The sequence below is a fragment of the Mesorhizobium sp. GbtcB19 genome (genome assembly GCF_019091085.1).
Lineage (GTDB): Bacteria > Pseudomonadota > Alphaproteobacteria > Rhizobiales > Rhizobiaceae > Mesorhizobium.
Genome location: NZ_JAGXJY010000007.1, coordinates 56243 through 113913 on the forward strand (window position 1 = coordinate 56243; position 57671 = coordinate 113913).

48 protein-coding genes (1 of these 48 cut by a window edge) are annotated in these 57671 nt (G+C 64.7%); 24 read left to right on the forward strand and 24 right to left on the reverse strand.

The window, feature by feature from the left end; genetic code table 11:
- Nucleotides 1-70: 70 nt before the first annotated feature.
- The gene (locus tag KVT37_RS14415) at nt 71-1585 is read left to right on the forward strand and encodes a mannitol dehydrogenase family protein (protein WP_217574011.1); all 1515 of its coding nucleotides are present in this window, start codon (nt 71-73) and stop codon (nt 1583-1585) included.
- Between the two features lie 10 nt (nt 1586-1595).
- On the opposite strand, the gene lepB is transcribed toward KVT37_RS14415, so the two are convergent.
- From lepB to KVT37_RS14455, 8 genes are all read right to left on the reverse strand, one after another.
- Nucleotides 1596-2573, reverse strand: coding sequence for a signal peptidase I (lepB, locus tag KVT37_RS14420; protein ID WP_306796907.1), 978 nt, complete (start codon nt 2571-2573; stop codon nt 1596-1598).
- A 210-nt stretch (nt 2574-2783) separates the two neighbouring features.
- The gene (locus KVT37_RS14425; protein WP_095816599.1) at nt 2784-3191 is read right to left on the reverse strand and encodes a F0F1 ATP synthase subunit epsilon; all 408 of its coding nucleotides are present in this window, start codon (nt 3189-3191) and stop codon (nt 2784-2786) included.
- Between the two features lie 99 nt (nt 3192-3290).
- Nucleotides 3291-4871: a F0F1 ATP synthase subunit beta gene (atpD, locus tag KVT37_RS14430; RefSeq protein WP_217574013.1), complete on the reverse strand. Its 1581-nt coding sequence runs from the start codon at nt 4869-4871 to the stop codon at nt 3291-3293.
- A 67-nt stretch (nt 4872-4938) separates the two neighbouring features.
- Nucleotides 4939-5823, reverse strand: coding sequence for a F0F1 ATP synthase subunit gamma (locus KVT37_RS14435; RefSeq protein ID WP_217574015.1), 885 nt, complete (start codon nt 5821-5823; stop codon nt 4939-4941).
- Nucleotides 5824-5858: 35 nt separating this feature from the next.
- Nucleotides 5859-7388: a F0F1 ATP synthase subunit alpha gene (gene atpA / locus KVT37_RS14440; RefSeq protein WP_095816596.1), complete on the reverse strand. Its 1530-nt coding sequence runs from the start codon at nt 7386-7388 to the stop codon at nt 5859-5861.
- Nucleotides 7388-7948: a F0F1 ATP synthase subunit delta gene (locus tag KVT37_RS14445; RefSeq protein WP_217574017.1), complete on the reverse strand. Its 561-nt coding sequence runs from the start codon at nt 7946-7948 to the stop codon at nt 7388-7390. The genes atpA and KVT37_RS14445 overlap by 1 nt, the downstream gene beginning before the upstream one ends.
- Nucleotides 7949-8183: 235 nt before the next feature.
- Nucleotides 8184-8579, reverse strand: a complete 396-nt coding sequence (locus KVT37_RS14450) for a DUF4345 family protein (RefSeq protein ID WP_217574019.1) — start codon at nt 8577-8579, stop codon at nt 8184-8186.
- Between the two features lie 96 nt (nt 8580-8675).
- Nucleotides 8676-9371, reverse strand: coding sequence for an aspartate/glutamate racemase family protein (locus KVT37_RS14455; RefSeq protein WP_217574021.1), 696 nt, complete (start codon nt 9369-9371; stop codon nt 8676-8678).
- A 68-nt stretch (nt 9372-9439) separates the two neighbouring features.
- Between KVT37_RS14455 and KVT37_RS14460 the strand changes: the two genes are divergently transcribed.
- Nucleotides 9440-9685, forward strand: a complete 246-nt coding sequence (locus KVT37_RS14460; protein WP_217574023.1) for a type II toxin-antitoxin system Phd/YefM family antitoxin — start codon at nt 9440-9442, stop codon at nt 9683-9685.
- On the forward strand, nt 9682-10137 hold the full coding sequence (locus KVT37_RS14465; protein ID WP_217574025.1) for a type II toxin-antitoxin system VapC family toxin: 456 nt from the start codon (nt 9682-9684) through the stop codon (nt 10135-10137). The genes KVT37_RS14460 and KVT37_RS14465 overlap by 4 nt, the downstream gene beginning before the upstream one ends.
- Before the next feature lie 10 nt (nt 10138-10147).
- Here the strand turns inward: KVT37_RS14465 and KVT37_RS14470 are convergent, their stop codons facing one another.
- Nucleotides 10148-12331 carry a primosomal protein N' gene (locus KVT37_RS14470; RefSeq protein WP_217574027.1) on the reverse strand — a complete coding sequence of 728 codons (2184 nt, stop codon included), beginning with the start codon at nt 12329-12331 and terminating at the stop codon, nt 10148-10150.
- 90 nt (nt 12332-12421) lie between these two features.
- On the opposite strand from KVT37_RS14470, the gene fsa reads away from it, so the two are divergent.
- The gene (gene fsa, locus KVT37_RS14475; protein WP_112128566.1) at nt 12422-13078 is read left to right on the forward strand and encodes a fructose-6-phosphate aldolase; all 657 of its coding nucleotides are present in this window, start codon (nt 12422-12424) and stop codon (nt 13076-13078) included.
- 381 nt (nt 13079-13459) lie between these two features.
- Here fsa and lptE read toward each other — a convergent pair whose 3' ends face one another.
- Nucleotides 13460-14038 carry an LPS assembly lipoprotein LptE gene (lptE, locus tag KVT37_RS14480; RefSeq protein WP_217574029.1) on the reverse strand — a complete coding sequence of 193 codons (579 nt, stop codon included), beginning with the start codon at nt 14036-14038 and terminating at the stop codon, nt 13460-13462.
- The gene (gene leuS, locus KVT37_RS14485) at nt 14025-16652 is read right to left on the reverse strand and encodes a leucine--tRNA ligase (protein ID WP_217574032.1); all 2628 of its coding nucleotides are present in this window, start codon (nt 16650-16652) and stop codon (nt 14025-14027) included. The genes lptE and leuS overlap by 14 nt, the downstream gene beginning before the upstream one ends.
- A 148-nt stretch (nt 16653-16800) precedes the next feature.
- On the opposite strand from leuS, the gene KVT37_RS14490 reads away from it, so the two are divergent.
- From KVT37_RS14490 to KVT37_RS14500, 3 genes are all read left to right on the forward strand, one after another.
- Nucleotides 16801-17463: a YggS family pyridoxal phosphate-dependent enzyme gene (locus KVT37_RS14490; RefSeq protein ID WP_217574034.1), complete on the forward strand. Its 663-nt coding sequence runs from the start codon at nt 16801-16803 to the stop codon at nt 17461-17463.
- Nucleotides 17464-17541: 78 nt separating this feature from the next.
- Entirely contained in the window at nt 17542-17796 is a 255-nt protein-coding gene (locus KVT37_RS14495) for a type II toxin-antitoxin system prevent-host-death family antitoxin (RefSeq protein WP_217574035.1), read from the forward strand.
- 85 nt (nt 17797-17881) lie between these two features.
- Nucleotides 17882-18931 (forward strand): aldo/keto reductase, encoded by a 1050-nt coding sequence (locus KVT37_RS14500; RefSeq protein ID WP_217574037.1) that lies wholly within the window; start codon nt 17882-17884, stop codon nt 18929-18931.
- 63 nt (nt 18932-18994) lie between these two features.
- On the opposite strand, the gene KVT37_RS14505 is transcribed toward KVT37_RS14500, so the two are convergent.
- Nucleotides 18995-19900, reverse strand: coding sequence for a LysR family transcriptional regulator (locus tag KVT37_RS14505; protein ID WP_217574039.1), 906 nt, complete (start codon nt 19898-19900; stop codon nt 18995-18997).
- Between the two features lie 123 nt (nt 19901-20023).
- On the opposite strand from KVT37_RS14505, the gene KVT37_RS14510 reads away from it, so the two are divergent.
- Together KVT37_RS14510 and KVT37_RS14515 are read left to right on the forward strand one after the other, a co-directional pair.
- The gene (locus tag KVT37_RS14510) at nt 20024-21211 is read left to right on the forward strand and encodes an MFS transporter (RefSeq protein ID WP_217574041.1); all 1188 of its coding nucleotides are present in this window, start codon (nt 20024-20026) and stop codon (nt 21209-21211) included.
- A 37-nt stretch (nt 21212-21248) separates the two neighbouring features.
- A complete protein-coding gene (locus KVT37_RS14515; RefSeq protein ID WP_217574043.1) occupies nt 21249-22283 on the forward strand; it encodes an aldo/keto reductase in 1035 nt (344 codons plus the stop codon).
- 216 nt (nt 22284-22499) lie between these two features.
- On the opposite strand, the gene KVT37_RS14520 is transcribed toward KVT37_RS14515, so the two are convergent.
- Complete coding sequence (locus KVT37_RS14520) at nt 22500-22772, reverse strand: usg protein (RefSeq protein ID WP_217574045.1); 273 nt, start codon at nt 22770-22772, stop codon at nt 22500-22502.
- A 306-nt stretch (nt 22773-23078) separates the two neighbouring features.
- Between KVT37_RS14520 and acs the strand changes: the two genes are divergently transcribed.
- Together acs and KVT37_RS14530 are read left to right on the forward strand one after the other, a co-directional pair.
- A complete protein-coding gene (gene acs, locus KVT37_RS14525; protein ID WP_217574047.1) occupies nt 23079-25034 on the forward strand; it encodes an acetate--CoA ligase in 1956 nt (651 codons plus the stop codon).
- The gene (locus KVT37_RS14530) at nt 25034-25792 is read left to right on the forward strand and encodes an MOSC domain-containing protein (RefSeq protein WP_217574049.1); all 759 of its coding nucleotides are present in this window, start codon (nt 25034-25036) and stop codon (nt 25790-25792) included. Before acs ends, KVT37_RS14530 begins: the two co-directional genes overlap by 1 nt.
- A 19-nt stretch (nt 25793-25811) precedes the next feature.
- Here KVT37_RS14530 and KVT37_RS14535 read toward each other — a convergent pair whose 3' ends face one another.
- Nucleotides 25812-27080, reverse strand: a complete 1269-nt coding sequence (locus tag KVT37_RS14535) for a cyclopropane-fatty-acyl-phospholipid synthase family protein (RefSeq protein WP_217574051.1) — start codon at nt 27078-27080, stop codon at nt 25812-25814.
- A gap of 544 nt (nt 27081-27624) precedes the next feature.
- On the reverse strand, nt 27625-28494 hold the full coding sequence (locus KVT37_RS14540) for a transglutaminase family protein (protein ID WP_217574053.1): 870 nt from the start codon (nt 28492-28494) through the stop codon (nt 27625-27627).
- Between the two features lie 172 nt (nt 28495-28666).
- Here KVT37_RS14540 and KVT37_RS14545 point away from each other — a divergent pair, with 172 nt between their 5' ends.
- The gene (locus tag KVT37_RS14545) at nt 28667-29332 is read left to right on the forward strand and encodes an HAD-IA family hydrolase (RefSeq protein WP_217574055.1); all 666 of its coding nucleotides are present in this window, start codon (nt 28667-28669) and stop codon (nt 29330-29332) included.
- Between the two features lie 7 nt (nt 29333-29339).
- On the opposite strand, the gene KVT37_RS14550 is transcribed toward KVT37_RS14545, so the two are convergent.
- Nucleotides 29340-29561, reverse strand: a complete 222-nt coding sequence (locus KVT37_RS14550) for a DUF1674 domain-containing protein (RefSeq protein WP_217574057.1) — start codon at nt 29559-29561, stop codon at nt 29340-29342.
- A 106-nt stretch (nt 29562-29667) separates the two neighbouring features.
- On the opposite strand from KVT37_RS14550, the gene htpX reads away from it, so the two are divergent.
- The 3 genes from htpX (at nt 29668) to KVT37_RS14565 (ending at nt 33941) form a co-directional block, all read left to right on the forward strand.
- Complete coding sequence (gene htpX / locus KVT37_RS14555) at nt 29668-30696, forward strand: zinc metalloprotease HtpX (protein WP_217574059.1); 1029 nt, start codon at nt 29668-29670, stop codon at nt 30694-30696.
- A complete protein-coding gene (locus tag KVT37_RS14560; RefSeq protein WP_217574061.1) occupies nt 30687-32069 on the forward strand; it encodes an RsmB/NOP family class I SAM-dependent RNA methyltransferase in 1383 nt (460 codons plus the stop codon). Before htpX ends, KVT37_RS14560 begins: the two co-directional genes overlap by 10 nt.
- 147 nt (nt 32070-32216) lie before the next feature.
- The gene (locus KVT37_RS14565; protein WP_254634026.1) at nt 32217-33941 is read left to right on the forward strand and encodes a heparinase II/III family protein; all 1725 of its coding nucleotides are present in this window, start codon (nt 32217-32219) and stop codon (nt 33939-33941) included.
- An 11-nt stretch (nt 33942-33952) separates the two neighbouring features.
- Here KVT37_RS14565 and KVT37_RS14570 read toward each other — a convergent pair whose 3' ends face one another.
- Nucleotides 33953-34255 (reverse strand): putative quinol monooxygenase, encoded by a 303-nt coding sequence (locus tag KVT37_RS14570; protein ID WP_217574065.1) that lies wholly within the window; start codon nt 34253-34255, stop codon nt 33953-33955.
- A 178-nt stretch (nt 34256-34433) separates the two neighbouring features.
- Between KVT37_RS14570 and purH the strand changes: the two genes are divergently transcribed.
- Nucleotides 34434-36050, forward strand: a complete 1617-nt coding sequence (gene purH, locus KVT37_RS14575; protein WP_217574067.1) for a bifunctional phosphoribosylaminoimidazolecarboxamide formyltransferase/IMP cyclohydrolase — start codon at nt 34434-34436, stop codon at nt 36048-36050.
- Nucleotides 36051-36212: 162 nt separating this feature from the next.
- On the opposite strand, the gene KVT37_RS14580 is transcribed toward purH, so the two are convergent.
- Both KVT37_RS14580 and KVT37_RS14585 read right to left on the reverse strand, forming a co-directional pair.
- On the reverse strand, nt 36213-37592 hold the full coding sequence (locus KVT37_RS14580; protein WP_217574069.1) for an MFS transporter: 1380 nt from the start codon (nt 37590-37592) through the stop codon (nt 36213-36215).
- Nucleotides 37593-37848: 256 nt separating this feature from the next.
- On the reverse strand, nt 37849-42627 hold the full coding sequence (locus tag KVT37_RS14585) for an NAD-glutamate dehydrogenase (protein WP_217574071.1): 4779 nt from the start codon (nt 42625-42627) through the stop codon (nt 37849-37851).
- Nucleotides 42628-42755: 128 nt separating this feature from the next.
- Between KVT37_RS14585 and KVT37_RS14590 the strand changes: the two genes are divergently transcribed.
- From KVT37_RS14590 to KVT37_RS14600, 3 genes are all read left to right on the forward strand, one after another.
- Nucleotides 42756-43319 carry a peroxidase-related enzyme gene (locus KVT37_RS14590; RefSeq protein ID WP_217574072.1) on the forward strand — a complete coding sequence of 188 codons (564 nt, stop codon included), beginning with the start codon at nt 42756-42758 and terminating at the stop codon, nt 43317-43319.
- Between the two features lie 142 nt (nt 43320-43461).
- Nucleotides 43462-43785 carry a YciI family protein gene (locus tag KVT37_RS14595; protein ID WP_217574074.1) on the forward strand — a complete coding sequence of 108 codons (324 nt, stop codon included), beginning with the start codon at nt 43462-43464 and terminating at the stop codon, nt 43783-43785.
- A gap of 276 nt (nt 43786-44061) precedes the next feature.
- Nucleotides 44062-45882 (forward strand): aromatic amino acid ammonia-lyase, encoded by a 1821-nt coding sequence (locus KVT37_RS14600; RefSeq protein ID WP_217574077.1) that lies wholly within the window; start codon nt 44062-44064, stop codon nt 45880-45882.
- A gap of 6 nt (nt 45883-45888) precedes the next feature.
- On the opposite strand, the gene KVT37_RS14605 is transcribed toward KVT37_RS14600, so the two are convergent.
- Nucleotides 45889-46500: a LysE family translocator gene (locus tag KVT37_RS14605; protein WP_217574079.1), complete on the reverse strand. Its 612-nt coding sequence runs from the start codon at nt 46498-46500 to the stop codon at nt 45889-45891.
- Between the two features lie 430 nt (nt 46501-46930).
- Between KVT37_RS14605 and KVT37_RS14610 the strand changes: the two genes are divergently transcribed.
- Complete coding sequence (locus KVT37_RS14610; protein WP_217574081.1) at nt 46931-47557, forward strand: DUF1062 domain-containing protein; 627 nt, start codon at nt 46931-46933, stop codon at nt 47555-47557.
- A 55-nt stretch (nt 47558-47612) separates the two neighbouring features.
- Here KVT37_RS14610 and typA read toward each other — a convergent pair whose 3' ends face one another.
- The gene (gene typA / locus KVT37_RS14615) at nt 47613-49442 is read right to left on the reverse strand and encodes a translational GTPase TypA (protein WP_217574084.1); all 1830 of its coding nucleotides are present in this window, start codon (nt 49440-49442) and stop codon (nt 47613-47615) included.
- 201 nt (nt 49443-49643) lie between these two features.
- Here typA and KVT37_RS14620 point away from each other — a divergent pair, with 201 nt between their 5' ends.
- Complete coding sequence (locus tag KVT37_RS14620) at nt 49644-49925, forward strand: hypothetical protein (RefSeq protein ID WP_217574086.1); 282 nt, start codon at nt 49644-49646, stop codon at nt 49923-49925.
- A gap of 225 nt (nt 49926-50150) precedes the next feature.
- Here the strand turns inward: KVT37_RS14620 and KVT37_RS14625 are convergent, their stop codons facing one another.
- Nucleotides 50151-51725 carry an alkaline phosphatase gene (locus tag KVT37_RS14625; protein ID WP_217574088.1) on the reverse strand — a complete coding sequence of 525 codons (1575 nt, stop codon included), beginning with the start codon at nt 51723-51725 and terminating at the stop codon, nt 50151-50153.
- Nucleotides 51726-52034: 309 nt separating this feature from the next.
- A complete protein-coding gene (locus KVT37_RS14630; protein ID WP_217574090.1) occupies nt 52035-53318 on the reverse strand; it encodes an MFS transporter in 1284 nt (427 codons plus the stop codon).
- A gap of 78 nt (nt 53319-53396) precedes the next feature.
- Here KVT37_RS14630 and KVT37_RS14635 point away from each other — a divergent pair, with 78 nt between their 5' ends.
- From KVT37_RS14635 to KVT37_RS14645, 3 genes are all read left to right on the forward strand, one after another.
- Nucleotides 53397-54005 carry a TetR/AcrR family transcriptional regulator gene (locus tag KVT37_RS14635; RefSeq protein ID WP_217574092.1) on the forward strand — a complete coding sequence of 203 codons (609 nt, stop codon included), beginning with the start codon at nt 53397-53399 and terminating at the stop codon, nt 54003-54005.
- Between the two features lie 46 nt (nt 54006-54051).
- Nucleotides 54052-54642 carry a hypothetical protein gene (locus KVT37_RS14640; RefSeq protein WP_217574094.1) on the forward strand — a complete coding sequence of 197 codons (591 nt, stop codon included), beginning with the start codon at nt 54052-54054 and terminating at the stop codon, nt 54640-54642.
- 100 nt (nt 54643-54742) lie between these two features.
- On the forward strand, nt 54743-56806 hold the full coding sequence (locus KVT37_RS14645) for a 3-hydroxyacyl-CoA dehydrogenase NAD-binding domain-containing protein (protein ID WP_217574096.1): 2064 nt from the start codon (nt 54743-54745) through the stop codon (nt 56804-56806).
- A 96-nt stretch (nt 56807-56902) separates the two neighbouring features.
- Here KVT37_RS14645 and KVT37_RS14650 read toward each other — a convergent pair whose 3' ends face one another.
- Nucleotides 56903-57671, reverse strand: the 3' end of a protein-coding gene (locus KVT37_RS14650) for a M81 family metallopeptidase (protein ID WP_217574098.1). It continues 776 nt past the right edge of the window; 769 of the gene's 1545 nt are visible here — the last part of the coding sequence; its start codon lies off the right edge, out of view; its stop codon occupies nt 56903-56905.

Below are 57671 nucleotides of genomic sequence, written 5' to 3' on the forward strand. Positions count from 1 at the left end.
GCCGCGTGTGCTCCATCGGACAGGACATCGACATGCCGCTTCACCGAAGCCTCTCAGCCGTTTCGGTGCCATGAGCAGCGGCCGCCTTTCCGACAGGACGCTGCGGTCCTTGCCAGGCGAGGTTGCGGTTCCGGCCTATGATCGCGCCGGCATCACGCCGGGCATCGTCCATCTCGGCGTCGGCGCCTTTCACCGCGCCCATCAGGCGGCCTATGTCGACGCCTGCCTGAGCGACGGCGAGAGCGACTGGGGCATCGTCGGCGTCTCGCTGCGCAGCCCCGATACGCGCGATGCGCTCAAGCCACAGGACGGGCTCTACACGCTGGCGATCAGGGACAGCGCCGGCGAACAGTTGCAGGTGATCGGCTCGATCCAGTCCCTGCTCGTCGCTCCGGAAAATCCAGACGCGGTGCTCGCCGCGCTGACCGACCCGCGCATCCGCATCGTCACGCTGACCATCACCGAAAAGGCCTATCTGAGAGCAGCCGACGGCAACCTCGACAGCGCTCACCCCGATATCGTCCACGACCTCGCCAATCCCGCTTCGCCGAAAACGGCGCATGGATTTCTCGCCGAGGCGCTGGCGCGCCGCCGCGCCGCGGGCACGCCGCCTTTCACGGTTCTGTGCTGCGACAACCTGCCGGCCAACGGCGCCACGCTGCACCGGCTGCTGAGCGAGTTCGCCAAGCTGCGCGACGCTCATGGTGGCGCCGGCCCGGCATTGGCCGGCCATGTCGCGAACGAAGTCGCTTTCCCGTCGAGCATGGTCGACCGCATTGTGCCGGCGACGACGGATGCCGATCGGGCGCGCATCGCGCAACAAATCGGCGTCGAGGACACCTGGCCGGTGATGACCGAGCCGTTCCGGCAATGGGTGATCGAGGACCGCTTTCCCGCCGGTCGACCGGCCTGGGAGAAATTCGGTGTCACCATGGTCGAGGACGTCGGCCCTTTCGAAGACATGAAGCTGAGGCTGCTCAACGGCGCGCATTCGGGCATCGCCTATCTTGGCCTGCTCAGCGGCCACGCCACGGTCGACCGCGCCTTTGCCGATCCGGCAATAAGACAGTTCGTGGATTGGCTCTGGGCCGAGGCCATCCCGACGCTGCCGCAGGATGCCGGGCTCGACACAAGCGCCTATACGGCCGAGCTCGCCGAACGATTTTCGAACACCGCGCTCGCACACCGCACCGCGCAGATCGCCAATGACGGCAGCCAGAAACTGCCGCAGCGCATCATCGCCTCCGCCCTGGCGCGGCTGGAGGCGGACTTGCTGCCGGAACATCTGTCGCTGGTCATCGCTGCGTGGATCGCCGCATGCGCCGCGCGCGGCGGGACCTTGCCCGAGGCCCACTTCACCGACCCACTCGATGCCGCGCTCGGGGACCTGTTCGGCCGCAACCTGCCGACAGCTGAGATGACGAAGGCTGTGTTCGACCTCGCCGGCTTTGCCAAGGGTCATCCGGAACGGCTGCAATTGATCGAATTCGTCGCCACCCACCTTGTTCATCTCAAACAGGGTGGTCCTAAGCTGACCCTCGCCGCGCTCGGCATTGGCAACGAACCACCGAGGCTGACTGAGTAGTCTCTGCGGGCTATTTGCCCGCCGACCCGTTCACGACCTGCCGCGCGGCATAGTCGACCCCGTTCGAATTCCAGTACAGGCGCACGACTTTGCCCGCCAGATTTTCATAGGGAACGAAGCCGACCGTAAACCGGCTGTCGGAGGAATTGTCGCGATTGTCGCCGAGCATGAAATAATGCCCTTCGGGCACTTCGAAGACGCGCGTGTTGTCACCCACCGCATTGTCGGTGAGGTTGATCACCGAATAGGAAACGCCGTTGGGCAAGGTCTCGCGCTGCAACCTGGCGGTCTTGAAATCCTCGGACGCATACGGACCGATATCATCGAGCCCGACCGGCACGCCATTGATGTGCAGGACGCCGTCAATCATCTGGATTTTTTCGCCCGGCAGGCCGACGACGCGCTTTATATAGTCGATGCTCGGATCCGGTGGGAATTTGAACACCACAACATCCCCTCGCTGGGGCTCGGCGCCCCATACCCGGCCGTCGAAAGTCAGCAGTTCGAAGGGATCGCTGTAGCGGCTGTAGCCATAGGCGTATTTGGCAGCAAAGAAATAGTCACCTTCCAGCAGCGTCGGAACCATGCTGCCGGCCGGCGTCGAAAAGGACTGGAACAGGAAGGTGCGGACGACGAACCCGGCCACGATGGTGGCGTAAAACGCCATCACGAACACCGAAACGCCTTGCGCATACCATTTGTCCGGTTTGAACCGGCGCGCCAGCGGAGCAACGATCGCTGCCCATACGATCATCATGCCGAAGCCGGAGTATCTGCCGATGGCGGCAAGATTCATGCCCGGCAACACCGGGAAGCCGATGTAGCAGATCGCGATGCTGGCGGCAGTGACAGCAATGAGGCTGATGACGGCAAGCCTTCCGGCGCCGACCCACAGGAAGCCGGCGAACGGGCCGCCAATGGCCGACACCAGCGCAGTCGACCACCATGATCGCGAACCTGCTTCCGGCTGCCCCGCTTGTTCCGTCATCGGCACCCCCATGCCTGGAGCAATCCCAGAAAAAGTGTGTTGCGGTTTTCCGTCTGGAATTGTGTGAAATCAAAGAGATAGAGTGTTTCGCCGTTTCCGTGAAACGGTGAACGGCTCCAGGCAGCCGGACTGTCCATCAAACCGGAAGACGGGGCAAACAAAAAAGCGGGGCAAAGCCCCGCCTTCTCAGTTGCCTGTCTGAAGCCGACCTCAGGCCGGCAGCAGCGCGCCTTCCAGCGTGGTGAGCTGGCTGAGGAACTGCTCGGCGCGGCTGCGCGCCACGTCATCCTTGGCGTCGGCGGCGTCTTCCTTGGCGTCCTGGATGCGACGGGCAAGATCGGCGCGGTCGATGTCGTTCACATGCACGGCCGATTCAGCAAGCAGCGTGCAGCCGGACGGCAGGATGTCGGCGAAACCGCCGAACACGACATAGCGGTCTTCCTTGCCGCCCGCGGCCTTCACCGTGACGACGCCGGGCTTGATGGTGGTCATGACCGGAGCGTGCTGCGCCATCACGGTCATTTCACCTTCGGCGCCCGGAATGACGACCGACTCGACCTGTTCGGAAACGAGCAGCCGCTCCGGCGAGACCAGTTCGAACTTGAAAGCTTCAGCCATGCCAATTTAGCGAGTAGGGAATAGCGAGTAGCGAGTAGTGAAGAAACTCGGCCGGCCCACTTGTCCCTATTCGCTACTCCCTATTCGCTATTCGCTTCGTTACGCCGCTTCAGCCGCGAGGCGCTGCGCCTTCTCGACCGCCTCGTCGATGCCGCCGACCATGTAGAAGGCGGCTTCCGGCAGGTGATCATAGTCACCGGCGCAAAGGCCCTTGAAGCCCTTGATGGTGTCGGCGAGGTCGACCAGCTTGCCCGGCGAGCCGGTGAACACTTCGGCGACGAAGAACGGCTGCGACAGGAAGCGCTCGATCTTGCGGGCGCGGGCAACCGTCTGCTTGTCCTCTTCCGACAGCTCGTCCATGCCAAGGATGGCGATGATGTCCTGCAGCGACTTGTAGCGCTGCAGGATCGACTGCACCTGGCGGGCGACCTGGTAGTGCTCCTCGCCGACGACCATCGGGTCGAGCATGCGCGAGGTCGAGTCGAGCGGATCGACGGCCGGGTAGATGCCCTTTTCCGAGATCGCGCGATTGAGCACGGTCGTGGCGTCCAGGTGGGCGAACGAGGTCGCCGGCGCCGGGTCGGTCAAGTCGTCGGCCGGAACGTAGATCGCCTGCACCGAGGTGATCGAGCCCTTGGTCGTCGTCGTGATGCGCTCCTGCAGCGCGCCCATGTCGGTGGCCAGCGTCGGCTGGTAGCCCACGGCGGAAGGAATGCGGCCGAGTAGCGCCGACACTTCCGAGCCCGCCTGCGTGAAGCGGAAGATGTTGTCGACGAAGAACAGCACGTCCTGGCCCTGGTCGCGGAAATATTCGGCGACGGTGAGGCCGGTCAGGCCGACGCGGGCGCGCGCGCCCGGCGGTTCGTTCATCTGGCCGTACACGAGTGCTGCCTTCGAACCCTGGCCGCCGCCCTTCTTGTTGACGCCCGATTCGATGAACTCGTGATAGAGGTCGTTGCCTTCGCGGGTGCGCTCGCCGACGCCGGCGAACACCGAGAAGCCGCCATGCGCCTTGGCGACGTTGTTGATCAGTTCCTGGATCAGCACGGTCTTGCCGACGCCGGCGCCGCCGAACAGGCCGATCTTGCCGCCGCGGGCGTAAGGCGCCAACAGGTCGAGCACCTTGATGCCGGTGACCAGGATCTGCGCTTCCGTCGACTGGTCGACATAGGCCGGAGCCGGCTGGTGGATGGCGCGCATCTCGATGCCGTCGACCGGGCCTTCCTCGTCGACCGGTTCGCCGATGACGTTGATGATGCGGCCGAGCATGCCCGGGCCGACCGGAACCGAGATCGGCGCGCCGGTATCATAGACGTCCTGGCCGCGGACCAGACCTTCGGTCGAGTCCATGGCGATGCAGCGCACGGTGTTCTCGCCGAGATGCTGGGCGACCTCGAGCACCAGGCGGTTGCCGACATTGTCGGTTTCCAGCGCGTTCAAGATGGCCGGCAGGTGGTCTTCGAACTGCACGTCGACGACGGCGCCGATGACCTGGCGGACCTTGCCGGCGGCGCCGACGCGCTTCGTCGCGACGCTGGCTGCCTTCGCGGTTGCCGCCTTGGCCGGAGCCGCTGCCTTGGCCGGAGCGGCCGCCTTCTTCGCCGGAGCGGCCTTCGCGGCGGCTGCCGGGGCCTTTGCCGCGTCCTTGGCGGCGGTCTTCGGGGTAGCTGCTTTCGCCATCGTCTTTGCCCTTTTCGTCTATCCGTTGTTCACGCTGCCCGCTGGGACATTGTCCCTACGCGCGCGCCTAGAGCGCCTCGGCGCCCGAAATGATTTCGATCAGTTCCTTGGTGATCTGCGCCTGCCGCTGGCGGTTGTAGGTGATCGACAGCCTGTTGATCATATCGCCGGCGTTGCGCGTCGCATTGTCCATCGCGCTCATCTTGGCGCCCATCTCGCCGGCCGCGTTTTCCAAAAGCGCCCGGAAGATCTGCACCGCGATGTTGCGCGGGATGAGGTCGGAGAGGATTTCGCCCGGCTCCGGCTCGTATTCATAGACGGCGCCGCCGCCATTGCCGGCTCCGGCCGTGGCCGAAGCCTGCGCCGCCGGGATGATCTGCTGCGCCGTCGGGATCTGGCTGATCACCGACTTGAACTGCGAGTAGAACAGCGTGCAGATGTCGAAGCCGCCCTCGTTGAAGAGGTGGATGACCTTGCGCGCGATCGCATCGGCGTTGACGAAACCGAGCGTCTTGACCTCGCGCAGGTCGACGCGCTCGAGGATCAGCGAAGCGTAGTCGCGCCGCAGGATGTCGAAACCCTTCTTGCCGACGCAGATGACCTTCACCTGCTTGCCGTCGGCGAGCAGCCGGCGGATGTGGTCGCGGGCAAGGCGCGCGATCTGCGAGTTGAAGCCGCCGCACAGGCCGCGCTCGGCGGTGCAGACGATGAGCAGATGCACGTCGTCCCTGCCAGTGCCGGTCATCAGCGCCGGCGCATCGCCACCGCCGCCGATCGCCTGGGTGATGTTGGCCAGAACCGCGCCCATGCGCTCGGAATAGGGACGCGCCGCTTCCGCCGCTTCCTGCGCGCGACGCAGCTTCGCCGCGGCGACCATCTGCATCGCCTTGGTGATCTTCTGCGTCGCCTTGACCGAGGCGATGCGGTTACGAAGGTCTTTTAACGAAGCCATGCTTCAAACCTGATCCCGTGCGTTCGGCTGCTTGTTCAAGCGAAGGTCTTGGCGAAAGCGTCGATCTCGGCCTTGAGCTTGGCGCGCAGATCGTCCGACAACGCCTTCTCCTTGCGGATGCCGTCGAGCACGTCCTTGCCGGCCGAGCGCATGTGGCTGAGCAGACCATGCTCGAACTTGCCGACCTGGTTGAGCGGCAGCTTGTCGAGATAGCCGTTGACGCCGGCGAAGATCACCGCGACCTGCTCCTCCGTCTTGAGCGGCGAGAACTGCGGCTGCTTGAGCAGCTCGGTCAGGCGCGAACCGCGGTTCAGCAGGCGCTGCGTGGCGGCGTCGAGATCGGAACCGAACTGCGCGAAGGCCGCCATTTCGCGGTACTGCGCGAGCTCGCCCTTGATCGAGCCGGCAACCTGCTTCATCGCCTTGATCTGCGCCGACGAGCCGACGCGCGACACCGAAAGACCGACGTTCACCGCTGGGCGGATACCCTGGAAGAACAGGTTGGTCTCGAGGAAGATCTGGCCGTCGGTGATCGAGATCACGTTGGTCGGGATGTAGGCCGACACGTCGTTGGCCTGCGTCTCGATGATCGGCAGCGCGGTCAGCGAGCCATTGCCGTTGTCGTCATTGAGCTTGGCGGCACGCTCGAGCAGGCGCGAGTGCAGATAGAAGACGTCGCCCGGATAGGCTTCGCGGCCCGGCGGGCGGCGCAACAGCAGCGACATCTGGCGATAGGCGACGGCCTGCTTCGACAGATCGTCATAGCTGATCAGCGCATGCATGCCGTTGTCGCGGAAATACTCGCCCATGGTGCAGCCGGCGAACGGCGCCAGGAACTGCATCGGCGCCGGATCGGAGGCGGTTGCGGCGATGATGATGGAGTAGTCGAGCGCGCCGCGCTCTTCCAGCACCTTGACGAACTGCGCGACGGTCGAGCGCTTCTGGCCGACGGCGACGTAGACGCAGTAGAGCTTTTCCTTCTCCGGACCGTTGTCGTGCACCGATTTCTGGTTCAGCATCGTGTCGAGGATGATGGCGGTCTTGCCGGTCTGGCGGTCGCCGATGACCAGCTCGCGCTGGCCGCGGCCAACCGGGATCAGCGCGTCGATGGCCTTGAGGCCGGTCGACATCGGCTCATGCACCGACTTGCGCGGAATGATGCCGGGCGCCTTGACGTCGACGCGCTTGCGCTCGGTAGCCTTGATCGGGCCCTTGCCGTCGATCGGGTTGCCGAGGGCGTCGACCACGCGGCCGAGCAGGCCCGGGCCGACCGGAACGTCGACGATGGCGCCGGTGCGCTTGACGGTGTCGCCTTCCTTGATGTCGCGGTCGTTGCCGAAGATGACGACGCCGACATTGTCGGCTTCGAGGTTCAGCGCCATGCCGCGGATGCCGCCAGGGAACTCGACCATCTCGCCGGCCTGGACATTGTCGAGGCCGTAGACGCGGGCGATACCGTCACCGACGGACAGAACCTGACCGACTTCGGAGACTTCCGCCTCCTTGCCGAAATTCTTGATCTGGTCTTTCAGAATTGCGGAAATTTCCGCGGCGCGGATGTCCATCAGCCGACCTCTTTCAGTGCAAGCTTGAGCGAATTGAGTTTGGTTTTGAGCGACGTATCGATCTGGCGCGAGCCCATCTTGACGATCAGCCCGCCGAGCAGCGACGGATCGACGGTCATGGCGATGGCCACGTCCTTGCCGGCGATGCTCTTCAGCGTCGCCTTCAGTTCAGTCTGCTGCGCCGCCGTCAGCGCATGCGCCGAAGTGACCTCGGCGGACGCCTCGCCGCGATGGTCGGCGGCGATCCGGCGGAACGCCTTGATCATGCCGGGCACCGCGAACAGGCGGCGGTTCCTGGCGACGACGCGCAGGAAATTGCCGACCAGGCCGGTAATGCCCGCCTTGTCGGCGATGGCGGCGATGGCCTTTGCCTGGTCCTCGCTGGAGAACACCGGGCTGTTGATCAGTCGCGAAAGGTCGCCGCTGTCATTGAGCATCGCCTCGAAGCTGGCGAGGTCAGCCTCGACCTTGGCGACCGAATTGTCCTGCAGTGCAAGCTCGAACAGCGAGCCGGCATAGCGTTCTGCGACAGCTGAGATTGGCGATGACGATTGGGCCACGGACCGTCTTTTCTCTTGTCTGACAGGCCGCAGATTGTTGGCGCGAGCGAAAACTCTGGCTAAATCTTTGACCTTACTGCATTTTTCCAAGCACGGAGGCGCGGCTTCCGCTATCCCCGGTCGAAAGTCGATTGCCGTCTAGCACAGGCTTTTTAAGACCGCAATGCATCGTCCGGCATGCTTTTCAGGCACTTTTGTCGCATCCGGCGGCGAAGGCCAAGCTCAAGCGCCGAATTCACGGCACGAAGCCGAAGGCAAAGGCCAGCGGCAACGCCGCCAACGCCAATTCAACCACGATGGAAGCCCAGTTGAAAGGGGTGTTGGCGCCATCCGACATCATCGACAGGAGCCGGCCGAAGGCGGTGAACAGCCACGAGAAGCCGAGCGCCATGTAGAGCAGCGGTTGCGCCAGCAGGATGCAGCACAGGCTGACGCCGAGATAGAAGCCCGACATGCGACCGCGCCCTTCGGCGATCGCCGCCGCTTTCTCGGGCCTCGGCTGCAGGCGTAGCGCGCGAAAGGCAAGCCCCGGCGCCAAGAACAGGAAGAGGCCCAGAGCCAAGGTCACGACAGCGCTCGACCAGGCCAGCCACTCGCCCTGGCTTGCCGGCCACGGAAACGCAAAGTCCATGAAATCCCCCTCTTATTTCTTGCTCTGAAACACCGGCATTCTAGCGAGGGAAAAGCAGTGCGCCAGAGGAGGGCGCGCACATTAGGAGTGGCGCAATCAGGAGAGCGCGAAATCGACCGCGGCCTCGGCATGGATGCGCGTGGTGTCGAACACCGGAACGTCGAAATCGCCCTGGCCGATCAGCATGGTGATCTCGGTGCAGCCCATGATGACGCTGTCCACTTGATCCTCGCGCCGCATACGATCGATTTCCCCGACATAGGCCGCGTGCGATTCGGGTTTGACGATGCCCCGGCAAAGCTCGTCGTAGATAACACGGTGCACCATGTCGCGACCGGCCTGGTCCGGCACCACCGGCTGCAGGTCGTATTTCTCCACGAGCCGGCCTTTGTAAAAGTCCTGCTCCATGGTGAAGCGGGTCGCGAGCAGCGCCGGCCGCTTGACGCCGGCCTCGACGACCGCCCGCCCGGTGGCGTCGGCGATATGGATGAGCGGAACCGATACGGCCGCCTGAACATCGCCGGCCAGCTTGTGCATGGTGTTGGTGCAGATCACCAGTCCTTCCGCGCCGCCCGCCTCCAGCTTGCGCGCGGCCTCCACCAGAAGCGCGCCGGCGCCGTCCCAATCGCCAGCATGCTGCCGTTCGGCGATCTCGGCGAAATCGAACGACCACAGGAGCAGCTTCGCCGAGTGCAACTCGCCCAGCCGCTCGCGCACGATCTCGTTGAGCAGGCGGTAATAGATCGCCGTCGATTCCCAGCTCATGCCACCGATCAGGCCAAGGGTTTTCATGTGTGGACTTGCTCCGTTCCCATGCTATCTCTATATTGTGACCACATGAGACTACAAGGGAGATCGCCTTGAAAACCGTCCAGCTTCGGGAGGCTAAGGCAGGGCTCTCGGCGCTCGTCGAGGCCGCGGGAAATGGTGAGCCTACTACCATCACCAGGCATGGCAAAGCGATTGCCATGGTTGTTCCGATCGATGAGGGGCGAAAGCTTTATCCGCAGGGCAGCCAAAGGGCCTTTGTCGACTTCCTGCTTCAGTACCCCGGCGGTATCGAATTCGAGCGAAACGAATCGCCGTCACGGGACGTCGAATTTTGAGCGGTTACTTACTCGATACGTCGTTCCTATCGGCCTTCGCGCCTGACCGTCCCCGGCTTCCCTCACATGTATTGACCTGGGTTGACGAGCAGCGGGAGCGCGGCTCCTGGCACATGTCATCCATCGTTGTTCTGGAGTTGGAAAAGGGCATCGCGAAACTGAAGCGATCAGGTGCAAGTGCGAAGGCGGCGCGTATCGGCGACTGGTTCGAACGGCTTCTGACGGAATTCGATCAACGCATTCTGCCAGTGGACGTCACAATCGCAAGAGAGGCCGGCAAACTGGAAGATGCCGCGATCGCCAAAGGCTTCAATCCTGGCCTGGCGGACGTCGTGATCGCCTCGACTGCCCGCGTGAACGGCATGTCCGTCTTAACGGCCAATGTCCGGCATTTTGCGCTTCTCGATGTACCCTATCTGAACCCGTTCGCAGAGGGTGGCACAGAAGCGTAATCTCGCAATCTCAGAGAAAGCTCTGCGGGTCGATGTCGACCTGCACGCGCACGGAGCCGCGCAGCTTCGGCCCTTCCGCCAGCATGGCGCGGATGAAGCCCTGCATGTCGGCGCGCCGTTCGCCCTGTACCAGAAGCCGGAAGCGGTGGCGGCCACCGAGCAGCGACAATGGCGCCTCAGCTGGGCCGAGCACGAACAAGTCCGAAGCCTGGGGCGCGGCGCGACGCAAGCCGCGCGCATGGCCCTCGGCTTCGCCTCGCGTCGCGGCGCTGACGATGATGCCGGCGAGCCGGCCGAACGGCGGCAGCGCCGCCCGTTCGCGCTCGGCGATCTCGCGCTCGTAAAACGCTTCCGAATCCCCTGAGACGATCGCCCGCATCACCGGATGGTCCGGTTGGTATGTTTGCAGCAGGCCGAGGCTCTTCTTGCCGGTGCGGCCGGCGCGCCCCGTCACCTGGCTGAGCAGTTGGAAGGTGCGCTCGGCGGCGCGCGGATCGCCATTGGCCAGTCCGAGATCCGCATCGACCACGCCGACCAGCGTCATGCCCGGAAAATTGTGACCCTTGGCGACGAGCTGTGTGCCGATGACGATGTCGGCCTCGCCATTGGCGACGGCCTCCAGCTCGAGCCGCAGCCGGCGCACCCCGCCCAGGAGGTCGGAGGACAAGACAATCGTGCGGGCATCCGGAAAATGGCTGACGACTTCCTCGGCGATGCGCTCGACACCCGGCCCGCAGGCGACCAGATGATCGAGCGTGCCGCATTCCGGACAGGCCTCGGGCCGGCGCTCGTTGTGACCGCAATGATGGCAGACGAGCTGGCCGCGAAAGCGGTGCTCGACGAGCCATGCCGAGCAGACCGGACAGCCGAAGCGGTGGCCGCAGACGCGGCAGAGTGTCAGCGGCGCATAGCCGCGCCGGTTGAGGAAGAGCAGCGACTGCTCCTTCCTCTCCAGCGTGCGCTGCATCTGTTCCACCAGGACCGGCGACAGGAAACCGCCGCGCGCCGGGGGCGCGCGGCGCATGTCGATCGACTTCAGATCGGGGAGCGCGGCTTCCGCGAAACGCGACGACAGCACCGCCCGGTTGTAGCGGCCCTGGCTGGCATTGACCCGGCTTTCCACCGACGGCGTCGCCGAGGCGAGCACAACCGGAAAACCGCCTATATGGCCGCGCACCACAGCCATGTCGCGCGCATTATAGAAGACGCGGTCTTCCTGCTTGTAGGCGGGATCGTGCTCCTCATCGACGACGATCAGGCCGAGCTCCTTGAAGGGCAGGAACAGCGCCGAACGCGCGCCGGCGACGACGCGCACGCCGCCTTCCGCCACCTGCCGCCAGACGCGTTCGCGCATTTTTGGCGGCAGGTCGGAATGCCACTCCGCCGGCTTGGCGCCAAAACGGTCCTGGAAGCGTTCGAGGAAGGCGTGTGTGAGCGCGATTTCCGGCAGCAGGATCAGCACCTGCTTGCCCTTGTCCAGCGCCGCCGCCACCGCTTCGAAATAGACCTCGGTCTTGCCGGACCCGGTGACGCCGTCCAGCAGCGTGACATTGAAGGCATCGGAGGCGACTGCGGCGCGAAGCTTGTCGGCGGCGGCCCTCTGGTCCGGCATCAGCTCCGGCACCGCATGACCGGGATCGGGTGCCGCCACCACCGGCCGTGGCGGGATCATCACCGTCTCGAACACGCCCTGCGCCCGCAAGCCGTCAATGACGGTCGAGGACACGCCAGCCGCATGTGCCAGCCCCGTGCGCGTCCAGGCCAGCCCGCCTTCGGCCGTCTCCAGCACGCGCCGCCGCGCATCGGTCAACCGGTCCGGCTCGGCCAGCGTGCGCTGCAACCCTTCGATCCACGGCTCCGGATCGAACGCTTCTGGAGCTCGAAGCAGCATGCGCGCGACCATGCCTGGGGCCGACAGCGTGTATTGCGCGATCCAGTCGACGAAGCGGCGCATGGCGCGGTCGATCGGCGGGCAATCGAAGACCTCTTCGATCTGCCGCAATTTCTTCGCATCGACCGTCTCGACCGCGCCGTCCCAGACGATGCCCGCGACCTGGCGCGGGCCCAGCGGCACGCGCACGATCGAGCCCGGCACCACGCGCATGCCCGGCGGCACGGCATAGGTGTAGGGCCGTTCGGCGGGCATCGGCACCAGCACGGGTGCGGCCGCGACAAAGGGCGAATCTTCGATCATCAGGCGTGACCTTGCCCTGACTTTGGTCTAGATCAAAGGGGACCCTCTCATGTGCCTGGCAGTGGCCGGGCGATCCCCAAGGAGACAGCCATGAAGTTTTTTGTCGACACCGCTGACATCAAGGAAATTAAGGAGCTGCACGATCTGGGGCTTCTCGATGGCGTCACCACCAACCCGTCGCTGATCCTGAAATCGGGCGGCAAGATAGCCGAAGTCACCAAGCAGATCTGCGACATCGTCGAAGGCCCCGTCTCGGCCGAGGTCGTGGCGACCGAGTTCAATCAGATGATGGCCGAGGCCGAGGTGCTGGCCAAGATCGCGCCCAATGTCTGCATCAAGGTGCCGCTGACGCTGGACGGGCTGAAGGCCTGCAAGACGATCCGCACCGAGATGAAGCGTATGGTCAACGTAACGCTGTGCTTCTCGGCCAACCAGGCGCTGCTCGCCGCCAAGGCTGGCGCCTCCTTCATCTCGCCCTTCGTCGGCCGCATCGACGACACCGGCTCGGACGGCATGGAGCTGATCTCGGAAATCCGCACCATCTATGACAATTACGACTTCAAGACCGAGATCCTGACCGCTTCGGTGCGCACGGTGAACCATGTCAAGCAGGCGGCGCTGATCGGCGCCGACGTCGTCACCGCGCCGCCGGCGACGCTGAAGGCGCTGGTCAATCATCCGCTGACCGACAAGGGTCTTGCCGCCTTCCTCGCCGACTGGGCCAAGACCGGTCAGAAGATCGGCTGAGGCAGGGGCAATTCCAGAGAAGTGTGCAACGATTTTCCGTCCGGAATTGCACAAGGCAAAAAGTAGCGAAGAAGGCCGGGAAACCGGCCTTTTTTCGTGGCAAGGTGCCTATGCCTTGGCAAGGTCACATGCCTTGGCGATTGGCCGCAACGCCCCATCGTGATCGTCATCCACGGGCGGAGCGAGGAGCGAAGCGACGCGCGCAGACCCGAGCATCCATTCCGTGACATACGAGCGTCGCCACGGTGCAGAATTCTGCTCCGCTGCACCTTCAGGCTGAGGTAACGGAATGGATCCTAGGGTCTGCGCGACGCCGCTTCGCGGCTGCTCCGCCCTAGGATGACGAAGTTCGGAAGGCCTCAGCCAATCCCCGGCGAGGACCTAGGCTTTTTTGCCGTGCTTCGCCAAATCCTGGGCTATCGAAAGCCGCAGGAAATCGGCAAGCTCGCGCGCGGCGCGGTTCTCGGCATCGATCTGCGCGCGGTAGGCGGCATATTCCTGCAGCGGCCGGTCGAAGGATGACGGCACCGAGCGCTTGCCGACGGCAATCACCGTGCCGGCGGTGTCCCTCAGCACATAGTTGGCGGTCAGCGTCACCGTGCCTGCCGTCGGCTCGTCTTCCTCGGTCTGGACCTGGACGATGGCCGCTGATTCGACCAGTTCGGTGACACCGAGATCGAGCGTATAGGCCGGCGAGGCCGGCTCGCCCGAGCCTTGCCCGAAGGCGAAGATCAGATTGTTGCGCACCTGCTGCGCGTAACGGGTGCCGACCGGCTTGATCGCGATCGAGGCCAGTTCCGCGGAGGGGCTGAGCTGCGACCCGGCAGACAGCGGCTGGCTGGAATAGAGCGGCCTGACCGTGCAGGCCGAGACCAGCGCCAGCGCCGCGACCATGCCGCAAACCGCCAAGCGGCCGCGCAGGCGGGCCGCTTCTGACTTCACCGGATCAGGCAACGACATTGACGATCCTCTGCGGCACGATGATCACCTTGCGCGGGGCCTTACCTTCCAGTGCTTTTTGCACGAAGTCGAGAGCCAGCACCGCTTTTTCGACGGCACCTTGATCCGCGTCGCGGGCAATTGTCAAATCGCCGCGCTTCTTGCCGTTGACCTGCACCGGCAGCACGATCTCGTTGTCGACGACCAGCGCCGGATCGTAGACCGGCCAGGGTCGCTCGGCGACCAGCTCAGCGCCGCCGAGCTCATGCCAGCACTCTTCCGCCAGATGCGGCATCATCGGCGCGATCACATGCACCAGGATTTCCACCGCCTCACGGCAGGCGCCCTTTAGCTCCGCATCGGCCTTGCCCTCGGCCACGTCGTTGAGCGGCGTGGTCAGCGCATTGGTGAGCTCGTAGATGCGGGCAATCGCGCGGTTGAAGCCGAGCCTTTCAATATCTTCTCCGATCGCCTTCAGGATCTTGTGCGCGGCCTTGGAAACGGCTCCGGCCTCGCCTTCCTTCGCCGCTTGCGGCTTGACGCCACCGAGCGTCTCGGCGGCGATCGACACCAGACGCCAGATGCGCTGGATGAAGCGATGCGCGCCGGCGGCGCCATCGTCGGTCCATTCGACGTCGCCCTCGGGCGGCGAATCCGACAGCATGCACCAGCGCGCCGTGTCGGCGCCGTAGCCATCGGTGATCTCTTCCGGGCTCACCGTGTTCTTCTTCGACTTCGACATCTTTTCGAGCGCGCCGATCGTCGCTTCCTCGCCGGTGGCGATCTCGATGGCGCGGCGCTTGCCGCCCAAATCCTCGAGCCTGACCTCGCTCGGCGACAGCCAGCGGCCGTTGTTGGACGGGCCGCCGACCCGATAGGTCTCGTGCACCACCATGCCTTGGGTGAACAGGCCCTTGAACGGCTCGGCGAGGTTCAGATGCCCGGTCTCGCGCATGGCGCGGGTGAAGAAGCGCGAATAGAGCAGGTGTAGGATCGCGTGCTCGATGCCGCCGATATACTGGTCGACCGCCAGCCATTCGTCGGCCGCCTTCGGCTCGGTCGGCTCATTGGCCCAGGGCGCGGTGAAGCGCGCGAAGTACCAGGACGAATCGACGAAGGTGTCCATCGTGTCGGTCTCGCGCCTCGCGTCGCGGCCGCATTGCGGGCACTTCACATGCCGCCATGTCGGATGCCGGTCGAGCGGATTGCCCGGACGGTCGAACTCGATGTCGTCGGGCAGCTTGACCGGCAGGTCCGCCTTCGGCACCGGCACAACGCCGCAGGCCTCGCAATGGATCATCGGGATCGGGCAGCCCCAATAGCGCTGGCGCGAGATGCCCCAGTCGCGCAGGCGGAAATTCACCTTGCGCGCCGCCATCGGCCGGCCGCCGATGCTTTTCTGCTCCAGGAGCTTGGCCACTTCATCGCAAGCCTTCTCAGGCTTCATGCCGTCGAGAAAGCGCGAATTGATCATCACGCCGTCGTCGACATAGGCCTCCTCGATGATCTGGAAGGTCTTGGCGTCACCGTCTTCCGGCATCACCACCGGGATCACCGGCAGGCCATATTTGTTGGCGAAGTCGAGGTCGCGCTGGTCGCCGGACGGGCAGCCGAAGATGGCGCCGGTGCCATATTCCATCAGCACGAAATTGGCGACATAGACCGGCAGCGTCCAGCTCTCGTCGAACGGATGAACGACGCGGATGCCGGTGTCGAAACCTTTCTTCTCGGCCGTCTCGAGCGCGGCCACCGAGGTGCCCATATGGCGCACTTCCTCGATGAACTTCGCCAGTTCGATATTGCTTTCGGCAGCCTTCCGGGCCAGCGGATGGTCGGCGGCGACCGCCATGAAGGATGCGCCGAAAATGGTGTCGGGCCTGGTCGTGTAGACTTCCAACTCATGCGCATCGCCGACCGGTGCCGCCAGCGGCCAGCGGATCAGCAGCCCTTCCGAGCGGCCGATCCAGTTGTGCTGCATCAGCTTGACCTTCTCCGGCCACTCCTCGAGCAGATTGAGCGATTGCAGGAGATCCTCGGCGAAATCGGTGATCTTGAAGAACCACTGCGTCAGCTCGCGCTGCTCGACCAGGGCGCCCGAGCGCCAGCCGCGGCCGTCGATGACCTGCTCATTGGCGAGCACGGTCATGTCCTCCGGATCCCAGTTGACCTTGGAGGACTTGCGCGTCACCAGCCCCTTCTCGACGAAATCGAGGAACAGCATCTGCTGGCGGTGGTAATAGTCGACGTCGCAGGTCGCGAACTCGCGCGCCCAGTCGAGCGACAGGCCCATCATCTTGAGCTGCTCGCGCATGACGGCGATGTTTTCGTAGGTCCAGTCCTTGGGGTGGACCTTGTTCTGCATCGCGGCGTTTTCGGCCGGCATGCCGAACGCGTCCCAGCCCATCGGGTGCAGCACGTTGAAACCCTTGGCGCGCTTGTAGCGCGCCACCACGTCGCCCATCGTGTAGTTGCGGGTGTGGCCGATATGGATCTTGCCCGACGGATAGGGGAACATCTCGAGCACGTAATATTTCGGCTTCGGGTCGTCGTTCCTGGCCTCGAACAGCTTCTTTTCGGCCCAGGCCTTCTGCCATTTGGGCTCTGACGTGCGCGGATTGTAACGTTCGGTTGCCATCGGGTGTTTTTCACTTAAAAGCAGGCACGGGGCGCCGGACAATGGTTGGCGCCTGCGGAAATGTCGTCGCGGTGTTCACCATGGATTGCCGGACCCGTCAACTGCGGCGAGCCGGCGCGAGCGTTAAAACTATAGGCAGGATAGTGGCATGACGAGCGCCGTCGAGCAGCTTCACGCGGTCAAGGCGAAGATCGCAAACGCCGAACGCGAGGCGAAGCGCGAGCCCGGCACTGTGACGCTGGTGGCGGTGTCAAAGACCTTCGATGCCGAGGACATCCGCCCGGTCATCGAGGCCGGCCAGCGGGTCTTCGGCGAGAACCGCGTGCAGGAAGCGCAGGGCAAATGGCCGGCGCTGACAGAGGCGTTTCCCGATCTGGAGCTGCATCTGATCGGCCCGCTCCAGTCCAACAAGGCCAAGGAAGCGGTCTCGCTCTTCGATGTCATCGAGACCGTCGACCGAGAGAAGATCGCCGCCGAACTGGCGAGAGAGATTGCCCGGCAAGGCCGGACGCTGAAATTCTATGTTCAGGTCAACACAGGCTCCGAGCCGCAGAAGGCCGGCATCGAGCCGAGCGAGGCGATCGCCTTCGTCAAACGCTGCCGCGACGTGCACGGCCTGACAATCGAAGGCCTGATGTGTATCCCGCCGGCGGAGGAAAACCCCGGCCCGCATTTCGCGCTGCTGGAAAAGCTCGCCCGCGAGGCCGGTGTCGCAAAACTCTCGATGGGCATGTCCGGTGACTATGAGACGGCTGTCGCGTTCGGTGCGACCAGCGTCAGGGTTGGCTCGGCGATCTTCGGCAACCGGTAGCTTGCTGCGACCTGTTTTGCATGACCTTTTCTGGCGTAGCTGATATGAATTGTCGGACTGTTTTGCCGAGCGGCGCTCATGGACTGGGACATTCAGAAAGCAGGGAAGAACCTGCCGAAACTGGTTAGGCAAGCGCGCGAAGCAGGGCCGCAGACCATCACGGAGCATGGAAGGCCCGTCGTCGTGGTCGTGGCCGCCGAAGCGTACGAAAGGCTCGTCGGCGCCAAGCCGTCACTTGCGGAATATCTTCTCTCCGGTCCTGAGTGGGACGACGAGTTCGCCGAGGAAGTCAATCGCAGACCTGAGACCATGATCAGAGACATCGATCTCTGATTCTCTCGCTACGCAGCCTTGAAACGAAACGGGCCGTTCCTATTTCTCCGGTGTCTTTCAATCCTTCTCTCGGGGAAATCACACCATGCGTTACAACCAGCTCGGCAACACCGGCCTGTTCGTTTCCGAACTCTGCCTCGGCACCATGACCTTCGGCGCCGCCGGCCAGAATGCCCAATGGGGCCTGATCGCCAGCCTCGACCAGAAGGGCGTCAACGAGATCGTCGGCCGCTCGATCGCCGCCGGCGTCAACTTCTTCGACACGGCCGACGTCTATTCCGTCGGCCAGTCCGAGCAATTGCTGGGACAGTCGCTCAAGGATCTCGGCGTAAAACGTTCGGACGTCGTCATCGCCACCAAGGTGCATGGCGCCATGGGCAACGGGCCGAACGAGCGCGGCTCCTCGCGCGGCCACATCATGGATTCGGTCGACGGCAGCCTGGAGCGATTGCAGCTCGATCATATCGATCTCTACCAGTTGCATGGCACCGACGCGGTGACGCCGATCGACGAGACATTGCGCGCTCTCGACGATCTCGTGGCCAGCGGCAAGGTGCGCTATGTCGGCGTCTCAAACTGGCAGGCCTGGCGCATCGCCAAGGCGTTGGGCATTGCCGAGCGCAAGGGCTACGCCCGCTTCGAGACCATCCAGTCCTACTACTCGATCGCCGGCCGCGATCTCGAGCGCGAGATCGTGCCTTTGATCAACGAGGAAAAGCTCGGCCTGATGGTCTGGTCGCCGATGGCGGGCGGGTTGCTCTCCGGCAAATACGGCCCTGGCGCGCCCGGCAATGGCGAAGGCCGCCGCGCTTCCTTCAACTTCCCACCGGTCAACGAGGATCGCGCGTGGGCAGCGGTTGCCGTCATGCGCGAGATCGCCAAGAAGCACGAGGTCAGTGTCGCGACGGTGGCGCTGGGTTACGTGCTGGCCAAACCTTTCGTGATGAGCGTCATCATCGGCGCCAGCCGCATGGACCAGCTCGAGCAGAATCTGGCCGCGACCGGCTTGAAGCTCGATGCCGACGATCTTGCCAGGCTCGATGAGGTGAGCGCGCTGCCGGCCGAATATCCCGGCTGGATGCTGGAGCGGCAAAGCGCCGGCCGCCGGCCGGCGCCTTTCGTGCCGAAAGCGTAGCCCCCTTCGAGATAAGCTGACCTTTCGGGAGCCGCGTGTCCTTGGACGCGCGGCTTTTCCTTTTCAGAGACGAACGGTCTCGGCGAGAAAATCGAGGAAGGCCCTGACACGCGCCGGCAGATGCTTGCCCTGGCCGACATAGACGGCGTGTGTCGGCTCCTCGTCGCCGGGATTGAACTCCTCGAGCAACGGCACGAGCAGTCCGGCGGCAATGTCGGGTTCGACATGCCACCACGCCAGCCGCGCTATGCCGGCTCCCGCCAACGTCGTTCGCCGCATCGCTTCGCCGTCGGTCAGCGACATGTTTCCGACGATCTGCATGATGATCGATTTGCCTGTCGCATCGACAAAGGGCCAGCCTTCGATATGCCTGGCGAAGCCGAAGGCCAGCATGTTGTGGCGGGCGAGGTCGGATAATGCACGTGGCGTGCCGCGCGCTTCGAGATAGGCAGGCGACGCGACCAGCACCATCCGGCTCTGCCCGAGCTTGCGCGCAATCAGGCGTGACTCGCTGAGCGGCCCGGCGCGAATGGCGACATCGGCGCGCTCTTCCAGAAGGTCGATGACGCTGTCGGTCAGCACGGCTTCGACGAAAATCTCGGGATAGCGCTCCAGGAAACGCGGCAGCAATTCTATCAGACGGTGCTGGCCGAAGGGCACATAGGAATTGACCCTCAGCCTGCCGCGCGGCGCGGCGCCTGCAGCCGCTTCCCGTTCGGCCGCGTCGAGATCGGCCAGGATGCGCAGGCCGCTGTCATGGAAAGCCGCGCCCTCAGGCGTGAGTTGCAGCTTGCGTGTCGAGCGGCTGATCAGCCGCGCGCCGAGCCGCGCCTCCAACCGCGCGATCAATTTGCTCACCGCCGACGGCGTCATGCGCAACGCCCGCGCCGCGGCGGAAAAACTGCCCGCCTCGACAACGCGGACGAACACTTCGATCTCGCCAGAACGGTTTATTTCGGGTCTCGCCATTCGTGAATCTATTTCACAGAAAATATGCCCGATGCAAGGCTGGTTCACAGCTCGACAGATCCCGATGTTGCGGTCCGGGGCGCGGGATTGGGCGTCCCTTTCCTGATCAACCGGACCGCAGCCATGCCTCTCGCTCTTTATGCCCTCACCGCCGGCGCCTTCGGCATCGGCGTCACCGAATTCGTCATCATGGGCCTGCTGCTCGATGTCAGCGCCGATCTCGGCGTCTCGATCTCGGCGGCGGGCCTGCTCATTTCAGGCTATGCGCTGGGCGTCGTCGTCGGCGCGCCGCTGCTTGGCGCCTTGACCGGCCGCCTGTCGCGCAAGACCTTGCTGCTTGCCCTGATGGTGGTCTTCACTGTCGGCAACCTCGCCTGCGCGCTGGCGCCCGACTACTGGACACTGATGGCCGCGCGGGTCTTGACCGCCTTCGCCCACGCCTCCTTCTTCGGCGTCGGCTCGGTCGTTGCCACCGGCCTTGTCGCGCCCAACCGGAAGGCCTCGGCCATTGCGCTGATGTTCACCGGTCTCACCGTCGCCAACATCCTCGGCGTGCCTTTCGGCACCTGGCTCGGCCAGGCCTATGGGTGGCGCTCGACCTTCCTGGCCGTCACGCTGGTCGGCGTCATCGCCTTTGCCGTGATCGCGCTGCTGGTGCCGCGCGACGAGCCGGCAGCAGCGAACGAGGAGGAAAGCTCGGAGGGCGCGCTTGCCGTGCTCGGCCGCCGGCCGGTGTTGCTCGGCCTTTTGACCACGGTGCTGAGCTGGGTCGGCGTCTTTGCCGCCTTCACCTATCTGGCGCCGATCCTGACCCGCGTCACCGGCTTTTCCGAGGCGTCGGTGTCGCCGATCCTGCTCGTCTTCGGCGGCGGGCTGGTCGCCGGCAATTTGCTTGGCGGACGCCTCGCCGACCGCCACATTGTGCCGACGGTCGTCGGCACGCTGGTCGCGCTATCGGCGGTGCTGTTCGTCATGACCGCCGCGATCCACCAGCCGATCGCCGCGATCGTCGCCGTCGGCCTGCTGGGTGCCACCGCCTTCGCCACCGTCGCGCCGCTGCAGACGTGGGTGCTGGAAAAGGCCAAGGGCGCCGGCCAGGGCCTGGCCTCCTCCTTCAACATCGCCGCCTTCAATCTCGGCAACGCCATCGGCGCCTGGCTCGGCGGCTTCGTCATCGATCACGGCCCGGGCCTCGGCGCAGTCCCCCTCGTCGCCGGCCTGGTGCCGCTCGCAGCGCTCGGCGTGGTGGCTCTGGCGCTGCGTCTCGAACGCAGCCGCGCGATCGGCAAGCCGGTCACGGCGCAATGCTGAGCGCTATTTCCTTCGACATCCAATCAGGAGAAAAAAGATGGACTATCGACCTCTCGGCGCGTCCGGCCTGAAAGTGCCGGCCCTTTCCTTCGGCGCCGGAACCTTTGGCGGCTCCGGCCCGCTCTTCGGCCATTGGGGCAACAGCGACGCGCAGGAAGCGCGTCGTCTCATCGACATCTGCCTTGAGGCGGGCGTCAATCTCTTCGACACGGCGGATGTCTATTCGAACGGCGCCTCGGAAGAGGTGCTGGGCGAGGCGATCAAGGGCCGCCGCGACGCGGCGCTGATCTCGACCAAGACATCCCTGCCGATGGGCGACGGCCCGGCCGACTGGGGCTCGTCGCGCTCACGCCTGATCCGCTCCGTCGATGCGGCGCTGAAGCGCCTCGGCACCGACTATATCGACTTGCTTCAGCTTCATGCCTTCGACGCCTCGACGCCGATCGAGGAAGTGCTGTCGGTGCTGGACGACCTCGTGCGCTCCGGCAAGCTGCGCTATGTCGGCGTCTCCAATTTCTCCGGCTGGCAGGTGATGAAGTCGCTAGGCCTGGCCGACAAGCACGGCTACCCGCGCTATGTCGCCCACCAGGTCTATTACTCGCTGGTCGGCCGCGACTATGAGTGGGAGCTGATGCCCCTTGGTCTCGACCAGGGCGTAGGCGCTCTGGTGTGGAGTCCGCTCGGCTGGGGTCGGCTGACCGGCAAGATCCGTCGCGGCCAGCCTTTGCCGGAAAAGAGCCGGCTGCACGGCACCGCCGATTTCGGCCCACCGGTCGAGGACGAGCTTCTTTACCGAGTGGTCGACGCGCTGGAGGCGGTCGCCGCCGAGACCGGCAAGACCGTGCCGCAGGTTGCCATCAACTGGCTGTTGCGGCGGCCGACCGTCTCGTCGGTGATCATCGGCGCGCGTAACGAGGAGCAGCTCCGCCAGAACCTCGGCGCCGTCGGCTGGGCGCTGACGGCCGGGCAGATCAAGGCACTCGATGAAGCGAGCGCGGTGACGGCGCCCTATCCGTATTTCCCTTATCGGCGGCAGGAAGGCTTTGCCCGGCTGAACCCGCCGGCCGTGTGAGTGCTGAGGCTGAAGCTGCCGATCTCCCCCCTTGCGGGGGAGATGTCCGGCAGGACAGAGAGGGGTGTGAAGGAACGCGACGTTGACCAGAACCGCCAACCACGAGCGGCTTCATGGATAGTAACGGACAATTTCTGAGATGTTGGCGGGACAGCACCCCCCTCTGCCTTGCCGGGCATCTCCCCCGCAAGGGGGGAGATCAGCTGTTCCGGCGCCTCAGTGCACCACGAACTCCCCATCCACCTTCCGCCACTCATTCGGCGCGATCAGCTTGTGATGCGTATACGTCACCGAGTGCAGCGGTCCGTCGAGTTTCGTCTTCCAGAACTCGATGAAGCGGATCAGCACCGGAAACGTCGGCGCGATGTCGTAGTCCTGCCAGATGTAGCTCTGCAGCAAATGCGGATGGTCCGGGAAGTGATAGAGAATCTTGGCCGTGGTCAGCCCATAGCCCCTGAGCATAAGGTCCAATTCGGAATGGTCGCTCATTGCAGCCCCTAACGGTCGGTCTCCTTTCCTCCCAACGTCCGAGTCTGCGCTCAGTTACTTAACTGTCTATTGATCTTAGCACCTCCAAGGCGAGTTTTCCATCATTAAAACAGTTGGTTAGCAGCGACAGGCAGCGAGTGCTGACAGCGTTTCGCGCTGCCCCTGCGGCATCCCGCCACGCGAATCCAACGTCTAATGTTGCCGTCGGCGCGGAACTGTTAATAATGCCCGCGAATTCGCGGCTGCTTCGCCGCGACACCGCCGGTAACCCAAGCCGGCGGAACGGTTCGGGAGGAAAGCACGTAAATGTCCGAGGCTCATGTCCACCGCGTCCAGCCGGCGTGGAAGAAGAACGCGTTGATCGACGACGACACCTATCTCAAATGGTATGCCGACAGCGTGAAAAATCCGGACAAGTTCTGGGGCAAGCACGGCAAGCGCATCGACTGGTTCAAGCCCTTCACTAAGGTCAAGAACACATCCTTCGACGGCAAGGTCTCGATCAAGTGGTTCGAGGACGGTGAAACCAACGTTTCCTACAACTGCATCGACCGCCACCTGAAGAAGCGCGGCGACCAGACCGCCATCATCTGGGAAGGCGACAACCCCTATGACGACCGCAAGGTCACCTATAACGAGCTCTACGCGCATGTCTGCCGCTTCGCCAACGTCCTGAAGAAGCATGGCGTCAAGAAGGGCGACCGCGTCACCATCTACATGCCGATGATCCCGGAAACGGCTTACGCGATGCTGGCCTGCTCGCGGCTGGGCGCCATCCATTCGGTCGTGTTCGGCGGCTTCTCGCCCGACGCGCTGGCCGGCCGCATCGACGACTGCAAGTCGACCATCGTCGTCACCGCCGACGAGGGCCTGCGCGGCGGCAAGCCGATCCCGCTCAAGGACAACACCGACAAGGCGATCGAGATCGCCGCCAAGGCCGGCACAAGGGTCGAGAAGGTCGTGGTCGTGCGCCGCACCGGCGGCAAGACCGGCTGGGTGCCGGGCCGCGACGTCTGGTATCACGAGGAGGCGGCGACCGTTAAGGCCGAGTGCAAGCCCGAGAAGATGAAGGCTGAAGACCCGCTGTTCATCCTCTACACCTCCGGCTCGACCGGCAAGCCGAAGGGCGTGCTGCACACCACGGCCGGCTACCTCGTCTATGCCTCGATGACGCACCAATATGTCTTCGACTACCATGACGGCGACATCTACTGGTGCACGGCCGATGTCGGCTGGGTCACCGGCCACAGCTACATCGTTTACGGACCCCTGGCCAACGGCGCCACGACGCTGATGTTCGAGGGCGTGCCGAACTACCCCTCGCAGTCGCGCTTCTGGGAAGTCATCGACAAGCACCAGGTCAACATCTTCTACACCGCGCCGACGGCGCTGCGTGCGCTGATGGGCGCCGGCGACGGCCATGTGAAGAAGACCTCGCGCAAGTCGCTGCGCGTGCTGGGCACGGTCGGCGAGCCGATCAACCCGGAAGCCTGGGAGTGGTATTACAACGTCGTCGGCAACGCCAAGGTGCCGATCGTCGACACCTGGTGGCAGACCGAGACCGGCGGCATCATGATCACGCCGCTGCCTGGCGCCACCGACCTCAAGGCCGGCTCCGCCACGCGGCCCTTCTTCGGCGTCAAGCCGCAGCTGGTCGACGGCGAGGGCAAGGTGCTGGAAGGCGCCACCGACGGCAATCTCTGCATCACCGATTCCTGGCCGGGCCAGATGCGCACCGTCTATGGCGACCACGACCGCTTCGTGCAGACCTATTTCTCGACCTACAAGGGCAAGTACTTCACCGGCGACGGCTGCCGCCGCGATGCCGACGGCTATTACTGGATCACCGGCCGCGTCGACGACGTCATCAACGTTTCCGGCCACCGCATGGGCACGGCCGAGGTGGAATCGGCGCTGGTCAGCCATGACAAGGTCTCGGAGGCCGCCGTCGTCGGCTACCCGCACGACATCAAGGGTCAGGGCATCTATTGCTATGTCACGCTGATGGCCGGCACCCAGTCGAGCGAGGACCTGCGCAAGGAGCTGGTCTCGCATGTCCGCAAGGAGATCGGCGCCATCGCCACGCCCGACAAGATCCAGTTCGCGCCGGGCCTGCCGAAAACCCGCTCGGGCAAGATCATGCGGCGCATCCTGCGCAAGATCGCCGAGGACGATTACGGCGCGCTCGGCGACACCTCGACGCTGGCCGATCCCGCCGTCGTCGACGACCTCGTCGCCAACCGCCAGAACAAGAAAGGCTGATGACCGGCGAACTCGGCACCGTCAGCCAGCTCTGGCGCTATCCGGCGAGCTCGCTCGCCGGTGAGCGGCTCGACGCCATCGCGGTCGGGCTGAAAACCGTGGACGGCGACCGCCTGTTCGGATTGGTCGATGCAGATGGCGAGATCGCGCGGCCCGACCGCGAGGCCAGATGGCACAAGGTGCCGCTGATCCGCACCCGGCTGAGCGAGGCCCCGATGAGCAAGGAATGGCGGCTCGAAGTGGCGGTGCCCGGCGGCGGCTGGCTGCCGGCGCCCGATCCTCAAAGCGACCGCGCGGTATCGGCCTTTCTCGGCTTCGAGGCCTCGATCCGGCCGTTCGGGGCGGAGAGCGCGGCGCCTTCCTATGCCGGCCCGCTGACCGAGGCCCGCTACGCCAAGGCGCCGATCCATCTGCTCACCACCGCCTCGCTGTCCAGGCTGAAGGCGTTGCATCCCGAAGGCACGCCCGACCCGCGCCGCTTCCGGCCCAACATCGTCGTCGAGATGGACCCGGTCGAGGGCGCCTTTCCGGAGACGGAATGGATCGGCAGGAAGCTCGCGGTCGGCGATTTGCTCCTCACCGTCTCAGAGCCCTGCCGCCGCTGCGGCTTCACCATCATCGCGCAGGACGGCTTCGACAACGATCCCGGCATCCTGCGCAATGTGGTGCGTCACAACGCCCATAATCTCGGCGTCTATTGCACCGTCGACCGCCCGGCGCGCGTCGCGGTCGGCGCCCCGATGCGTTTTGTCGACTGAGCGAACTGTATCGCAGTTCTTACCGGTACAAATCGGCTCGCGTCGGCGGCAGGCCGCTCGGGCCGCGGGCGCGTCTGGTGGCGACGGTCTGGAAAATCTGCGCCGAGCCGCGCTCGAAGGTGATCGAGCAGCCCGTCAGATAGAGCAGCCACAGCCGCGCCCTGGCCTCGCCAACCTCGGCGATCGCTTCGTCGAAGCGCGCCTGCAGGCGCTCCGCCCACAGCCGGCAGGTCCGCGCATAATGCTCGCGCAGGTTCTCGACGTCATAGGCGAGGAACCCGTGCGCCTCGAGATTGCCGAGCGTCATGCCGATCGTGTCGACCTCGCCGCCGGGAAAGATGTATTTGATCAGCGCCTTGTATTCCGCGCCCTTGCGCAGCGTTTTCCTGGTGCTGCCCTTGCCGCGCCGGGTGATGGCGTGGTGCAGGTAGATGCCGCCGGGCTTCAGCAGCCGGTGGACGGTCGAGAAATAGGCCGCGTGATTGGCAAGGCCCAGATGCTCGAACATGCCGATCGACGAGATCTTGTCGAAAGTGCCGGAGAGTTCGGCATAAGACTTTATCTCGATGGTGATGCGATCCTCCAGGCCTTCGGCGCGGATGCGCTCGCGGGCAAGGTCGGTCTGGGCTTGCGACAGCGAGACGCCGTGACCGACGACCCCGTAATTCTTCGCCGCATGGATAAGCATCGCGCCCCAGCCGCAGCCGATGTCGAGCAGCTTTTCGCCGGGCTTCAGCCTGAGCTTGCGGCAGATGTGGTCGAGCTTGTCGACTTGCGCCTGGTCGATGCCATTGGCGAAATCGTGAAAATAGCCGCAGCTGTAGATCATGCGCTCGTCGAGGAAGAGCCGGTAGAAATCATTCGAAATGTCGTAATGGTGCTGGATCGCCTCCTTGTTCGATCCGCTGACGAAAGGCTTGCGGCCGGAAAGATCGCTGCGCGCCGTCATCTGCTTGCGCGAAAACAACACCGCCGGCAGGTCGCGCAGGATTGCCAGCTTCGGTAGAGACCTGAGTTTGGTCTTAAGCTTGCCTTGTGAAGGCAGGGCATAGAAATCGAACAGCGTGCCGTCTTCGATATCTACGGTTTTGGAAATCCACATCTCGACCAGCGTTGAGAAGGTCGGCCGGCGGACCAGCTGCCAGACGATGTCCTGATCGTTGATGGCAAGCACCGGTCCGCCAGCGGGCCCGATCCGCTCGCCGGTCCACAGCCTGACGGCGAAGCCCGGCTTCAGCGTTTCGACGACCGTGCGTACGATCCGCGCGGCTTTGTCGGTGGCGTCCATTCCCACCTCCCGATGCGACGTGCCGCCCCCGAGCACCACTGTCGTCCACTTGTCCTATCGACCGCAATCTCGATTTGTTGCGCAAAAACATCGCGGCAGGAGGATTTCCCGCCCGAGCCATGGTCATTCCGTGGCGTAATCTTGTCTTTTGCCGCGACACACCCCATCATCTGGGTGTGTTCAACGAACTGAAAGGAGGTGATCCGATGTCGAGTGATTTCGTTTTCCATAACGTGAGCTCAGCGGATTGCACTTCCGGGAAGCACTCTTCCCGTTAAGGCGCGAGACGCGCGGCAGGTAGCCCGAAGGGGCTACCGCCAGGAGCCGCGCCATGGACGGAAACACGGAAGGCCGCCGGCTTCGTCAGAAGCGGCGGCCTTTTCCGTTTCGGCCGACAGCGGCCGAAAGACACCCGAGAGCGGGATTAATCGATCGTTTTGCTGGCTTTCGGTTGCGCATGATCTCGACGCCAGCAGAGAGCGCTCCCTCCTCGGCGCAATCGGACTGTCCCGAACCGGGTCAGCGGCCGAGATGCAACGGCAGCCTAGGCCAGCATCTGCGCGCTGACCGTCCTGTCGACGCCGTGATGCGGAGGATTGAAGCGATTGCCTTCCTGCTCGTAGGTCCAGACCTTGAACAGGATGAGCCGGTGCGGGCCGAAACTGTGCAGCAGCGGCACGTCGGTGGCGTCGCGGCCGCGCGCGATGACGATCCGGCCGATGCGTGGCTGGTTGTGGCGCGGATCGAAGCTGTACCATTTGCCATCGAGGAAAACCTCCATCCAGGCCGAGAAATCCATCGGCGCCGGATCGGCGGGCACGCCGATGTCGCCGAGATAGCCGTTCACGTAGCGCGCCGGGATGTTCATTGAGCGGCAGAGCGTGATCGCCAGATGCGCGAAGTCGCGGCAGACGCCGACCCGCTCCTCATGCGCCTGGGCCGCCGTGCGGGTGGCGCGCGCATAGCCATAGCCGAAGGAAAGCCGGCTGTTGACATAGTCGACGATAGCCTGGACGCGCGCCCAGCCGGGCGGCAAATGGCCGAAACGCTGCCAGGCGACGCCACTGAGGTGATCGGTCTCGCAGTAACGGCTGCCGAGCAGGTAGACCAGCACGTCGTCGGGCAGCTCCGCGACCGGCGTTTCCCGCGCCAGCGTGTTGACCGCGTCGGCCTCGCCGCTGTCCTCGATCGCCGCATCGTAGAGAATGCGGAAGTTGCCTGCGGGCGCCGTGAATCGGCGGCAGATATTGCCGTGACGGTCGCGATAGGTCCGGGTCGGCACCGAAGGCGAGGTCAGGACCCGCGTCTGTCGCTTGATGTCGGCATGCCGGTCGGGATGGATGTCGAGCAGCGAGATGATCGGTGTCGCCGCCGCGCATTCGATTGCGATTTCATAGCCGAGCCGTATCAGCATCGCATGCCCCCCTAGGTGATTTTGAAAAGACAGCCTGTTCAACGCAACGAACCGGAGGTTGTTCCCGCGAGGAATCGAAATGGTGGAGCATCTTGCCTTCTCAGGCGGTGCCGGCCGGTCTAAACTGGGTTTGCGTTTCGCCCTCCCCGAAAACGATTCTCCAGGAAACCCGATGTTTGCAGGCTCAAAGTTCGCCGCCTTCCTATTTGACATGGACGGCACGCTGCTCAACTCGATCGCCGCGGCGGAACGGGTGTGGACGAAATGGGCGGAGCGCCACGGCCTCGACGTCGCCACCTTCCTGCCCACGATCCACGGCAAGCGGGCGATCGAGACGATCGGCGGATTGATGCTTCCGGGCGTCGACGCGGTTGCGGAAGCTGGCGCGCTGCTCAAGGCCGAGGCCGACGATCTCGAAGGCATCGTCCCGATCCCCGGCGCCGTCGCCTTCCTGAAATCGCTGCCGCCGGAGCGCTGGGCGATCGTCACCTCCGCGCCGCGCGAACTGGCGCTGCTGCGCATCGCGGCTGCCGGTATTCCCATACCCGCCATGATGGTGACCGCCGAAGATGTGACCCACGGCAAGCCGGCGCCGGATTGTTTTCTCCTGGCCGCCAAACGCCTGGGCGTCGAAGCGCGCGACTGCCTGGTCTTCGAGGATGCGCCGGCGGGGATCGCGGCGGGCGAGGCTTCCGGCGCCTCTGTGATGGTGATCAGCGCCACCCATGTCCATCCGCTGCGGACGCCGCACGACAGCATTGCCAGCTACGACGAAATCGCCATTGCCGTGGACGATAGTGGCTTGATCAGCCTCGAGCCGCAGCGCGACGCCGCATAGGCCCGCTTTAGAAGTCGGTGGCGAGGCCCTTGACCTCCCAGTCGCCGTAGCGCCCAGGTTCCTTGCCGCCGCGGCCGCCGATTTCCTTCGGCGCCGCAGCTTCCGCCTCGCGATAGAGCTTGCGCCTGGCCTCGGCTTCGGCCAAAGCGCGCTGCGCTTCGGGCGTCAGAGCTTTCCGCGGCTTGTCAACCGCGTCGGCAGCTTCGGTTTTGCTTGGCTCTTCGGTCATGCGATACGTCCTTGCCGATTGAAACAGAGACCGGCGTCTCCCATCATATAGCCATGACGCCAGAAGGATCGACCCCTATTCGCCACCAAGTCAGACGGATGAACCGATGAACACGCTTCGCACCGCCATGCTTCTTGCCGCGATGACGGCGCTGTTCATGGGCGTCGGCTATCTGATCGGCGGCTCGGGCGGCATGGTCATCGCGCTGCTGATCGCCGCCGGCACCAATCTGTTCAGCTACTGGAACGCCGACAAGATGGTGCTGTCGATGAACCGCGCCGTCGAGGTCGACGAGAAGAACGCGCCGGAATATTACGCGATCGTCCAGGGCCTGGCGAAGCGGGCCGGCCTGCCGATGCCGAAGACCTATCTGATCGACAACCCGCAGCCCAACGCCTTCGCCACCGGCCGCAACCCCGAGAATGCCGCAGTGGCCGCGTCCACGGGCCTGCTTGAGCGGTTGAACCACGAAGAGGTCGCGGCGGTGATGGCGCATGAGCTTGCCCATGTGCAGCATCGCGACACGCTGACCATGACGATCGTGGCGACGCTTGCCGGCGCCATCTCGATGCTCGGCAATTTCGCCTTTTTCTTTGGCGGCAACCGCGACAACAACAACCCGTTCGGCTTTGTCGGCGTGCTGGTGGCCATGCTGGTGGCGCCCTTCGCCGCCATGATCGTGCAGATGGCGGTGAGCCGCACCCGCGAATACGAAGCCGACCGGCGCGGCGCCGAGATCTGCGGCAATCCGCTGTGGCTGGCCTCGGCGCTCAACAAGATCGCGCGCGGCGCCGAACAGATTCCCAACGAGGATGCCGAGCGCAACCCGGCGATGGCGCATCTTTTCATCATCAACCCTCTGCATGGCGAGCGCATGGACAGTCTGTTCTCGACCCATCCGAACACCGAGAACCGCATTGCCGCGCTGCAGGAGATGGCGCGCGCGATGGGCGGCACCCCGCAAGCCGGCCGGCGCCAGGCTTCGCCGCCACCCATCCAGCCCGAGGAGCCGTCGGCCGGGCCGTGGGGCAAGCGGACGGAACCCGCGCCACCCGCCGAACCGCAGCAGCCGAAACCCAATCCCTGGGGCCGCAACCCGACCGGACCGCGCCGGTCGAAGGGTCCATGGTCGTGACGCCGCCGAGGCGCGGACATTCAGGCAATCCGCAACACAAAACTGATGACGAGAACGTCGCCGGCCTTGCCGCGCGCAAGGCGGCGGCGCGCCTGCTGGCCGCCGTGATTGATGCGCGCACGCCGCTGGATGGGTTGACCGACAACGAGCACGGCCATCCGCAATACAAGGCGCTGGACGGCCGCGACCGCGCACTGGTGCGCGCCATCTTGGTGACCGCGCTGCGCCATCGCATGACCATCGCCGGGCTGCTGTCCAGGCGTCTGGAAAAGCCGCTGCCGCCCAACGCCACCGCGCTCTCGCATATCCTCAATGTCGCCGCCGCGCAGATCCTGTTCCTCGATGTTCCGGACAGCGCCGCCGTCGATCTCGCAGTCACCCACGCCAAATCCGATCCGCGCACCACGCGCTTCTCCGGCCTGGTCAACGGCGTGCTGCGTTCGCTGGCGCGCGCCAAGCCCGACGAGCTTGCCCCGGCGCTTGCCGCGACCAGCGAGGCGCCGCAATGGTTTTCGCAGCGGCTGACCGCCGCTTACGGAGCCGACAAGGCGCGCGCCATCCTTGCCGCGCATCGCCACGAGGCGCCGGTCGATTTCACGGTCAAGGCCGATCCGACGCTTTGGGCCGAGCGGCTGGGCGGCATCGTGCTGCCGACCGGCACGGTTCGCGTCGAAAAACTTTCCGCCAATGTCACCGATCTGCCCGGCTTCGCCGACGGCGCCTGGTGGGTGCAGGATACAGCCGCTAGCCTGCCGGCGCGCCTGTTCGGCGACATCCGTGGACAGCGCGTCGCCGATCTGTGCGCGGCACCCGGCGGCAAGACGGCGCAGCTCATCCTGGCCGGCGCCGGCGTGACCGCAGTCGACACCTCGAAGAACCGGCTGGCGCGGCTCAAGCAGAATCTCGACCGTCTCGGCCTGACGGCCGAGCTCGTCCAGACCGACCTTCTGGATTACCGGCCGGCGCAATCGTTCGACGCCGTGCTGCTCGACGCGCCGTGCTCCTCGACAGGAACCGTGCGCCGTCACCCCGATGTGCCGTGGACCAAGACCATGACCGATGTCGAAAAGCTCGCCGCGCTCCAGCGCAAACTTCTCGCTCACGCCGTTACGCTCGTCAGGCCCGGCGGCCGCATCGTCTTTTCCAACTGTTCGCTCGACCCGATCGAGGGCGAGGAACTCTATCGCGACTTCCTTGCCACAACCCCCGGGGTGATCGACGACCCGATCCGGCCCGGCGAGTTTGCCGACGTCGATCAATTCCTGACGCCGGAGGGCACGCTGCGCACGACGCCCGCCGACATGGTGCTGGAATCACCGGGAATTTCCGGCCTCGATGGGTTCTTCGCCGCGCGGATGAGACGTACCTTTTGAAGCGTTGTCTCATAAAACGCGCTGACTTTTTTAGGGACGGCACGGGCAAAGCGGCGTGAAGCGGTTCACTTAGGCGAATTCCGCCTTCGCATAAGTTCTTGAATCGCATAAGCTTGTGCTTGGGTTATGGGGAAATCAGGAGGGCTATTGGCACTTGTTGCCGGCAGCACGACACGTCTCTGGACGCTTGTCGCGAAGGAGTTCTGGCGCAAGACGCGCCGGCGTTTGCGCGCCGGCCCGATCTATCGCTGGCGCTATTCCGGCCGCACGCCCGAACGCGTCCTGATCGCGCCGCCGGATCTGCGGCTCGCCGATCCGCAGATCGCGCTGGAGATCTATTACGGCCGCTACCCGCTCTCCGGCCATCTGGTCGAGACCGGCGGCAGGTCGCCCTTTCAGCTCGACGTGCCCAATCGCGGCTGGCAGAAATCGCTGCACGGCTTCCGCTGGCTGCGCCACATGCGCGCCACCGGCACCGAGCTCGCCGCCGCCAATGCGAGAGCCCTGGTCACCGACTGGATCGCCATGCACGGCAACCAGATTTCCGGCGTCGCCTGGGAGCCGGGAACGACGGCCAAGCGGGTGATCGCCTGGCTGCAGCATTCCTCTGTGGTGCTGCAGGGCGCCGAATTCCCCTTCTATCGCGCCTTCCTCAAATCGCTTGCCGTGCAGATCCGCTATTTGCGCTCGATGGCGCGCGAGATGCCGGACGGCGAGGGCAGGCTGCGTGCCCGCATCGCGCTCGCCTTCGCCGCCTTGTCCCTGCCGGCGCCGGCCTCGGCGCTGCGTTCCGCGACGCGCAACCTGGCCGAGGAGTTGGAGCATCAGATCCTGCCCGACGGCGGCCACATCTCGCGCAAGCCGATGGCGGTGCTGGAACTGCTCGCCGACCTTCTGCCGCTGCGCCAGACCTATGCCAACCAGGCCGAGGCGCCGCCGTCGGCCTTGATCGGCGCCATCGATCGCATGTTGCCGGCGCTGCGTTTCTTCCGCCACCAGGACGGCAGCCTGGCCCGCTTCAACGGCATGGGCGCAACCATCCATGACCGCATCGCCACCATCATGCGCCACGACGACACGGTGGGAGCGCCGCTGCTGCACGCGCCGCATTCCGGCTATGAGCGCCTGTCGATGGGCGGCGTGACGGTGATCGCCGACACCGGGCTGCCGCCGCCGGTCGACGTATCGAACGCGGCGCACGCCGGCTGCCTTGCTTTCGAGCTCTCCTCCGGACGCCAGCACTTCATCGTCAATGCCGGCATCGACACTTATGGCGCCCCGGAATTCCGGCCGCTGGCGCGCGCAACCGCCGCGCATTCGACCGCAACCGTCAACGACACCTCCTCGGCGCGCTTCAGCCACTCGCTGCGTGTCAGCGACCTGTTGGGCTCGCCGCTGATCGGCGGCCCGCAGCACGTGCCCTGCAAGCGCCTCGACCAGAAGGGCATGCACGGCTTCGTCGCCCGCCATGACGGCTACGCCGCCCAGTTCGGCTTCCTGCATGAGCGTGAGCTGAAGCTCGGCACGAACGGCAACGTGCTTGCCGGCCGCGACCGTTTCCTGCGCCCCGGCAATGCCGCGATCCGCAATAATGGCCGCGACTTCGTCACGGTGCGCTTCCACGTCCACCCCGACATCACCGTGCTGCAGGACGACCACGACCGCTTCACGCTGGCCGCCGCGCAAGGCGACAGCTGGGTTTTCACCTGCGCCGAAGTGGTGCCGGAGGTCGAGGAATCGATCTATTTCGCCGGCCTGAGTGGCCCGCGCCGCAGCCGGCAGATCGTGCTTGCCTTCAAGGCCTCGGAAATTGCCGAGGTGCACTGGCAGCTGACGCGGACGCACATCGCCGGTTATCCCGAAAACAACTGAGCTACCGCTTTTCAGCCCGAAATCCCGAAGGCGTCATAGGTGGCGAGCGACGGCGGCCCAGCGAAAGCAAAGCGGATCTTCTCGACCATCGCCGAGGCCTGGCCGCTTCGCTCGTAGCGTTCCGCGTCCTCGGCGGAGTTCCAAACGGTGATGGCCATGAAGGCATCCCGCGCGTGGTGTTGCTGCAGCAGCACGGCGCTGATGTTGCCTCGGGCGGCGCGGATAGCCGGGATCGCTTCCGCCTCGTAGATAGCGCACAATTCCTCAACTCGTTCCGGCAACGCCTTGAACTGACCGACACGCACGAATGCCATGGCTGTTTCCTCCAATGATGAACGATCCTAATGCCGCAAACGACGGAACGCCTTTCGGCAAACTTCACTTTTTCGGGAAGCTGGCGCGCACCTGCAAAGGACGCGGCGCTTGATTTCCGGGGCTCATATGCTAGGGCCGGCCAACGTCCCCTTCCAACACTCTGAAAGGCCGCCCGCCATGGCCGTGCCCACAAAAAACATCCCGGCGCCCGATCTCGTTCCGGTACGCCGCGCACTGCTTTCCGTTTTCGACAAGACCGGCCTGATCGATTTCGCCAAGGCGCTCGCCGCCGCCGGCGTCGAGCTGGTTTCGACCGGCGGCACGGCAAAAGCCATCGCCGAGGCCGGCCTGGCGGTGCGCGATGTTTCCGAGCTGACCGGCTTTCCCGAGATCATGGATGGACGGGTCAAGACCTTGCATCCGTCGGTGCATGGCGCCCTGCTCGGTATCCGCGACGATGCCGAGCATGCCAAAGCCATGCGCGACCATCACATCGAGCCGATCGACCTCCTCGTCTCCAACCTCTATCCGTTCGAGGAGGTCCGCCGCTCCGGCGCCGGCTATGCCTCGATCGTCGAGAATATCGATATCGGCGGCCCGGCGATGATCCGCGCCTCGGCCAAGAACCACGCCTACGTCGCCATCGTCACCGATCCGGCCGACTATGCTTCCGTCGTCAACGCGTTGGAGATGAATCTCGGCTCGCTGTCGCTGGATTTCCGCAAGAAGCTGGCGGCCAAGGCCTTTGCCCGCACCGCGACCTATGACGCGGCGATTTCCGGCTGGTTCGCCGAGGCGCTCGAGATCGAGCATCCGACGTGGCGCGCTTTCGGCGGCCGCCTCGACCAGGTGATGCGCTATGGCGAGAACCCGCACCAGGGCGCCGGCTTCTACCTGTCGGGCGACAAGCGGCCGGGTGTCGCCACCGCCCGGCAGCTGCAGGGCAAGCAGCTCTCCTACAACAACATCAATGACACCGACGCCGCCTTCGAACTGGTCGGCGAATTCGATCCGGCCCGCTCGGCGGCGATCGCCATCATCAAGCACGCCAACCCCTGCGGTGTGGCCGAAGGTTCCTCGCTGAAGGCGGCCTACGCCAAGGCGCTCGCCTGCGATCCGGTCTCGGCCTTCGGCGGCATCGTCGCCATGAACCGCACCCTCGACGCTCAGGCGGCGGAGGAGATCGTGAAAACCTTCACCGAGGTCATCATCGCGCCCGACGCAACCGATGACGCGGCCGCGATCGTCGCGGCAAAGAAGAATTTGCGACTGCTGGTCACCGGTGGCCTGCCCGATCCGCGCGCGGCAGGCACGACGGTGAGGTCGGTAGCCGGCGGCCTGCTCGTGCAGGGTCGCGACAACGCCGTGGTCGACGACCTCGAGCTGAAGGTGGTGACCAAGCGCCCGCCGACGCCGGCCGAACTAGCGGACCTGAAATTCGCCTTCCGCGTCGCCAAGCATGTCAAGTCGAACGCCATCGTCTATGTGAAGGACGGCGCGACGGTTGGCATCGGCGCCGGCCAGATGAGCCGAGTCGATTCCTCGCGCATCGCCGCCCGCAAGGCGCTCGATGCGGCCGAAGCCGCCGGCCTCGCCGAACCGCTGACCAAGGGCTCGGTGGTCGCCTCGGACGCCTTCTTCCCCTTCGCCGACGGCCTGCTGTCGGCGATCGAAGCCGGGGCCACGGCGGTGATCCAGCCCGGCGGCTCGATGCGCGACGACGACGTGATCGCCGCCGCCGACGAGCACGGCATCGCCATGGTGTTCACTGGGACAAGGCATTTCCGGCATTAGCACTGTTCCCCTTCTCCCCTTGTGGGAGAAGGTGGATCGGCGCGTCAGCGCCGAGACGGATGAGGGGTGTTCCAGCGGAGTGAGACGCTGGCGTTCCCTGGAGCACCCCTCATCCGTCGCCTTCGGCGACACCTTCTCCCACAAGGGGAGAAGGAGAAGGCTCTACGCCTTCGGCTTGTCCGCCGGATAGGGCGTCCCCACCAGGATCGCCATGCCGATGCCGAGGAACAGGATGATCGCCGCCATGCCGAGCCGCGGCGAATCGCTGATCGTGGTGATGGTCGCCACCATGAACGGCGCCAGGAAGCTGGTCGCTCGTCCCGCCAACGCATAGATGCCGAAATAGCGGCCGGATTCCGCCGCCGTGACGCTGCGCGCCATGTAGGATCGCGACGACGCCTGCACCGGGCCGAAGGCCAGCCCGATCAGCAAGCCATAGAGGATGTAGGCCTTCTCTGCCGCCGTGCCGAACAGCCCGCCGGAATCGGCGGTCGACAGCGGGATCAGGCCAAGCAGCGTGAAGCCAGGTCCGGTCGAGACGACGCCGATGGTGGCGACCGACAGCATCACCAGCGCAATCATCACCACATGCTTCGAGCCGAAGGCCGTGTCCAGTCGCGCCGCGATCCAGCAGCCGAAGATGGCGACGATGTTGAGGATGATGCCGAACAGGCCGATCTCGGTGATCGACCAATGGAACATGCCGGCCGCGAAGGTGCCGCCGAGCGCCAGCAGCGCGTTGACCCCGTCCTGGTAGATCATGCGGGCAAGCAGGAAGCGCAGGATGCCGCTGCGGGTGCGCACCTCGGCGAGCGTCGACTTCAGTTCCGACAGGCCCTCGCGGACCGCCGGGCCGATCGGGATGCCCCTGGTGGCGTCCGGCGTGAAGAAGAACATCGGCAGGATGAACAGGAAATACCAGCCGGCCGACATCGGCCCGGTGAAGCGCGCATCCTCACCCAGCTTTGGGTCCAGCCCGAACAGCGGGTCGAGCCCGATGAGCGTCTTGCCGGTTTCCAGATTGCCGGCCAGGAACAGCACCACGAAGATCAGCGCGATCATGCCGCCGAGATAGCCGAGCCCCCAGGCCATGTTGGAGATCTTGCCGATCTCTTCCTTCGGCACCAGCCGCGGCATCATGGAATCGTTGAACACGGTGGAGAATTCCGCCGCCACCGAAGCCAGTGAGAACAACAGCACGACCAGGAACAGGTTCGAGCCGGGCGCGGCGAACCAAAGCAGGCTGAGGCTGACGATCTTGATCGTGGCGAAGAAGGCAATCCACGGCTTGCGCGGCCCGGTCTGGTCGGCGATCGAGCCGAGCACCGGCGACAGCACCGCGATGACCAGGCCGGCGGCCGCGATGCCGTAACCCCAGGCGGCCTGTCCGGCGGTCGGGTCGCTCGCCATGCGCGAGACGAAATAGGGGCCGAAGATGAAGGTGGTGACGACGGTGAAGAAAGGCTGTGCCGCCCAGTCGAAGAACATCCAGCCCCAGATGCCGCGCCCCGATGCCCGCTGCACTGTCTCTACTGCCGCCATGCTGATTCCCTCGGCCCGTCCGCGTCGGGCGCCATGTCTGCATGTTTTGAGGCAGCGATGCAAATGAACAAGCGCGGCGCGGCCATTGCTTTCCTAGCCCCACGAAGTGGGGAGAGGTGGCTCGGCGAAGCCGAGACGGAGAGGGGAATGCGGCGACTGAAGCAGGGGATTGTTGGCGGGAGGGTCTCGCCCAACGAAGGCCCCTCTCCGCCTCGCTACGCTCGGCACCTCTCCCCACTTCGTGGGGCGAGGAACTTTACATCCCCGTCAGATCGCTCATCAGGCCGGATGCCACCGAAAGCCGCGACACGGTGATGTCGCCGCCCTCGGTCAGCGCCTGCAGCCGCTCGCGGATGCGTGCAACGCGCTCGCCGCCGGCCTCCAGCCATGCCGCGACCGGATCCGCCGCTGTTCCATGAGCTGTCAGCGCCGCCACCGCGATGCCGCGACGCGCCACGCCGATCGTATCGGTCGCGCGCGACAGCGCCAGCTGGTCGTAATAGTCGGGCGGCATGATCGACCGAGCCGCCTCCTCGACGCGCGGGATGCGGAAGGCGTCGCTGACGGCGAAGAAGGCCTTGGCCGCGCCGACGATGTCGGCATTGGCCGTTCGCGCGGTGAGCGCAACGTCCGGGATCAGCTCCGACACCTCGGCCAGAGCGAGCTTCTCGGCGAGCTTTTCCGGCGCGCCGCCCTTGAACAGGCCATGCCGTCGCTCCTCGATGCGCTCGCGCGAGAAGGCCGGCAGCAGCGACGCCAGCTTCGGCTCGAGCGCCTTGCGGGCCTCCTGCAATTCGGCGATGCGCTGTCCCAGCGGCACGGAACCGGCTTCGTTCTTCAGGTACCAGCCGCTGGTCACGAAGATGAGCCGGCTAACCGACTGGTAGAGATCGAGTTGGACCTGGCCGTCGATCTGATTGTCGAGCGCATCGATCTCCTTGTAGAGCGCGGGCAGCGCAAACCCATCGCGGACCATGGCGAAGGTGCGCATGACATCGGCCGCGGTGCGCCCCGTCGCTTCCTGCAGCCGGTTGACGAAGGACGGGCCGCCGCGATTGACGAGATCGTTGACGAGCACCCGCGTGATGATCTCGCGCCGCAGCCGGTGGTCGCGGATCTCGCCGGCGAATTTCTTCGCCATGCGTTCCGGGAAATAGCCCATCAGGTCGCGGTCGAAATGCTGGTCGTCCGGCACGTCGCTGGCGACGATATCGGAGAACAGGACGATCTTGGCATAGGCAAGCAGCACGCCGAGCTCGGCCCGGGTCAGCGGCTCGCCGCGCGCCTCGCGTTCGGCAAGGGCTGCCGGCGAAGGCAGCGTCTCGACGGCACGGTCGAGCAGGCCGCGCGATTCAAGCGCCGTCATGAAGCGCGCCTGGTGCGCGATGTCGGCCAGCCCCCGCTTGCGTGCCAGGGAAAGCGCAAGCGTCTGCTGGTAGTTGTTGGCGAGCACCAGCGCGCCCACCTCGTCAGTCATCTCGGCGAGCAGCTTGTTGCGCGCCGGTCTCGCCAGCGAGCCTTTGCGCATGGCGGACGCCAGCGCGATCTTGATGTTGACCTCGACGTCGGAGCAGTTGACGCCGCCCGAATTGTCGATGGCGTCGGAATTGCAGCGTCCGCCATTCAGGCCGAACTCGATGCGCGCCCGCTGCGTGACGCCGAGATTGGCGCCCTCACCGATCACTTTCGCCCGGACATCGAGCGCGGTGACGCGGATGGCATCATTGGCGCGATCGCCGACATCGGCATTGGTCTCCCCCGAGGCCCGCACATAGGTGCCGATGCCGCCGAACCACAAAAGGTCGACCGGCGCCTTGAGGATGGCGTTCATGATCTCGACCGGTGTCGCCGTGGCCTTGGACAAGCCGATCGCGGCCGCCGCCGCCTGCGGCAGCGTGATCGATTTCTGGTTGCGCGAGACGATGACGCCGCCTTCCGACAGCTTCGACTTGTCGTAGTCCTGCCAGGAGGAGCGCGGCAGCGCGAACATGCGCACCCGCTCGGCCATCGACGCCGCCATGTCGGGATCGGGATCGATGAAGATGTCGCGGTGGTCGAAGGCGGCGATCAACCTGGTCTGCGGCGAGAGCAGCATGCCGTTGCCGAAAACGTCTCCCGACATGTCGCCGACGCCGACCACGGTGAAGGGCGAGGTCTGGATGTCGCGGTTGATCTCGCGGAAATGCCGCTTCACCGCTTCCCAGGCGCCCTTGGCGGTGATGCCCATCTTCTTGTGGTCGTAGCCGGCCGAGCCGCCGCTGGCGAAGGCGTCGTCCAGCCAGAAATTGTGTTTTTCGGAAATCGCGTTGGCGGTGTCGGAGAAGGTCGCCGTTCCCTTGTCGGCGGCGACGACGAAATACGGGTCGTCCTGGTCGCGCCGCACCACGCCGGCCGGTGGGATGACGCCGTCGACGCCGATATTGTCGGTGATCGACAGCAGGCTGGAGACGAAGTTCTTGTAGGCAGAGGTGCCGGCTTCGAAGATCGCGTCGCGGCTGCCGCCGGCCGGCAGGCGTTTCGGGAAGAAGCCGCCCTTGGCGCCGACCGGCACGATGACCGCGTTCTTGACCTGCTGCGCCTTGACCAGGCCGAGCACCTCGGTGCGGTAGTCCTGTGCGCGGTCCGACCAGCGCAGACCGCCGCGCGCCACCGGACCGAAGCGCAGATGCACGCCCTCGACCTCGGAGCCATAGACGAAGATCTCGCGCCATGGCCGCGGCGCCGGCAGTCCTTCGACCGCCTGCGAGTCGAGCTTGATCGCCAGCGACTGCCCCTTCTCCTTCGTATCGGCTACGAAATGATTGGTGCGCAGCGAAGCTTCGATGAGGTTGAGATAGCGGCGGATAATGGTGTCGTCGTCGATATTGGGCACCTCCTCCAGCGCGTCCTTGATCTTGGCCTTGAGGTGCTTGGCGGCGACCACGCCGTCGCCTTCCGCCGCTGGCCCGAGACGGGCGACGAACAGCGCATGCAGGCCGCGCGCGATCTCCGGATAGCGGTTGAGCGCGGCGGCGATGAAATCCTGGCTCTGCGGGATGCCGGCCTGCTGCAGGTAGCGGCCGTAGGCGCGCAGGATTGTGATCTCGCCCGACCACAAGCCGGCGGTCTGCGCCAGGCCGTTATAACCGTCATTGTCGACCTCGCCGCGCCAGACCGAGAGGAACGCGTCCTCGAACAGCGCGCCGCCATCGGTAAGATCTATTCGCGCGCCGTAGCTGTTCTCCAGTTCCATGTCGTGGACGAAGACCGCGCCGGCGGGATCGCCGCCGACCTCGAAGGTGCGCTCGCTGATGACGCGGAAACCGATGTTTTCCAGCACCGGCACGCGCCGCGACAGCGCCACCGGGCTGCCGAAATGATAGATTTTCAGCGCCGCCTGCTGCGGTTTCTGGTCGGCATGGCGGTAATAATCGATGGCGATCGGATTTCCGGCGCTGATGTTGGCCATACGCCCTGCATCGGCCAGCGCCACGGCGGCCGAGAAAGAGTCGCGGTAGCTTTCGGGGAAACGCGCCGCGATCGCCTTCAGCGCCGGATCACTGCCTGCGGCTTCCGCGGCTTCGGAGAGCGCGTCCTCCCAGGTGCGCACGATGTCGCGAATCGCCGCCTCGAGTGTCGCCTGCTCGATCTTCGGCGTCTTGCCGCCGGAACGGCCGATGATGAAGTGAATGCGCGCCAGCCCGCCTTCGGGGAAGGCGGGGTAATAGGCCGACAGCCGGCCTTCGAACACGGTTTTCAGGTAGGTGCCGATCTTCTCGCGCACGACGCTGTCATAGCGGTCGCGCGGCACGAAAACGATGATCGAGACGAAACGGTCGAACTGGTCGACGCGCACCAGCGCCCGCACCCGTGGCCGTTCGATCAGGCCGAGGATGGCGACGGCGTGTTTGCGCAGGATGGGAATGGGAACCTGGAACAGCTCGTCGCGCGGATAGCTCTCCAGGATGTTGATGAGAGCCTTGCCTGAGTGATCGTGCGGATCGAAGCCGGATTTCGAGATGACGGTCTCGGCCTTCGAGCGCAGATAGGGGATCTTCATCACCGAGCGCGTGTAGGCGGTGGAGGTGAACAGGCCGACGATGCGCAGCTCGCCCGCGAGCGCGCCTTTCGCCGTGTAGGTCTTGATGCCGATGTAATCGAGATAGATGCGGCGATGCACCGACGACTTGGCGTTGGCCTTGGTGACGATCAGCGGCTCCGGTCCGTGCAGGAAGGCGCGGATCTCCGGCGTGGTCGTCACCGCTTCGGTCCCGCGCCTGAGCACCAGCACGTCCGGATCGGACAAGATGCCGAGGCCGGGCTTGTCGGCACGCTCCAGCGAGCCGCTTTCCTCGCCGCCGACATATTTGAACTCGCGCATGCCGAGGAAGGTGAAATTGTCGTCGCGCAGCCATTCGAGGAAGGCGATCGCCTCGGCGACGCTCTTCTTGTCGAGCGGCACGGCCGAATAGCGGAATTCGGAAATCGCCTGGTCGAGGCGGGCGAGCATGCGCTTCCAGTCGACGACCGCGGCGCGCACCTGGGAAAGCATCTTGCCCAGCCGTTCGGTAAGGCTCTTGGCCTGCTCGGCATTCAACCTTGGAATGTGGACATGGACGACGCTCAGCCGGTCGTGCCCGTCGTCCTCCTTGCCGCTGTCGCTCAGGACCTCAACGACGCCGCTCTTGTCGTGGCGCACGGTGACGATCGGATGCGTAACCAGCGTCGGCTCGCCGGAAGTCTCCGTGATCTCGCCCAGGATCGAATCGAACAGGAACGGCATGTTGTCGTTGACGACGGTGATGACCGTGACCGGCCGCCCGTCGCAGGCAACGCCTGAATCGGCCTCGACGGCAACGACGCTTTCGCCTTTCTTGTGCTTGGCAACGGCGCGGCTGGCGAGCTCGCCGGCTCGCTCGAGGGCGGCCGCGTCATAGGCCGCGATGTCCTCGGCTGGCGCCCGCGCCAGAAGATAGTCGGCAAGCCTTGCGGGTTTCCCCTCCGCCTTCGCGGCGGCGACAGCTTTCTTCTTTGGCTTGGATTTCACGCTGGCCATGACGCTTATTCCCTCCCGTGGCATGCTTTTGTGACTATGGTAGCCAGATGAGCGCTGTTTGGCGACAAAGGTTTGACGACGCTTTAAAAAATTCCAACCGACGCCGTCGCCCCGCGAGGAGAACCATCATGACCGGCAAAATAACCGCGCTCGACCTTGTCCAGGCCGAGCTCAGCGAGGCGACCAAGGCCTATTTCGCCAAATGCGAGGAGAAGCTCGGCCTCGTGCCCAATGTGCTTCTCGCCTACGCCTTCGACGAGAAAAAGCTGCGCGCCTTCACCGACATGTACAACGATTTGATGCTGGGCGAATCCGGCCTGTCGAAGCTGGAGCGCGAAATGATCGCCGTGGTCGTCTCCTCGATCAACCACTGCTACTATTGCCTGACCGCGCATGGCGCGGCGGTGCGCCAGCTGTCGGGCGAGCCGGCGCTCGGCGAGATGATGGTGATGAATTTTCGCGCCGCCGGTCTGTCGGACCGCCAGCGCGCCATGCTCGAATTCGCGGTCAAGCTGACGGAAGAGCCGGCCAAGATCGTGGAAGCCGACCGCGCAGCCTTGCGGCAGGCCGGTTTCTCCGACCGCGACATCTGGGACATCGCCTCTACCGCCGCTTTCTTCAACATGTCGAACCGCGTGGCCGCGGCCGTCGACATGCGGCCGAACGCCGAATACCACGCCATGGCAAGGTAGCGGTCACGATTATATTAGCGGGTTCGAATTTTTCGTTGCCGACCCCGCCTTTTGGTCCGATGATCAAGGACTGCGGCACAGCCGCATATCGCAAGCGGCGCGGCCGCATGCCGGTTCGACGCCGCCGACAAGGGAGGAGAACATGGCGAAATTTCTCTATGTCTATCATGGCTCCGGCAAGATGCCGACCGACGAAGCCGAACGGAAAGCGGCGATGGATGCCTGGACGGGCTGGTACGGCAAGCTCGGCTCGGCCGTGGTCGACGGCGGCAATCCCGTGGGCATGTCGAAGACGGTGCTGCCCAGCGGCAAGGTCGAGAACAATGGCGGCAGCAATCCGACGGCCGGTTACACCGTCGTCGAGGCCAGGGACATCGACGATGCCGTCGCCAAGGCCAAGGAGTGCCCGATCCTGATGGACCCGGCCTTCAGCGTCGAGATCGCGCCGATCATCGAAATGATGTAGCGCCAAGAGCCGCGCAACGCCGCGCGAGACCGGATTTCCAGCGAGACCCGGTATCGTCTTTACTGCCGCTCTGTTCGACATGTCGAACCGGGCGGCCGCCGCAATCGGCATGCGGCCAAGCCGCCCACGCCGTGGCACGATGAGGCCACACCGTCTCCACCATCGGTCCTGCAACTCCAAGTCGTTGACAGGTTGACGCTTGTGGCTAGTCTTGCAGGAAACAAAATTTCCAATGGGTGAACGTCGTTCCTGAAAACCAGCTTCATGGGAGCCGTCATGCTGGACCGGATTACCAAGCCCAAGCTTTTCCTCTGCACCCTGACCCTGATGGTTGGACTTGCCGCCCCACCCGCCCAGGCCTTCGAGGCGGCGTCCACCTACCAGCCCATTTTCGAGACGGCGGCCGACCAGACGGTAACGCTGACCGGACATGATCTCACCATTGACCAGGTCATCGCCATCACGCGCAACGGCGCCAAGGTCGAGCTCAGCCCGGAAGCCCTGCAACGTTCGGCCGATGCTTATGGTCTGCTGCTCGAAGGTGCGGCTGAAGGCGTCACGATCTACTGGTTCAACCGCGGCGCCGGCGACCAGCGCGAAACCGTGATCTTTTCCGGCGATCCGACCTCGCCAGAAAACACGAAACTTCTCAAGGACCAGCAGCTCGCCCGCTTCAAGGGCGGCGTCAACCGCGGCTACGGGCCGGAGCTGCAGGAAGAAGCGCTGGTGCGCGCCATTATGGCGATCCGTGCCAACACCATGTCCTACGAGGCGGCCAGCCCGCAGCTGACCCATATGCTCGTCGACATGCTGAACAAGCGCGTCACGCCGGTCGTGCAATCGCGCGGCACGCTCGGCGAGGGCGATTTGGCGACGCTCGGCAATATCGGCGCGGCCATGGTCGGCGAAGGCGAGGCCTATCTCAAAGGCGTCCGCATGCCGGCCGCGCAGGCGCTCGAACAGGCCGGGCTGAAGCCGCTCGAACCCTTCGCCGCCGACCAGGCGGCGCTGATCAGCACCAACGCCTATGCGCAGGCGCAAGCCGTGCTGTTGCTGGAGGACGCGAGAAAACTGCTGGAATGGACCGACCTCAGCTACGCCATGGGACTGAACGGCATGAACTCGAGCGTGACGCCGATCTCCGCGCCGGTTCAGTCGATGCGGCCCTATCCGTGGCTGACTTGGGACGCCGCCCGCGTCATGGACATGATCAAGGGCAGCTACCTCTTCGACGACGATCCGGCCCGCATCATCCAGGATCCCGAAAGCATGCGCGCTTCGAGCCAGCGCCAGGGTTCGGCATGGCAGGCCTGGGGAGACCTGCGCGATTCCGTGCTGCTCTCGATCAATTCCTCGGATCACAATCCGGCGATCCTGCCCGGCCTGACGCCGCAGAGCTCGCCGGAACTGAGCACCCCGCAATTCATGAAATATTACATCAAGGGCGGTCCGCTGAGTAACGGCAAGTCCGGCTATATCTTCTCCAACGCCAATTGGGATCCCTACCCGATGGCCAATCAGGTCGAGGCCCTCACCAACGCCTTGACCAATCTCGGCGTGGCGGTGGCGCAGCGCATCGAGCGCTTCCGCAACCCCTTCTTCACCGTGGTCAAGCCGGCCGACGTGCTGAAGCCGGACGAGCGCAAGGACATACCGAGCTTCGACGGCTACCTGCCGACCGATCTGTGGCAGGAACTGGCCGAACTGGGCTCACCGGTGATGCCGAACGGCCAGGCTATCGTCGCCACGGTCGAGGACCTGGAAGCGCAGACCCGCATCAAGACCCAGCGCGCCCGCGACGCGGTCGACGTGTCGTTCCACCTCGTGGCGCAGGATCTGCTGACGGCAAGTTACTGGATGGAAATCCGCAAGGCCCAGAACCCGGAACGGAAGTTCGGCGAAGCGCCGACAGCCGCGCTTGCGGCGCTGCGCCAGGTGATCCCCTGGCATCAAGCGGCGTCGGAACGGCAGAAGCGGCCGCTCGGCATGGTCGCCTACGACTTCATGCAGGAGAACCCGGCCGCGAAATTCTATTCCGGTGGACCGCAGCCGCCAACGGCGCCGGCCCGACCGGTCGCCGCAGTATTGCCCAAGTAGGAGTTGTCAACGCGCCGCGATTGCCGCGGCGGCGCCCGCCATCGTCGTGGCGCTGACGCGGTTGGCGATCTTCATGGCGCGCTTGCTCTTCAAGAGCCGGCGCGCCTGCGAAGCGGCCAGCACCCAAGTGAGATCAATGACCACCAGCACGATCGCCATGGTGACCGTCAGTTCGGCCCAGCCGACCACGCTCACCGAGGCAAGATCGATGATGGTCGGCAGCAGCGCCAGATAGAACATCATGATCTTCGGATTGCCCAATGTCACCGCCATGCCGGCAAAGAACAGTTTCAGGGGCGAATCCTCGCGCGGCATCTCGCCTTCCTTTGCCTCGACCGGCGCCGTCCACATCTTGAACGCAAGATATGCGAGATAGGCCACGCCCACCCACTTCACCACGACGAAAGCGTAGTGGAAGGTCTGCGCCACGACGGCGAGCCCGAACACCGCCAGCGACAGCCAGATGCCTTCGCCGATCCACATCGCCAGCAGGAACGGGAAGACATCGCGGAACCCCTTCGAAATGACGCGCGCCACAAGTGCGGCGATCGACGGGCCGGGCGAGCCGGCGGCGACGAACAAGGCAGCGGCAAAGATCAGCAGCGAGGCGAGATGCATGGGGCGCTTCCTGTGGGATAGAGACAAATCATACCCGATCGGGATGGATTTGGCACGCCCGGCAAGGGGCTCGCGTTGAGGATGGAGACAATAGCTGCCAACGCCGACAGTTGCTGCTCTTGCCGTTCCCCTCAACCTTAGCTAGAAGACCCGCCCGTCATCCATTTTCGAGCTTCACTTTGCCTCAGTAACCGCCGGTCTCGCCAACTCCTCTGAATGCACCGCAGGCGCAGCCATTGGCGCGGCCTGCTCCATTTTCACGTGTTCTTCAGGCGGCGGTTCGAGACCGGTTTGGCATTGCTGAGCCCAGCGCGCAATCCGCGCCGACGCCTGACTTCCGGATGACACAGTCTTTCGCCACGCCGTGCCCATGAAGGGCATCTCGGACATTGCCGGCTGACGGACTTCCCGACGGGAAGGGCCTACCGGCATGTCTGCCACCTTGTCTGTTCGCTGGACGATCGCGCCCGCAATCGCGCCTCGGCCTCTCATCAACTGCAATCGCTGCGGTGGCTTCAGACCGTACCAATGCAGCGAAAAATTCCGCGTCAACGCCAACGGCAAGCGTATCGACGTGTGGCTGATCTATCGCTGCGCGGGCTGCGACAACTCCTGGAACCGCACCATTCTCGAGCGTTGCAACCGCCGCGACATCGAGCCGTCCCTCCTCGCCGCGCTCGAAAGCAACGACCCGGTGCTTGTCCGCCGCTTTGCCTTCGATACCACGGCGCTCAGGAATCGGATCGGACGGATCGAGGAATTTCCCGACGCTACGGTCCGAAAGGAACTGCTGGACGGCAGGCCCGAATGCGCGGTCGCGCTTTCGCTCGAGCTTCGCCTCGATGCCGCGACGTCCTTGCGGCTCGACCGCCTGCTTGCCGGCGAACTGGGCATCTCGCGTTCGAAGCTGCAGGCCTGGGAAGAACGGCGATTGCTCATGGTCGATCCAGACGGCGCCAGAGCCTGGCGCAAGCCGGTGCGCGACCGCGCGACGATCCGCATCGACCTTTCCGGGGAGGCGGACCGCGACGCGATTGTCGGTGCCGCATGCGGCTGAAATGAAAAGGGAGGGAGCATTGCTCCCTCCCTCAATGACCTGCGTGGGGCGAAACTTAGGCCGCGCCCATCACCTTGGCGGCCTTCTCGAAACGCTTGCGCTCGTTCGGGTCGAGATAGAGCTTGCGGAGCCGAATGGTCTTCGGCGTCACCTCGACCAGCTCGTCGTCCTGGATCCAGGCGAGCGCCCGCTCCAGCGTCATGCGGATCGGCGGCGTCAGCTTCACCGCTTCGTCCTTGCCGGCGGCGCGGATGTTGGTGAGCTTCTTCCCCTTGAGCACGTTCACCTCAAGGTCGTTGTCGCGGCTATGGATGCCGATGATCATGCCCTGATAGACCTTGACGCCCGGATCGATGATCATCGGGCCGCGGTCTTCCAGGTTCCACATCGCATAGGCGACCGACTCGCCCTGTTCGTTGGAGATCAGCACGCCGTTGGTGCGGCCGGGCAATTCGCCCTTGTAGGGCTCATAGGCGAAGAACAGCCGGTTCATCACCGCGGTGCCGCGCGTGTCGGTCAACAGTTCCGACTGGTAGCCAATCAGGCCGCGCGTCGGCGCGTGGAAGACGAGGCGCTGGCGGTTGCCGCCGGAGGGACGCAGCTCGACCATCTCGGCCTTGCGCTCCGACATTTTCTGCACGACGACGCCGGCATGCTCCTCGTCGACGTCGATGACGACTTCCTCGACCGGCTCCAGCAATTCGCCGTTCTCGCCTTTCTGCATGACGACGCGCGGACGCGACACGGCAAGCTCGAAGCCCTCGCGGCGCATCGTCTCGATCAGCACCGCAAGCTGCAATTCGCCGCGGCCGGAAACGAAGAAGGAGTCTTTCTCAGCCGATTCCTCGATCTTCAGCGCCACATTGCCCTCTGCCTCGCGCAGCAGGCGGTCGCGGATGACGCGGCTGGTCACCTTGTCGCCCTCGGTGCCGGCAAGCGGGCTGTCATTGACGAGGAAGGACATGGTCACGGTCGGCGGATCGATCGGCTGCGCATGCAGCGGCTCGCTCACCGCCGGGTCGCAGAAGGTGTCGGCGACGGTGCCTTTCGACAGGCCGGCGATCGCGACGATGTCGCCTGCCTGGGCTTCGTCGATCGGCTGGCGCTCGAGGCCACGGAAAGCGAGGATTTTTGAGACGCGGCCGGTCTCGATCTGCATGCCGTCATGGTGCAGCACCTTGACCGCCTGGTTGGCCTTCAGCGTGCCGGACTCGATGCGGCCGGTGATGATGCGGCCGAGGAACGGGTTGGCTTCGAGGATGGTGCCGATCATGCGGAACGGGCCGGGATGGACCGTCGGCGCCGGCACATGCTTGACGACGAGGTCGAACAGCGGCGCCAGGCCCTGGTCCTTCGGGCCTTCGGGGTTTTCCGAAACCCAGCCGTCGCGGCCCGAGCCGTAGAGGATCGGGAAGTCGAGCTGCTCGTCGGTGGCGTCGAGCGCGGCGAAGAGGTCGAACACCTCGTTGACCACTTCGATGTGGCGCGCGTCCGGACGGTCGATCTTGTTGATGACGACGATGGGGCGCAGGCCCACTTTCAGCGCCTTGCCGACGACGAACTTGGTCTGCGGCATCGGGCCTTCGGCGGCATCGACGAGCACGATGGCCGAATCCACCATCGACAGGATGCGCTCGACCTCGCCGCCGAAATCGGCGTGTCCGGGCGTGTCGACGATGTTGATGCGCGTGCCGTGCCAGTCGACCGAGGTCGCCTTGGCCAGGATGGTGATGCCACGCTCCTTTTCGAGGTCGTTGGAATCCATGGCGCGCTCGGCGACGCGCTGGTTGTCGCGGAAGGCGCCGGACTGTTTCAGAAGCTGATCGACCAGCGTGGTTTTGCCATGGTCGACGTGCGCGATGATCGCGATATTGCGGAGGTTCATTTTTCTGGTCTCGGGAACGTTGCAGGCAGCAGGCCCAAAAGCGCCGCCTTTTTCGGTTGCGCGGCTCATACAGGGTTTTTCGCAATTGCGAAAGGGGAGGCCCGACCCCAAATACATGGTCACTGATTCTTAAACGTCTTGGTGTGAAATGATTCCGTTAACCAAGGCGGAACCTTTGAGGGGCCGGGCAGTTCGATGTTCATGAGCGATCAGATGTCCAGATTGCGTCCGGTTTTCGCGTGGGCAGCGCTTGGCCTGCTCGTAGCGGCGGGCGCCGCGCAGTCGGCGGCCGCGCTGCGGGAAGCCGATCCGATCACCCCGCCCGATGCCAGAACCGCGCAGCAGATGTTCGCCGACGCCCCCGACGGCGTCGATCCCGTCGTGACCGGCCCGGTCAGCGCCGCCTTCAAGCAGCGCCAGAAGGATGCCAACTGCGACACGGCGGTTTGGCCGAACATTCCCCGGGCTTGTTATCCGGATTGACGCCCTTCATCGCATTCCGAATTAAGTTCTGGATCGCCACGGCGCCTAACGTGACGGCATGTATCGACGCGGAATGCTGGCCCAGGGTGCGTTGAGATTCAGGTCAGGCCGAGCCGAGAACGCTGGTTGCCGAGAACCGGAGCGGAGCGTACTTGAAGTACGTGAGCACCGGAAGCGCAGGAAACCAGCGTTCGCAGGCCGGCATCACCTGAATATCAATGCAGCCTAAGCCGACCGCACCGGATCCAACGTCACCTTGTAAAGCTCGTTGTCGTCGCGATCCATCAGCCGCACGGTGAGCTGTTCCGTCGCGCCCGAAATATCGACCAGACCGAAGAACTGCAGGCCGGCCGACGGCGGCAGGTTCTGGCCCTGCTCGGCGGTCGGCGCCTTGATGAATTTCAGCTCCGGCCCAAAGGTCATGTCGAGGTCGTTCGGGCCGAAGGTGCCGGCATGGATCGGGCCGGAGACGAATTCCCAGAACGGATTGAAATCCTGGAACTGCGCCTTGTCGGGGTTGTAGTAATGCGCCGCGGTGTAGTGCACGTCGGCGGTGAGCCACACCGTGTTGGTGATGCCGGCATTCTTGATGAAGCGCAGCACGTCGGCGAATTCGAGCTCGCGCCCCTTCGGCTTGCCATTGTCGTTGTTGCTGACGGCCTCGAAGCCGACCTTCTTCGCCGCATCGTCCCAGACGACGAGGCTAAGCGGCATGTCGGCGGCGATGATCTTCCAGGTCGCCTTGGAATTGGCCAGCTCGCGCTTCAGCCACTTGGACTGCTCCTCGCCGATCATGCGCGACTTCGGCGTCAGCGTTTCATCCAGATTGGCGCCATTCGGGCCGCGATAGGAGCGCATGTCGAGGAAGAACACGTCGAGCAGCGGCCCATGCGAGATCTTGCGGTAGACGCGGCCCGGCTCCGACGGCTCGTAGCGGATGGTCGTCATCTCATGGAAGGCGCGCGCCGCTCGCGCCGCCAGCACATGGATCGACTTTTCCTTGTAGCGGTCGTCCTTGCTGAGATCCTTCGAATCCGACCAGTTGTTCAGCACCTCATGGTCGTCCCACTGGTAGAAGGTCGGGCAGATCGCGCTGAGGGCCAGCACGTTCTTGTCCATCATGTTGTACTTCCACTGGTCGCGATACTCGTCCAGCGTCTCGGCAACCTTGCGCTTGCCGTCGATCATGACGACGTTCTTCCACTTGCCGCCGCCGGGCAGGTCGACCTCGTCCTTCATGGCGCCGTCGGCATAGATCGTGTCGCCGGAGTGCAGGAAGAAATCCGGCGTGTGCTTGGCGATGGTCGCATAGGTCTTCATGCCGGTCTCGTCGATGCCCCAGCCCTGGCCGGCGGTGTCGCCCGACCAGGCAAAGCGGACGTCGCGCTTCGAGGACGGCGCGGTGCGGAAGCGGCCGACGATCGGCTCGGAGACGGCATTGATGTCGGAGAGGTCGGCCGCGACCATGCGATAGAAGATGTCCTGATCGGAGGCGAGGTCGGTGAGCAGCCGCTTCGCCGTGTAGTCGCTGGCCGGCGAGGTATCGAGCGGCGCAAGCCTGGTGGCGTTTGCAAAACTTTCGGTCGTCGACACTTCATACATAACGCGCGCCGGACGGTCGGTGCGGGTCCACACCATGCCGGACGTGGCGTCGACGTCGCCGGACTGGACGCCATGGGTGAAGGCCGGACGCTGGCTGGCGCGGGAATAATAGGGCAGCGCGAGCCCGGAGGCGCCGACAAGGCCAAAGGCGCTGGCCGAGGTGACGAAAGCGCGGCGGGTGAGGGAAAGCTTGTTCATGGCTGTCTCCGGGATGGCGTCGAACGGGACCGCCAAGCTCTCGCCTCAATGTTTCAGGCGTGTCTCGGAACCATGAAGTTTTGATAACAGTGCACTCTTCTCCTTCTCCCCTTGTGGGAGAAGGTGGATCGGCGCGCAGCGCCGAGACGGATGAGGGGTGTTCCAGCGGAGTGAGACACCGATGTTCCTGTGGAGTGAAGCGCTGGCGTTCCAGCAGAATGGGACGCCGGCTTTCCCTGGAGCACCCCTCATCCGACCGAGCTTCGCTCGGCCACCTTCTCCCACAAGGGGAGAAGGGAAAGATGCGCCTCAAGCTGCCTGCGGCTCCGGCTCGAAGGCCGGTCTGCTGGTGTTGATCAGCAACGAGATGCAGGCCGCCGCAATACCGGTCATGCCGGCAATCAGGAACGCAAGCTCGTAATTGCCCTGCAGCTCGCGCATCGTCCCGCCGAAAGCGGCGGCGGCCGCAGCACCGATCTGGTGGCCGGCGACGATCCAGCCGAAGACGATCGGCCCGCTGCGGTCGCCGAAGGCCTCGTTGGCGAGCCTAAGCGTCGGCGGCACGGTGGCGATCCAGTCGAGCCCATAGAGCACCGCGAAGATGATCAGGCTGGTTCCCGAAAAGCCGGAATAGGGCAGGTAGATCAGCGACAGGCCGCGGATGGCATAGTAGACGCCGAGCAGCTTGCGCGGATCGAAGCGGTCTGTCAGCCAGCCGGACAAGGTCGTGCCGATCAGGTCGAAAATGCCCATCAGCGACAGCAACCCGGCCGCCTGCACTTCGGGGATGCCCATATCGCCGCAAAACGCGATGAGATGGGTGCCGACGAGGCCGTTGGTGGTGAAGCCACAGATGAAAAAGGTGGCGAACAGGTACCAGAACACCCTGGTGCCCGCGGCGCGCCGCAGCGTGTTCAGCGTATGCGCCAGGAAGTTGCCCTGCGACGCCGGCGACACTGGCGGCACATCGTTCGCATCGGCGCCGTAGCGCACCTGGCCGATCGAAGCGGGGCGCTCGGGCACCAGCAGCAACACGAACGGTATCAGGGCCGCCGTGGCGATCGCCACCGCAATGGCCACCGGCTTCCAGCCGCCGCTCTGCGCCAGCGAGGCGATCACCGGCAGGAAAATCAGCATGCCGGTGGCGCTGGAGGCCGACATCAGGCCCATCATCAGGCCGCGATTGGTCTTGAACCAGCGATTGACGATTGTCGCGCCCAGCACGCTCGCCACCGCGCCGGAGCCGATGCCGGAAAACACGCCCCAGGTGATGAAGAGATGCCAGGGCTCAGTCATCAACAGGCTGAGGGCCGTCGATCCCGACATCACCAGCAGCGCGCCGAGCAGCGTGCGGCGGAGCCCGATGCGCTCCATTAGCGCCGCCGCGAACGGGCCGGTAAGACCGTAAAGCAGGATGCCGATACTGGCGGCCCAGGAGGTCACGTCGCGGCGCCAGCCGAAGCTCTCTTCCAGCGGAACCATCATCACCGATGGCGCCGAGCGCAACCCGGCCGCGATCAGGAGGCAGAAGAAAATGACGGCAACGACGACGAAAGCGTAGCGCTGGCCAAACGGACGGGATTGAGCTATCATGTTACTGACCGGTACGTTGCAATGGAATGACGCCATACATACGTACCGGTCGGTAACATTGTCAAGCGAGTTCTCTGTATGCCATCGGACAAAAAAATTGAAACGTCGATCAGCGAGGTCCCGGCCCCAAGGGCGGCGGACAAGATCCTCGACGTGGCACGCGACCTTTTTTATCGCGAAGGCATCAGGGCGATCGGCGTCGACGAGATCGTCAAGCGCGCCGGCGTCACCAAGCCGAGCCTCTACCGCAGCTTCCCGTCCAAGGATGAGCTCGCCGCCTCCTATCTGCGCAAATATGACCTGGAATTCTGGGAACGCTTCGACGAGGCCGTTAACGCGCATCCCGGCAATCCGCGCGCGCAGATCATCGCTTTCCTGACCCGCGTCGGCAAACGCACCCAGAAGCCGGATTACCGCGGCTGCGGCATGACCAATGCCGCGGTGGAATATCCCGAGCATGGACATCCCGCGCGGGTGGTGAGCGAGAACAACAAAGTGGAACTGCGCCGGCGCCTGCGCGCCATGGCGGCCGCGATGGGCGCGCCCGATTTCGACACGCTGGGCGACGGCCTGCTACTCCTCATCGAAGGCGCCTATATCAGCGGCCAGCTTTTCGGCCGTGGCGGACCGGCGGCGTCGGTGGCCCGCAACGCCGACCTCCTGATCGAAGCCAGCTTGAAGAAATAACAAACGGCGTTACGCTTTCGGCAACTCGAAGCGGAGTTTGCCCGTCATGCGTGCCCTTCTGATCCCGCTTGCCCTCGCCGGTTTCTGCCAGGCGGCACAGGCCGGCGAAATCTCCAGCGCCTACACCGATCTCGACTCGAAGAAGGACTGCGTGACCTATGCCCAGGCCGCCGAAGGCGACGGCGACTGGGCGAACCTGGTCTGCTCCGGCTATCGCGGCTATCCGGTGCTGATCGGCTACGACGATGCGCGGGAGTCCGTCTATTACGGCTTTCCGTCCGACGACATGACCGCGGTCTGGGAGAGTTTCACCGCCTTCAACGGCTCCGGCCCCAAGGTGGAATGGCGCATCGAGACCAATGGCGACGTCGCCATCCCCTTCGCCGCCATTCATCGCCGTTCCGTCAGCAACCCAGAGGACGACAAGAAATCGACCGATGTGCTGGTCGTCGCCAAGGTCGCGCAACCGGAAGAGCGTCAGGGCTGCACCGTCGGCCTGGTGCTTGCCACCGGCAACCCGCAGGCCAACGACCAGGCCCGCAAGCTGGCCGACGAAAAGGCCAAGACCTTCGTCTGCGGCAAGGACAAGCGTGAAGTGATCGGCGACGTGCCGCCCTTCGGCCGGGTGGACAACTGACCGCCGGCCAACCATTAGGCCAATGCCGGATTGGGTTCCCATTCGCTGGCGGGCCTAGTAAACCCCTTGCGCGATCTATGCCGGTCTCGGGAGGTTCCGCTTGTCCAGTTCTGTCAGTGTCGCGAACAAGAACGGCGTGGCGGTAGTCACCATCGACAACCCGCCGGTCAATGCGCTTAGCTTCCACGTCCGCAAGCCGCTCCATGAGGCACTGACCGCGCTGCGCGACGATCCCGCCGCCAGGGCCATCGTCATCGCCTGCGCCGGACGCACCTTCGTCGCCGGCGCCGACATCACCGAATTCGGCAAGCCGGTGGAGCAGCCGGAGTTGCGCGCCATCATCGCCCTGCTCGAAACCATCGCCAAACCGACGGTGGCCGCCATTCACGGCACGGCGCTGGGCGGCGGGCTGGAGTTGGCGCTCGGTTGTCATTTCCGTGTCGCCGATCGCGGCGCCAAGCTCGGCCTGCCGGAAGTGAAGCTGGGCCTGCTGCCGGGCGGCGGCGGCACAGTGCGGCTGCCGCGCCTGGTTGGCCCCGCGAAAGCGCTCGGCATGATCGTTTCCGGAACGCCGATTTCGGCGGACGAGGCGAAAGCAACTGGTCTTGCCGATGCGGTTGTCGATGGCGACCTGTTGGCAGTGGCGGTTCGTTTCGCCAACGAAATGGCTGATCGCGGCGGCCCGTTCGCGCCGGTGCGCGACCGCAATGACCGCCTCGCCGGGATCGATCTCGCCGCGTTCGACGCCCAGGCGGCCGATCTGGCCAGAAAAGCCCGCGGACTGGAAGCGCCGCTCGCTTGCGCCGAGGCCGTGCGCAACGCGATCACCTTACCGTTCGACGAGGCGCTGGCCGCCGAACGCCAGCTCTTTGTAAGACTTGTTTCCGGCGACCAGTCGCGCGCGCAGCGGCATCTGTTCTTCGCCGAGCGCGAGGCGGCGAAAATTCCCGGCAAGGATCTGCGGAAGCGCCAAATCGCCCGCGTCGGCATCATCGGCGCCGGCACCATGGGCGGTGGCATCGCCATGGCCTTCGCCAATGGCGCTCTTCCGGTGACTTTGCTGGAGACAAACGCGGAGGCGCTGCAGCGCGGGCTGGCGACGATCGAGAAAAACTACGCCGTCTCGGTCAGCCGTGGGTCGCTAGGTGAAGATGCCAAGCGGCAGCGGCTCGGGCTGTTCAAGGGCAGCACCGACTATGCCGATCTCGCCGACTGCGACCTGATTATCGAGGCCGTGTTCGAGGACATGGCAGTCAAGAAAGAGGTCTTCGGCAAGCTCGATGCAATCGCCAAACCCGGCGCGATCCTCGCCACCAACACCTCCTATCTCGACGTCGACGAAATCGCCGCCTCGACTTCGCGTCCCCAGGATCTGCTCGGCATGCATTTCTTTTCGCCGGCAAATGTCATGAAGCTCTTGGAGATCGTGCGCGCCGAAAAGACCGCGCCCGACGTGCTCGTGACGGTCGCCGATCTCGCCCGGCGCATCGGCAAGGTGGCGGTCGTCGTCGGCGTCTGCCACGGCTTTGTCGGCAACCGCATGCTGTCCGCGCGCGGCGCCGAGAACGAGGCGCTGCTGCTCGAGGGCGCGACTCCCGGCCAGGTCGACAAGGCGTTCACCGATTTCGGCTGGCCGATGGGGCCGTTCCAGATGGGCGACCTCGCCGGCCTCGACATCTCCTGGCGCAACCGCAAGGCGCGCGGCCAGACGGCAGTGATCGCCGACACGCTGTGCGAGCAGGGCCATTTCGGCCAGAAGACCGGAAGTGGGTGGTACCGCTATGAGGCTGGCTCGCGCGAGCCGCTTGCGGATCCGGAGGTCGAGGCGCTGATCCGTGCCAAGGCGGCGGAACGCAGCATCACCCGGCGCGAGATCGGCGCCGACGAGATCATCGAGCGCACGCTTTATCCGCTGGTCAACGAAGGCGCGAAAATCCTCGAGGAAGGCATTGCTGCGCGCGCGTCCGACATCGATGTCGTCTGGGTCAACGGCTACGGTTTTCCCATCGGCAAGGGCGGACCGATGTTCTGGGCCGGGCTTGAAGGCGCAGGCAAAATCGTCGAGCGTCTCGGGCATTGGCACCGGCAAACTGGCCGGGCGATTTTCGAGCCGGCGCCGGTGCTAAGGCGGTTTGCCGAGACGGGCGCTTGGGAAGCCCTGTAAAGGGCTCAACGTCGCATTCCTTCGCGCCGCCGCTGCCCCGCCGACGTTTCAGTCCATCGAAGTCGCGCCGACACCGTCGGTTGCCCTCTACCCAAGCTAAGCAAGATCGCGGTCCTTCGCGCGCCCCTCTGCCCTGCCGGGCATCTCCCCCACGAGGGTGGAGATTGGCTGTGTCCACGGATCTGCCACCCGCGGCCACACCGGCCGCGTCAGCTTCTTGTAATCCGTCTTGGCCGGATTGCTCGGATAGGAACTCGGCGCGGCGACATAGATGATCTCGGCGGCGATCGGTTCGAAGCCGGCATAAAAATGGTTGGTCGACTTGATCAGCAGGATGTCCTTCGCCATCGGATCGATGCCGATGTTGGAGAAGACATCCGGCTCGAAGGTCTGGGTGCGGTTGGTGTTCAAGATGATTTCGACCTCGGTGCCTTCGATGCGCACCACCGCCGACGGTCCCAACGTCACCCGGCTTGGGCCGAAACTCTGCCAGCCTTCGTTGGCCGTCTTGAGCACCGTGACGCGCGCGTCGATCGGTTCGCCGGCCTGCGGTCCGGCCTTGCCGCCGAAGCGCAGGTCGATGACGGCGCCCTCGCCAGCGGCATGGCAGAAGGTCACCGCGATCGGGTCCCAGATGGTCGCCACGCCGACATTGTTCACCCCACGCGCAAGCAGCTCGCGCAGCACGAAGGTGCCGTCACCCGGCACGCCGCCGCCTGGATTGTCCCAGATGTCGGCGATCACCACTGGCTTGTCCTTGCGTTCGGCCCGCACGGCAAGCGCCTGGTCGATGCCCGCCGAGGCGGCGAGCATCGTCATGGCGGTTTTCTCGCGCAGCGCATAAAGCTCGCGTCCCAGCGTTTCC

Coding starts and splice junctions, on each gene's coding strand:
- lptE (WP_217574029.1), bottom strand. CDS start 14,038: ATGTCGTTGCCTGATCCGGTGAAGTCAGAAGCGGCCCGCCTGCGCGGC.
- acs (WP_217574047.1), top strand. CDS start 23,079: ATGTCCGAGGCTCATGTCCACCGCGTCCAGCCGGCGTGGAAGAAGAAC.
- KVT37_RS14570 (WP_217574065.1), bottom strand. CDS start 34,255: ATGGCATTCGTGCGTGTCGGTCAGTTCAAGGCGTTGCCGGAACGAGTT.
- KVT37_RS14490 (WP_217574034.1), top strand. CDS start 16,801: ATGACGAGCGCCGTCGAGCAGCTTCACGCGGTCAAGGCGAAGATCGCA.
- KVT37_RS14450 (WP_217574019.1), bottom strand. CDS start 8,579: ATGGACTTTGCGTTTCCGTGGCCGGCAAGCCAGGGCGAGTGGCTGGCC.
- KVT37_RS14540 (WP_217574053.1), bottom strand. CDS start 28,494: ATGCTGATACGGCTCGGCTATGAAATCGCAATCGAATGCGCGGCGGCG.
- KVT37_RS14620 (WP_217574086.1), top strand. CDS start 49,644: ATGAGCGATCAGATGTCCAGATTGCGTCCGGTTTTCGCGTGGGCAGCG.
- KVT37_RS14635 (WP_217574092.1), top strand. CDS start 53,397: ATGCCATCGGACAAAAAAATTGAAACGTCGATCAGCGAGGTCCCGGCC.
- typA (WP_217574084.1), bottom strand. CDS start 49,442: ATGAACCTCCGCAATATCGCGATCATCGCGCACGTCGACCATGGCAAA.
- KVT37_RS14455 (WP_217574021.1), bottom strand. CDS start 9,371: ATGAAAACCCTTGGCCTGATCGGTGGCATGAGCTGGGAATCGACGGCG.
- KVT37_RS14585 (WP_217574071.1), bottom strand. CDS start 42,627: ATGGCCAGCGTGAAATCCAAGCCAAAGAAGAAAGCTGTCGCCGCCGCG.
- KVT37_RS14545 (WP_217574055.1), top strand. CDS start 28,667: ATGTTTGCAGGCTCAAAGTTCGCCGCCTTCCTATTTGACATGGACGGC.
- KVT37_RS14500 (WP_217574037.1), top strand. CDS start 17,882: ATGCGTTACAACCAGCTCGGCAACACCGGCCTGTTCGTTTCCGAACTC.
- fsa (WP_112128566.1), top strand. CDS start 12,422: ATGAAGTTTTTTGTCGACACCGCTGACATCAAGGAAATTAAGGAGCTG.
- KVT37_RS14625 (WP_217574088.1), bottom strand. CDS start 51,725: ATGAACAAGCTTTCCCTCACCCGCCGCGCTTTCGTCACCTCGGCCAGC.
- KVT37_RS14535 (WP_217574051.1), bottom strand. CDS start 27,080: ATGGACGCCACCGACAAAGCCGCGCGGATCGTACGCACGGTCGTCGAA.
- KVT37_RS14510 (WP_217574041.1), top strand. CDS start 20,024: ATGCCTCTCGCTCTTTATGCCCTCACCGCCGGCGCCTTCGGCATCGGC.
- KVT37_RS14505 (WP_217574039.1), bottom strand. CDS start 19,900: ATGGCGAGACCCGAAATAAACCGTTCTGGCGAGATCGAAGTGTTCGTC.
- KVT37_RS14425 (WP_095816599.1), bottom strand. CDS start 3,191: ATGGCTGAAGCTTTCAAGTTCGAACTGGTCTCGCCGGAGCGGCTGCTC.
- KVT37_RS14415 (WP_217574011.1), top strand. CDS start 71: ATGAGCAGCGGCCGCCTTTCCGACAGGACGCTGCGGTCCTTGCCAGGC.
- KVT37_RS14630 (WP_217574090.1), bottom strand. CDS start 53,318: ATGATAGCTCAATCCCGTCCGTTTGGCCAGCGCTACGCTTTCGTCGTC.
- KVT37_RS14590 (WP_217574072.1), top strand. CDS start 42,756: ATGACCGGCAAAATAACCGCGCTCGACCTTGTCCAGGCCGAGCTCAGC.
- KVT37_RS14640 (WP_217574094.1), top strand. CDS start 54,052: ATGCGTGCCCTTCTGATCCCGCTTGCCCTCGCCGGTTTCTGCCAGGCG.
- leuS (WP_217574032.1), bottom strand. CDS start 16,652: ATGGCAACCGAACGTTACAATCCGCGCACGTCAGAGCCCAAATGGCAG.
- KVT37_RS14580 (WP_217574069.1), bottom strand. CDS start 37,592: ATGGCGGCAGTAGAGACAGTGCAGCGGGCATCGGGGCGCGGCATCTGG.
- lepB (WP_306796907.1), bottom strand. CDS start 2,573: ATGACGGAACAAGCGGGGCAGCCGGAAGCAGGTTCGCGATCATGGTGG.
- htpX (WP_217574059.1), top strand. CDS start 29,668: ATGAACACGCTTCGCACCGCCATGCTTCTTGCCGCGATGACGGCGCTG.
- KVT37_RS14600 (WP_217574077.1), top strand. CDS start 44,062: ATGCTGGACCGGATTACCAAGCCCAAGCTTTTCCTCTGCACCCTGACC.
- KVT37_RS14530 (WP_217574049.1), top strand. CDS start 25,034: ATGACCGGCGAACTCGGCACCGTCAGCCAGCTCTGGCGCTATCCGGCG.
- KVT37_RS14435 (WP_217574015.1), bottom strand. CDS start 5,823: ATGGCTTCGTTAAAAGACCTTCGTAACCGCATCGCCTCGGTCAAGGCG.
- atpA (WP_095816596.1), bottom strand. CDS start 7,388: ATGGACATCCGCGCCGCGGAAATTTCCGCAATTCTGAAAGACCAGATC.
- KVT37_RS14605 (WP_217574079.1), bottom strand. CDS start 46,500: ATGCATCTCGCCTCGCTGCTGATCTTTGCCGCTGCCTTGTTCGTCGCC.
- atpD (WP_217574013.1), bottom strand. CDS start 4,871: ATGGCGAAAGCAGCTACCCCGAAGACCGCCGCCAAGGACGCGGCAAAG.
- KVT37_RS14550 (WP_217574057.1), bottom strand. CDS start 29,561: ATGACCGAAGAGCCAAGCAAAACCGAAGCTGCCGACGCGGTTGACAAG.
- KVT37_RS14515 (WP_217574043.1), top strand. CDS start 21,249: ATGGACTATCGACCTCTCGGCGCGTCCGGCCTGAAAGTGCCGGCCCTT.
- KVT37_RS14610 (WP_217574081.1), top strand. CDS start 46,931: ATGTCTGCCACCTTGTCTGTTCGCTGGACGATCGCGCCCGCAATCGCG.
- KVT37_RS14495 (WP_217574035.1), top strand. CDS start 17,542: ATGGACTGGGACATTCAGAAAGCAGGGAAGAACCTGCCGAAACTGGTT.
- KVT37_RS14470 (WP_217574027.1), bottom strand. CDS start 12,331: ATGATCGAAGATTCGCCCTTTGTCGCGGCCGCACCCGTGCTGGTGCCG.
- KVT37_RS14595 (WP_217574074.1), top strand. CDS start 43,462: ATGGCGAAATTTCTCTATGTCTATCATGGCTCCGGCAAGATGCCGACC.
- purH (WP_217574067.1), top strand. CDS start 34,434: ATGGCCGTGCCCACAAAAAACATCCCGGCGCCCGATCTCGTTCCGGTA.
- KVT37_RS14520 (WP_217574045.1), bottom strand. CDS start 22,772: ATGAGCGACCATTCCGAATTGGACCTTATGCTCAGGGGCTATGGGCTG.
- KVT37_RS14560 (WP_217574061.1), top strand. CDS start 30,687: ATGGTCGTGACGCCGCCGAGGCGCGGACATTCAGGCAATCCGCAACAC.